Source organism: Oligoflexus sp., from assembly GCF_035638955.1.
Classification (GTDB): domain Bacteria; phylum Bdellovibrionota_B; class Oligoflexia; order Oligoflexales; family Oligoflexaceae; genus Oligoflexus.
Genome location: NZ_DASQYZ010000276.1, coordinates 57,672 through 115,342, shown reverse-complemented (window position 1 = coordinate 115,342; position 57,671 = coordinate 57,672). Strand labels below are relative to the sequence as shown.

The window sequence follows — 57,671 nt, the reverse complement described above, 5'->3', positions numbered from 1 at the left end:
TCCGTGCAGCAAGGATACGTTTCGCATTATCTATGGTCATGACAAGCCGCACCGGGGATGCTTCGGAAATTTGGAAGAGGCCCTGTCACCTTTCGGCATTACAGGGGATAGCATCCCGGTCACGTTCAACGTATTTATGAATGTCGTCATTGATGGAACCAGTGGCGCTATGAAGGTTGAGCCGCCCCGAAGTCGTCCGGGAGACTCGATTATCATCAAAGCGGAAATGGATCTGATCGTAGGACTGACAGCCTGCTCAGCCGAGCAATCGAATAACTTCGCCTTTAAACCTATTCAGTTTGCGATCCTTTAAAGCACGGATTCTGCCGCCGGGTAAGTTTGAGTGAGAACTTCCCGGCTCTTCGCGTTTTTTTAGTATTTTAATGCCATTTGAAATGGCATCCCACCCTGTTAATATTATTAACTTTTTAATCTCAAATCATGAATTTTTACAGTCCAGCCTGTGCCAGCCGAAGAATAGAATAAGCTGACGAGGTTGAAAATGTATCTGTCTCCGACACCACGGAACAAGGTTTGGCTGGGATTCTCCCTGGCTGTCCTGCTATCCGCCTGCATGCCGCAAATGCAGCAGACGGCGCCGGAAGCTGCCGCCGTGGAAGAGACACCAGCCACCACCCTTTCCAAACAGAGCAATGCCGAGAAGGCTAAAGCGGAAGTCGATGTTGACCTCGGCGTGATGCTGGGTTCAGCATCCAGTGCGCGTCCCATCATGGCTCTGGTTTCGGTCATCGACGAAGTCGATTATCGTCTCAGCGGATGTGCGAGTGGCAACGGGATGCTTTATACCGCGGTTGGAAACCAATCCATCAAACTCTATAAGCATGATCAAAACTGCGTGATTGGCCTGGAGCGGGTGAAAATTGAAGGCGTGAATTACACGCTGCCCCTCAACACCAATTTCGATACTCAGTTGAATGCCCGAACAGCTTTAAAGAGTAGCAACGGAAAAACCATCTATGCGATGGTGCAAAGCCAGCTGCCGGCGTTGCTGAGTGCCTCGAATTATACGGTAGGTTTCGTTCTGAGTGAAACCGAGCAGGGTCTTACCAAAATGATCCCTATTTATGAAATCGGCTTGACCCTGAACCGCACCCAAATTGCGGAAGGCAATGCCTTGACAGCGACCTTCACGGCGCAGCGCGCGGTTCCTTCCATCGGCGCTCTATCCATTAATCTGGTGTATTCGGGTACCGTGACTCCAGGCGTTGATACCAATACCTTACCAACGACGCTTCAATTCCTTGATGGACAATCTCAGGTCAGTTTTACAGTTTCTGCTGTGGATGATACCAGTCTGGAGCCCTTGGAAACCCTGACAGTTAATCTGGGTCTGGGCGCCTACTTCTCCAAGGCTGTGCCGACCACGCTGAATCTCGCTGATAACGATGTGGCGGTTTTGAACTTCAATACACCAACATTGTCCTTCGGCTCACGCGCTCTGAACCTGCCGCAAGATATGTCGGTGACCGTGACCAATACGGGGACGGTCGCTGCTTCGGCTTTTCAGCTGGTTTCAGGTCTGGTCGGTCCTTTCTTTTTTCCGACCGGCTATCCTGGCGAAGGCGGAACCTGCGGCAACAGCTTGAATGCGGGCAGCAGCTGTACGCTTGTCTTTGGCTTCAATCCAACTGCCTTGACGGCATCCAGTAACTCTCTCATCTTTAGTTATCACGATGGTGTGACCACGCAAAATTTAAGTTTGAACCTGCAGGGCACCGGTGCTGCCGTGGGTTACCTGAAAACCAATCTTGGGAAGCGCTTTGATTTTGGAGTGGTGCCGACCGGCACGCCGACCAAAAAGCATGTGGTGATCGAAAATCTAGGCACAGGATCCATAAGCAGCCTGAGTCTCAGCTTTGGATCGACAGCGTTTGCTTACGCCGGTGGCACGTTCCCTGGAACGGGTGGCTCCTGCACGGCGACCGTTGCCGCAGCAGCAAGCTGCACGGTTGTCGTCACTTATACTTCGGCAACGGCCGGCGTGGTCAGCTCGTCTGTCACATTCAGTTATAATAACGGCTCTCAGGTTTTGACAACACGCGCTGTGCTGGAAGCTTCCGCCAGCACGCTGGTTTCGGAACATCAGGTGGTCACGACCGGTCTAAATACGGCCCGGGCCATTACCTTGAATTCGACCGGGGGAACAGGCACAAAAACCTACACGATCGATAGAACACCTGTCTTTGGCACCTTGACCGGAGCCGCTCCCAACCTGACCTATACACCCAATACGGGCTTCAAAGGTCAGGACACCTTTACGTTTCATGCCAACGACAGTGCTGGCCCAAGCGCCAGTGCCGAAGTCCGCATTTTGGTTCAGCCGAGCGCCATCTTTATCGTGTCGAACCCCAATAGTTTGGCCAGCATGGACTTGGATTTTAGAAACCGCCTGATTGCCAAAGGTTTCGCCGTGACCATGATTGATGACGGGGTGACCACCACCTCGCAGTCCAACGACAAGGATCTGGTCGGGGTGAGTGCTTCGGTGCGACCCTCGTCGGTTCTGACGAAGTATCGTGACGTCAAGCTTCCCGTTCTGATCTGGGAGCGCGGCCTCTACGATGATATGAAAATGATTTCAGGCAGCAGCGCCACCGGTGCCACAAGCAGCACATCAGCCATTCGCGTGGCGGAAAATACGAGTTTTATGAACCGGGGTTATACCGTCGGTTCCCTCACGGTGTTGACCGCGGGCGCCAGGCTCAGTTACGTAACCAACAATGATAGTAACGTTGCCAAATTTTCTTCGATGCCGAGCAGCACGACACAGATCCTGGAATTCGGCTACGAGGCGGACAGCTACATGCCCGGTGCGATGATTGCTCCCGGACGCCGCTTGGGAACATTTTATCCTGCCAGCAATGGTGACTTCAACACGGCCGGCTTTGCCCGTATCGATCGCAATATTGATTGGGCCCTGCAAAATCCTTCGAGCCTGATCTATGATTCCTTTCAGCGTGCCGCCAGCACCACGGTTGGCAACGGCTGGAAAGAAATCGAAGCCACGGCGACCGGCGCGAGCGTCGATGGACAGCAGTTGAAATTTGAAACTCAGGATAACGTGGTCCAGGTCAAAAACAGTTTTTCCTTGCAGAAGACCGGATTTTTAACGGCTTCCTTTTATCTGGACCTGCAAAGAACGGGCAGCCTGCCAACCGATTATCAGCTGCGCTTCCAGTTGGGCCGTTGTGATCTGATGGATAACGATAGCAGCAACGATTCCGGTGTAGCCGTCAACCTTCTGTGGGGCGGGATTAACTCAGGAATGGCGAGCGAAAATAGCCTGGGTTATCGACTGGCCAACGGCAACAATACCACGCTTGGCACTCTCAATAGCGCCCATGCGTTGATTTCCATCGAAGTGAATCTGAGCACGAACACCTATACGATCACCAGCCCCTTGGGCACCACTGGCAGCATTGCGTTCCAAAACAATGTGAGCGTCGACTGCGTGAAGTGGGTCGCCCGGAATATCAATAGTCAGGAGTTTACACGCCGGGGCGTGCACCACCTGAAAATCATTCAAGGCACATAATAGGTTATGACAGAAAAAGGATCCGCCTAAACGGATCCTTTTTCCGGACCAGGGTATTAAACTCCTGGCTGGATCTTATCCTGCCCACGAGTTGAGGTAATGGGTGGGATGGTGGTATCGCGGCGATCCTTGATGGAGACGCGACCATCGGAATCAACATGCGCTTCTTCGCGACGCACTTCTTCCGAAACCGATTTGGTTTCAGTGATTTTGTCTTTGGACACGCGGATTTCTTCGCGTGGCACCACTTTCTTGTCAATGTGCACAAACTCTTCACTGACAGGGATGCGAATTTCTTTGCTTTCCATATCCAGGCCAGCCGTTTCCAGCGAGCCTTCGCGGGCTTCACCATCCAAAGGACGGCGCTCCACAACGATCTCTTCGCGGGTTACAGGTACTTCAATGGTCCTGGTTTCGGTGACGATTTCCTTGCGAAGTTGAACTTCACCAGTTTGCATGCGTTCGGTGTAAACATCGAGTTGTTCTTCGCGCAGTTCCATCACCCGGTCCGAATCCATGCTGGTTTCCATGGTGGAGTCCAGACGATTGCCAGAAAGGCTCTGGTCGCGACTGATGTCGGTGCGTGTATCGGAAAGTCCGAGATCACGGTCCATATCGGTGCGGGTTCCCATCAGGCTTTGATCACGGTCCATATCGGTGCGGGTTCCAGACAATCCCAAATCACGGTCGAAGTTTGTCCGCGTTCCCGACAGGCTTTGATCATTAAGGCCCGAGCGGTCACTGTCCAAACTGGAGCGGGTTCCAGCAAGGCCTTGATCGCGATAGAGTTCGCTTTCATAGAACTGGCTGCCTTGTTCTTCAACACGGCCGCCGAAGCGGGCAATCACTTCGCGACAAACGGAGATATCGTTGGAGTCTTCTACGATCACGAGATGATGCTTGTTATTATAAGCATCCTGGAAATAAGCTTCCGAATCCTGGCTCATATTCCAGCTAGGCCGATCGTCATCAAAGCCGAAAAGACGGGCAAAGAAAGCGGAGATTCCCGTTTTTTTAGGTTCGGTGTTCGAACTATAGGTACTGCTGGCGCCTTGACGCTCAGATGTTCCGGTGAAAGTGACGTCTTGATCATTTTCCACCAGACGAACGGCAGAAACTCCAAGACTACGAAGTTCATCTGTTGCTCTTTGCGCATCAGAAAGATCCGAAAATACGCCGACTATTGTTCTGCTACCTGTTTGCATGATTTTGTCTCCTTGTCATTGGATGGCTCGATGCCGACACAAATCATTATGCAAATCAGAGTCCAATCTCGAATGATCGCCAACTGATGCGCGATCAAATGCTGGACAGCTCATCCGTGCTCTGCCGTCTCTTGAGAGACCTGTTCGTTTTTTCATACGGTGTCGTGAACCACAGCATGCAATCGAACCTTATCATGGGTTTTGAGCTTTTTTATGAGGGATTGATTAGAAGTTACAAGTCGCACCGACCACATGCCCAGCTCGACCGACTTCCTTGCAGCCGGCTGGTAGAGGATCACTATCTATATAGAGTCCATACTGCGAATGCTCCGATCCAACGCGTTCACCAAAACAAAGTCCCACTAAAGGATAAGGTCGCGGCGTTGTTCGAAAAACGGCGGCCTGATTCCAGGGCCAATCCGGAAGACGTCTTTTTAAGTTCTGACAGTCCTGCCAACTCAGAAAACGTTCCGCGGGTGTTTGGATGTAAAAAGGTCGCCATTCATAAGCCATATGTGTCAGGGCGCTGCCCATCAGTAACACCAGAAGCGCATAGCGAAAACGTTGAGCGGAGGCTGAGGCCTTCATATCGTCCAGGACAGCCTGCAGCAGAAGGCAAACCAAAGGTAAAGTTCCCATAAAATAGTACCGGTGCTGAAAGGCGTGCGCGCCATCCAACATTGCAATGGCAAGAATCTGGAGCCCCAGCAAAAGCCAAATGCGACCCAGAGGCCGCGTTTTCCCAAGCACGGTGAGAAGCAAAAGAAGAGGAAGGCCTGCATAAAAACTGAGGCCTTGTAGAAAGAGGTGGCCCATCTGCGGCAGGTCGCTGAGAAATTCCCGCAGCGCATGCAAAGGATTCTGTGGATCCACGCGATAAAGCGATTCGCCACCAGCCAGAGATTGAATCCACCTGGTGCCCTTCACATAATAAAGAACGGTCCCGGTGAAGGCGACAGCGATGGGCGGTATGGTCAGCCATAACGTTTGCCAAAACCCAGGGGAGAGCAGAAGGAGGGCCAGGACGATCACTGACGTTGGCTTCATCAGGAAACCTATCAGCAAAAGCAAAGTGGCGCCCACACGATGTGTTCTTTGATAAAGATAGCCCGTGGCCACCAGGACCAGAAGCATGGCCGTGGCATCGGGTATGAACTTTGGGAAAAAGACCAGACCGAGCCCGACCAGGGGCATCCATCGCCAGCTCCGGGATGCGTTGACCCCACCGGGCATTTGATCACGCCAGACCCGGATATTCCAAAGAACGAGGATTAAATTGAGAATAAACACCAGGGCGCGGGCCAGACCAGTGCCCCAGGCCGGGCCGAAGTGAAACAGCGGAGCTGCCACCAGATTGAGGAGAGGCCATTCCATGGCCATAAGACCCGAACTTTCACCACTATGAAGAACCGCGGGCAGAAGTGGCCAGGGTGCGTCCGGCTCAACTGTCCAACGCAGCCAATAACGCAGGCTCACACCCAGCGTATCGACCTGCCTCCAGACATGCGGATGACCCAGGGGCAAAAATAAGGCGACACACGCAAAAAAACCACGAACCCACCAGGCGATTTTCAAAGCCCGCGTTTCATTCATAGCCAGCCATTCCCCTTAGTTCACGCGATCCAGGAGCTGCTCCAGATCGCGAATCAAATCCGCAACGTTTTCAATACCGATCGACAAACGAATCGAGGTGGCATCAATTCCAGCCTGAATCCGCTCCTCCGCGCTCAGGTCACCCGCGAAAAAGAACAACGCGGGGGTGATCAGCGATTCGGTGGAACCAAGGCTGGCCGCTAACTTAAAGAGCTGGCCGCGAGCCACCATCTCTTCGATTGGATATTTTTTATTTTTCAAACTGAAGAGCAGCATGCTGCCGAAGTCATGGTACAACTCGCTGAAATACGCGTGCTGGGGATGGCTCGGCAAGCCGGGGTAGCTGACGTGTTCCACTTTGGGGTGCTTTTCAAGCCACTGGGCCAGAGCCAGAGCATTCTCACACTGGGCTTTGCGGCGAAGATGGAAGGTCTTCATCCCGCGCAGGATCAGATAGGCTGCATGCGGATCCAGAGTCGCGCCGAGCAGGATCATGTTTTCTTCCAGCTCCTGCCGCAGCTTCTGACTGGTCAGGATAATCCCGCCCATCACATCACCATGCCCGCTGGCGAATTTGGTGAGACTATGAATCACGACATCACACTGTTCGGATTTCAGCTTTTGAAAGCCGGCAAAGGTATGATCCAACACGGTCAGAACATTATGTTTCCTGGCCGCGGCGCAGATAAAATCAATGTCCGGAGCCCGGACCTGGGGATTCGTCATGCTTTCAAAGATGACCGCCTTGGTATCGGGCAGAGCCAGAGCCGCCTGGATACCCGCTTTGTCATCGATGGAAAGTCGCGTTAACTGAACCCCCATCTTGCGCAGAATTTTTTCCGCGAAGACCCGGGAAGGGCGATAGGACTCAATAAAATAAACCAGACGGTCCCCTGATTTCAGGAGACTGAGCAAGGCTCCTGCGATCGCGGCAATACCGGTGCTGGTGGCCAGTCCGGTTTCCTGACCCTGCAGCTGGGCGAGCAGATTTTCCAACTGAGCCACGGTGGGATTGCCGTGACGTGAATAGAAATAGCCGGTGCGCTCGTTGCGGAATATCCGTTTCAACTCATCGAAGTCTTTAACCGCAAATTTTACGCTTTGATAGATCGGGGTGGCCAGGGCGTAATTATCAGGTGGGAGCAACCGGGTTTCCAAATGATTGCAAATCGTCTCGGGTGCCATTGTGTTCTGGTCCATGGACTTTCTTCCTCCTGGTCCTTGGCCTGCAACGCCTGTGTTGATCGCAGCACAGCTGTTGCCAGGAACCGTCAAAATCCGGGGTCAAATACGCCAAAAAATACAAGCAATATCATGGACTTTCTTAAAGAAAGCCCGGAATGCGCCTTGCAGCAAGGTGTTCAGAGTGCTTCGTGCACCAAAGGAGAAATCTACCATGAGCTTCGAGATTCTTACCCGATTCAGTCCCCTGGCCCTGATCCCCCTGTTATTTGCCTGTGGCGTCGAAATCTATCATGAGCCTGCGGCTCCCGTCGATCACTATGTATCCATGACTCTTAGCCAAACCTATGGCCCACGCGATATCCTGGCCAACGAATGCATTGACCTTTGGGACAGCACCCACGGGGGGTCGATTGACGTCGACAGTCCCTGGCTGAGTCATGATTTGCGTGTGGATTGGCGAAACTTTGCCGGTCAGATTGAACTTGAAATCAGCGATGCCTTTGGTCCGCTGAGCAGTCATAGCTTTGATGAGGATTTTTTCAAAAAGGGTGGCAGTACGGAATTTTCGATTGCCACAGAAGGCCAGGATTACCTTCTTCAGCTCACAGGGCCCTATTGCAGCCGCAGGCGGTAAAGAGCAGGTGGGGGATTTGTGACAAAACGTCCATCCCCCTCCACCGATCAGCTGTTGTAGAACCACTTGAAATAATCCCGAGGCTCTCTTGGCACCAGGATGTTAGAGAACAGCCGATCTTCCAAACTTTTATCCGAATCCTTCCATCCAAACAGGCGACGCAATTTTTTAAACAATAGATTTCCCTCCGTGTTGCACTATCGTCCCTATCTTAAAAAAACTACGCGCGAAGCTCAACCTATAAAAAGAGGCTTTGAGTGCTTGCAGGAATTGACGCCAAGGCTTTAAAATTTTTCTTACATAAGGAGAATTTCATATGCGTCTTGCCTGGATGATTCCTGTCTGTCTTTCCTTACAGCTCATGTCCTGCACGAAGAAGAAGCCTTCCGAGACAGCACCGGCTCCTGCTGAAGCCTCGCCAGCCGCGGCAGTGCCGCAGGACGCGACCCACGCCAAGTTTCCTTTAACAGCCCAGCCGTCGGGTGAAATCCGCAACGAATGGGTCCCATCGCCCCACGAAAAAGCCCAACTGGAAGTCCTGGAGCAGGAATCCAAACAGTTCTCCGGACTGAAGAACAAGCCCGACAAAGGTCTCGCCCTCTTCAAACTACACTGCGCGACCTGTCATGGCCCGGAAGGACGAGGTAATGGACCGGCTGGCGACACTCTCCCCGTTATTCCGACAAATTTTCATGAGTGGCCAATAAAATATGGACGCGCCCCGCATGAACTGGCGTTCACGATCATCAACGGTCGCAATGAAGGTGTGATGCCGCCCTTTGGAGCAGCCATGAAGAAAGAGGATCTCTGGTCTTTGGTTTGGCTGGTTTCATCGTGGATCGAAGCGCGACCGGATAACAAAAAGCCCTGAGGACTGGGCCGCGGACAAGGTCAGTAGGCCCCGCGGCCAGTTAACATCACCCAAATGGTCAGCACGATCAGCTTTAAATCCAGCCACAGTGACCAATTGTAAACGTACTCCATATCCATGCGCATCCACTCTTTAAACGAAACATTACTGCGCCCACTCACCTGCCAGATGCAGGTGCAGCCCTGCTCCACGACCAGGCGACGACATTGCCACTTTTCCCAATGAATCACTTCTGAAGGCAAGGCGGGACGTGGACCGACCAGGCTCATGTCACCAATCAGGACGTTCCAAAGCTGGGGCAACTCGTCAAGACTGGTTTTCCGCAGAAAACGTCCCACCCGGGTCACGCGGGGATCATTGCGAATTTTGAAGACCGGCCCGTCACTCTCGTTTTTTTCCAGCAGAGTCTGCTTCAGTGCTTCGGCATTGGTGACCATGGTCCGAAATTTGTGCAGACGGAACAAGCGTCCACCGCGCGCCACTCGGGTTTGCGAGAAGTACACGGGCCCTGGACTATCCCATTTAATGGCCAAAATAATCAAACCTGCGATCGGGGCCAGAAGGGTCAGGGCCGTTCCAGCCAGCAGGATATCCATAAAGCGTTTTAAGAAACGTTGCACGGGACGCTGGACCGCTTCGCGATTCAGCATGCGTTTCAAATCAGGGCTGAACCGCAGACTCGAACGCCCCAGATCCTCGGTGTGCCAGACATGGGGTGTCGGGCGATAGGATTGGGGGGTCTGGATGCGTATCCCTTCAATTGACGTTGGCTGAGGTACCGCTTTCACATCAACATTCTTCGTCAGCTGGGTCTGATCCATTTCCATAGCAACTTCCCTCTTGACCAAGACGCGCTATGCGCCTTGCTGCCATTAGAGCAAGTTCAGATCCCAAGGCTAAGTCATTGAATGTAAAAGGAAATCAGGGCGATCCTAGAGGTCAAAATCAAGACTCCTGTCATAAACTTTGACAATCCAGTCTTGATGCAAGCTTTGTGGGCGTTACGATTGAGGAAGTTTGAGGCGATCGACCTCCGCGATGGGGTCGATCCTCGCCTCGGATCAGGCGACGGTCACTCGGTTGCGACCTTCGCGTTTGGAGGTGTAAAGGGCTTCATCAGCCTTTTCCACCAGGATGGTTTTGTCTTTCACGTCTTCGGCCAGGTAGCTGACGCCCAGGGAAATCGTCACCTTAAGGGTCGCTTCGCCATGAGGGATCGCCATGGTTTCGACCGCCTTCCGAATCCGTTCGGCGACCAGAGTCGCCATATCCGGGCTGGTTTCGGGCAGAATAACGGCCATTTCTTCGCCACCGTAGCGAGCCACGACATCCGACTTACGGCAGGTGTCCCGGATGGCACCGGCCACACGCTTCAAAACAAGGTCACCGATCTGATGCCCCCACTTATCGTTAAATCCCTTGAAGTGGTCAATATCGATGAGAATCAGCGAAAGATTGCGCAGGTTACGCTGTGATTGCAGCATTTCCTGTTCGAGCATGCTTTGGAAATAATCGTGGTTATAAAGTCCGGTCAGACCATCGGTGGCGGCCTTCACGGACAGTTCCAGGCGCCCGGCTGCCGCGAGGCAGATGATTTCCAGGGTTTCAATGCGTTCGGCGGTGAAGGTGCTGTTGGCCCGGTTATTTTCGAGGTACAAAAGGCCCACGATTTCCGAATCCGCACCAATGCCGACGGTGATGGGGATACAAAGGATCGACCAGACCTTGTTCTTTTGAATATAGGGCTCGCGGTGCAAACCGGGAACCGTATCCTGAGCAACGCTGGCATTATCGATCACAATACCCTTACGGGCGCGGCGCACATAGTTGATGACCATCTTCGAAAGATTATGGCTGTGTTCCACGGCCACCGATTGCAAGATCTTCGGCGCTTCCTGATCCACTGAACTTTCCGCTTCTATAAAGAACTCACCGTCCTTGCGCAGCAGCAAAGCACCTTTTTGAGCCCCAGCAAACTCGATCGCGCTGGAAATGATTTTTTCCAGCATCCGACTGTGAACGTTCTCTTCAGCAATGGCGAGCAGCGCACGTTTCAACGTCGTGATATCGATCGTGGACGAAGACATGGTGGCCAGCGAACCGGTCAGCGCTCGCTCTCCCATTTGACCACTGAGCATCTGCGGATATTTTTCTTCCAGCAGGCGGACCTTGGACATGGCGCCCCAACGTTCATAGTTATAACGCGCCCGCTTCATATAAGCATAAGCTGCAGTATGACGACCCTGGGTCAGATGAAATTTGGCAGCCAGTTCGTTGGCCAGAGCTTCGTCCTGCAAATACTGGTTGGCTTTAGCCAAACCAATGGCCTCATCATAGGCCAGCTGGGCGTCATAGGCTTTGCCGCGAAGAGCCAGCCATTCCGCTCGTAAAAGAGAATGTTTGTGCTGGAAATTCATCGGCGCCATCTGGCTCCACTTTTTATAGCGGGCAAAGGTCTGCTTGATCACGCGTCCCGCTTCCTTGCGTTCCGCAGGGCCCATCACATTCCACCGCCGCATCAAAGCCAGACTGTAGTAATAGAAGAAGACAGCACCCGTGACGGTCCCCATCACCACCTTGAAATGAGGAGCGGCTTTATTCGCCGCTGCCACGGCCTCCTCAGGATTATCAAAAGTATAAGCCAGGAAGCATTTTAAGAAGTAGGTGTTAAAGAGACCGCTGGCATCATGATTTTGCTCATAAATGGGGAGCATACGCTCTTCATCAAAGGTATCGCCCTTGAGGATATGCGGCGCCGGACTCTTGAGTTCGATCAGGTTTTGCAAGGCTTCATGATAGAGGCGCAGCTGCTCCTCATCCGCACGCTGGCCCAGCTGTTCCGTCACGACTGCGAAACGGGTCATGTCCTCGGCCAAGGGCCGCAATTCACTGCCGACGAGGAAGCTGCGCAGACAATAGCCCGCGACCCCATGCGCGGCAAATTCAAAGTCACCGGCATCCAGACCAGCCTGGTGAGCATAAAGTAAAGGCTTCAGGGTGCTGCGAATATGATCCTTCCAAGGCCGGATGAACATATTGAAGCAAACCAGGGTCGCAGATTCAATATCCTTGGCATTCAGTTTTTCATAGAGCTTGATGCCAAGTTCACCGAACTTATAACCCGTCTTGACATCACCCAGCATCGCCGCCATCAGCATACCGTAGGTTGTGTAAGCCAGGGCAGACGTTGACGTGTTGCCGTAACGCAGCGAGGTTCGAATCAGGATGCCGGAAATCAACGGCACCTGACGCGGAAAGAAATAGAAAATAGCCTGGGCCATCGAATAAAGGAAATGCATCTGCGCCAGGTGCAAAGGATCCTTCATTTCCGGCAAATTCAGCAGCTCGTCCTGGGAGCGGCGCCTGACCGACCAATGCGTATAAAGAAACGAGGCCGCAATCCTCAGCCAGCTCGGATTCTGTGGGATATGCACACCCAGCTCGGCCAGAATTTTTTTACCCAAGGCTATGGCTTCCTGCATATCGTTGCGAGCGACCGCAGCATGCACCTTGGTTTCATAGGCTGGGATTTTTTCAATCAGAGTCAAACCACGAGCCAGGACCACATCGATGGCTTCATGCATCGTCTCATAAGCTTTGGCCAGAAATGCCAGCTCGGCCGTTTCCCGATAAAGATCCATCATCAGAACATGATAATTGGCCCAGTCTTCCGTTTTTTCCTGGGTGGCCGCGGCCTGCAGATACTCCAAGGCGGTTTGATAGGCTGCGGAAATCTTGGCTTTCTTCGCCGCATACAGATTGAGTTGAATCAGTTCAATGCGCTCGGCATCGGACCGAATCAATTCGAGGCTGCCGTTCAGGTGGTTGACGATGGCAAAGATATAATCATCCCGCCGTGCTCCCTTATGCAGATCGAGAAGACTCCGGCCCACCTTATACCGCACGAGTTTACGAGAACCTTCATCAATCAGGTCGTATGCCGCCTGTTGAATGCGATCGTGCGTAAACTTATATTCAATGCGCAGGCCCTGATTCTCCATGGGAATTTCCAACTCGACCAGGCGATAGCCATCGCCGATCGGCACGATCAAACCCTGGGACATGGTTTCGCGCAGAAGTCCGGCCGTATGCTGCATCGCTTGGCCGGCAACCTGAGCCAGGGTCACGAGATCGAAAGTTTGGCCAATACAGGACGCCAATTGCACGAGTTCTCGCGTCGGCTGGCTGAGCTTTTGAATGCGTGTGCTCATAAGTTCGACGACGTTATCGGTCATGTTCGCGGAACGGATCTTCTCCAGATCCCATTCCCAGGTGCCTTTTTCGGGATGAAAATACAGCAGTTGATCTGTATAGAGGGATCGCAAGAATTCATCAGTAAAGAAGGGATTGCCGCCAGTTTTCTCAAGCACGAGCGACGCCAAAGGCTGAATACGCTCCACAGTGGTATAGAGGGCATCTGCAATCAACTGGCTGACTTCGCGGCCGCCCAGGGAATGCAGCTGCAGTTTGCCAAACTCAAATTCACTGGCTTCCAGTTCCTGCATATACATCGCCAACGGATGCGTGCTGCTGACTTCGTTATCGCGATACGTCCCGATAAAATAGAAATGCTGCAGGCGTTTGTCCTGCATCATGAGATCGATGAGTTTTAACGAACCGGTATCGATCCACTGCAGATCGTCCAGGTGCAGAACCAAAGGATGATCTGATTCACAAAAGACTTTGACGAAATTCTTGAAGACGAGCTTAAAGCGATTGTCCGCTTCGTTCGGGCCCAGTGGCTGAACCGGTGACTGGGGACCGATAACGAGTTCCACTTCGGGCAGCACATCGATAATGATTTGACCGTTAGGCCCTAGTGCTTTGAGAATTTTTTGACGCCATTCGATCAGCGTGGATTCCGGTTCACCCAGGAGCTGGCGCACCAGGTCACGGAAGGCATCCACAAAAGCTGAATAGGGGGTGCTGCGACGGAACTGATCAAACTTGCCGGCAATGAAGTGACCATTATGCTGCGATACTGGTTTTTGCAATTCCCGAATCAGCGAGGACTTTCCCACTCCAGAATAACCAGCCACAAAAAAGACTTCACGACCGCCTTCACAGACTTTCTCAAATCCCCGGGTCAGCTCCTCAAGTTCCTTTTGCCGACCGTAAAGGATTTCTGGTATGTGAAAACGATCAGGAATATCCTGAAGCCCGAGCGGGAATTTATCGACGGTTTTCTGCTCGCGCAGTCCTTTAAAGATTTTCTGCAAATCGACCATCACGCCCCAGGCGCTTTGATAACGGTCCTCGCAGTTCTTGCTCAAGAGTTTCAGGATCAAGTCGGTCAGCACTTCCGGCAGCTGGTGGTTGAAATGCCGAGGTGAAATGGGGCGTTTGGCGATATGAAAATGAATCAGCTGCAGCGGATCTTCCGCTTCAAAGGGCAGCCGGCCGGTAAACAGCTGATAAAGGGTGACACCAAAGCTGTAAAAATCACTGCGGTAATCAATGAATCGATTCATGCGGCCGGTTTGTTCTGGTGACATATAAGGCAGACTGCCTTCCGTCACACCGCTGCTGCTCAGCTCGGCTTGCTCACGCAGAAGTTTGGTCGAAATACCGAAATCGATGATTTTGACGTCACCTGTTTCCCGATTATAGAGAATATTGGTCGGGTTGATGTCCTTGTGGATGATATTCTTGCTATGAATCTCCACCAGGTTCTTGGCCAGTTTGCTGGCGATATCCAGGCCTTCCAGGATCGAAACCGCACCGGCGCGAAGGATCTCCTGCAAGGACACCCCGCCGGTATCTTCGAACACCAGCATGGGTGCATTTTGGTGCTTTTCATAAGCCAGAGCCACGGGGGCGCAGCTCAATCCGGATTCAGTCACGATGCGATACTGATTTTTATAGCGCGCAATTTCGTGACGTTCCAGAAACTCTTCCTGAAGAATCTTCAGAATCACGCGCTTGTGATCAGACTCACGAACGGCTTTGAACACCGTGCTGCGCGGACTTTCGAAAATCTTCACGAGATGAGTGTAGCCCGGTACCCGAACGAGATCGGACTCTTCCGCACTGGTCTTCTGCTTGGCAGCTGTCCCCATACGCGTCTTCCTTGATAAACCTGGTTTCTCACGAAGAGTATCGGCCCTGCCCCTTGGGATCTTGAAGAAAGTCCTGACCAGGCCATAAAAAACTTGAATGTACCGGTTTGGTGGATCGGACAAGACGGCGAAGCTTTCGCAATGAACATCGCTTGCTGGCGGCAGCGCGCTTTGCTAGTCTAGGGTGCGCCACGGTCACACAAGGAGATTGCCATGCAGGATGCGCTGGTTGAGATGAGTCGACATTCCGTGACCCGACAATTACTCAAGCGAATCGGCATCCGTCCCCCGCAGCCTCTGCTGAGGTCCTATCGACCCTGGTCCGACGCACTGCTGGGAGGCAAGCGCATTCTGGTCAACAAGGGCGGACATTATGCAGAACATCTGATCGCAGGACTGCAGGCGCAAAAGGCCACTGTGGATCATCTCAGCAGTCTATCCGAACTTTCAGCCGACACACGTTTACCCGTTGCGGCCACCGTCTATCAGGGCACTGTTTTTGATGCCACCGATATTCGCGACGTGTCACGCCTCCGGGACCTTTATGATTTTTTTCGTCCCGCCTTGAATCATCTGGGTTCGCACCATCGCATTGTGATTCTCCTGTCGAATGCCGAACCGCTGGGGTCACCAGAGCACGGTGCCGCGATCTCGGCCATGGAAGGATTTGCGCGGAGTCTGGCCAAGGAAAGCGGGCCACGTGGTGTCAACGTCAATTGCATTCGTGTCCACACAGCGCCTGATATCAAAGAACGCCTCGCCCCGCTCGTGCATTTTTTTCTGTCCGATTATGCCGCCTTTATCACGGGCCAGATCATCGACTGCACGGGCACCGCGGCCGCACGGACCGTCCCCACTCTGGTGGGATCTCTAGCGGGCAAGCGTATTTTAGTGACAGGCGCGGCTCAAGGCATCGGTTATGCCATTTGCCGTCGGCTGGGGGAAGAAGGCGCCCATGTTTACTGCCTCGATCGCCCGGAAAACAAGAAGGCTCTCGATGAACTGGCGCAAACCATTGATGGCGAAGTGATGCTCATGGATTTGGGCCAGGCCGATGCCACCCAACAGATTGCCGATCGTCTGCAGACCGCCCCGCCGCTCGATGGGATTGTCCATAATGCCGGCATCACGCGCGATCGAACCCTGTTCGCCATGGACGGCAAAAACTGGGATCAGGTGATGACCATCAATCTTCAGGTGGTGGTGCAACTCACCCAGGACCTCCTGCGTCGCGGACATATTGCAGATACGGGCCGCATCATCTGCATGTCCTCGATCAGTGGGCTTTCCGGCAATTTTGGTCAGACCAACTACAGCGCTTCCAAAGCGGGATTGGTAGGCTTTGTCAAAGCTCTCTCGCAACATCTCGCGGCACAAGGCATCACGGCCAACGCTGTCGCCCCAGGTTTTATTGAAACAGCGATGACCGCACGCGTGCCTTTTATGGTGAAGCAGATCGCACGTCGCTTTTCGAGTTTGGGCCAGGGCGGCCTGCCGGATGACGTGGCTGATCTGATCTGTTTTCTGGCGAGCCCCTGCTCGCAAGGCGTGACGGGAAGTGTGATCCGAGTTTGTGGTGGCAACTTCATCGGAGCTTGAACGCAGCAATAAGAAGCCTTCCACCCCTTCAATTTCATAAGAAAAAATAGCTATAATTAAGAATGGGTCCTAGGCCTCCGAAAGCGGGTTTAGCTTTTGGAGGAAGTTCCCGTGAATCGTACATTTATACCATTGGTCACTCTTTCGACAAGTATTGTCCTGGGCCTGGCCTGTGGCTCAGTGGAGCAGCAGAACCTGCGCAAAGTCGCGCAAGGGGCTCTGGATGCCGTCCCTGCCAAGCTCGTTGATTTCTCTTTTTCGCTCCCCTCACGAAGCAACCTTGGCCTTGATACCTCTGTCCTGCAACAGAAGATGACAGGCTATGCCTGGCGCGTGGAAGGTCAGGGCGATCACTGCACCGATACCAAGGTTCACGAATCCTTTGGTCCCTATGAAGACGCTCGAACCTATGCCATGCAACTGTCGGACAATTGCAATTATCTGGTTAAAATCATGGTGGGTGAACTCGCACCTCAAACCGCTCTGAATCTGACGGCCACAATCAATTATGATGAGCACATCAAACCTGTGATCCAAAAGGAATGCGTCAGCTGTCATGCTGAGTACACGGACTTCAGTGAAATCGAAAAGGATGCCAGCAGCATAGTCGCTCACATTGAGAATGAAACGATGCCACCCAATGCCCCTTTGGATGGCGCCACCATCGCGTTGTTCCTGGCTTGGAGTGACGATGGATTCAAGCAAAGCAACCCCAATCCCACTCCCATTACACCTGCAGATACGGCCCTGAGCTCGGTTTTTTATCGCAACAACACCAACGACTTTATTATGTCCTATGAACTGATGGGTCGCACGACGTACGAACTGCGCCGCTCACTATGGATTCAGCCTGCCGGTGATGCCCTGGGTCTGGAGAATCAGCAGATTTATACATTCCGCGTGACGACACCTGCCACGACCCCGACGGCTGGGCTCCAATAATTCAATCATCAGCGAAGTATACCCCGGGCTCCCAGAAATTCTGGGAGCTTTTTCAATATGTTAGGATAAAAATCCTCAGTTTTTTTGGACAGAATCCGAAAAACCTCAGGAAGATGGGGGTAACGCCGTGGTACGCGTTGGACTAAGAAAAGAACAGATCAAAAGCATCCTGCTCTGCAAGGATCGCGACTTCAAGCGCAAGGCTGTCGGGCATTTGAACAATTCGGCTTTCGCTGCCGAAAAGTTTGTCGTCGAGCATATGGCCGATGCTTTGGAAATCCTGGACCGCGATTTGGACATCGAAAACTTCATTGTCGATGCGTCCCCGCACACTTCGGATGACATCAAGCAGATGCTGGACCTTTATCAGCGTCGGACCAAGAATCCCGATGTGCGTTTTCTGTTTTACCTCGATGAAGCTTATCAAAGCAAAGAGAAGGACGTCATCCTTCAGGTCTTGCCGAGGGCGCAGGTTTTCTTTCTGCCGCCGCAGCAGAATCATTTCAATAAAGCCTTTCACGGTGGTCGCGCCATTCCCGATCCACCCGCTCCCAGTGCCTCCGAGCAGGCTGCCAAGGAAGGGCCTGCCCTGACCTTGATTGAGACCTCGTCGCACATCAAAGAGACTGTGGAGCTATTGAATTCAGTGTCCAAGGACCGCTCGCGCCTGGATATCCTGAAGCAGATCGGTCAGCGTTTTAACGGCATCATCGGCACCTTTGCCTTTTTCGTAGGCAAGCCCGGTTATGGCAAGGTCAAGGATTTGGCCACCATTATCGATGATGTTTCCCGCACCTATGAAGATTCTGAAGATCACAAAGACTTGACGGAAAAGCATTGGCAGCTTCTCATGGAAAGTGCCAAGACGCTTTATCTGATCCTGAAGGATCTGCGTGAAAATCGGCCTCTCACGACCGCTTACGTGGACAAAGCCAACTCTTTGATTGCTCTCTATCAAAAGGATGGCGATATCCGCAAACGCTCCAGTCAAACCCAGGACGAAGTGGATCGCATCGTCGATGTGGCCGCTGAAATCTTCAAGCACAGTAGCTAGTACATTTCGACGCTCGCTCTCTCATGAAAAACCAATGCTGAAGCAAATGCCACCCTATGTTATAAGGTTAACGTGGAGAGTGGCGTTCCGAATCTGTTGTTCATGAGGGAGGAACTCTATGTACCTGGCGGAAACTGAAGGTATCTCTGTCAACGTTGAGCCGCATTTTATTGCGAAAGAAAGCAATAGCGGGGTCGACTACTTTATTTATTCTTACACAATCACGATTCGCAACAACGGCCAGGCCAGCTGCCAATTGCTGAGCCGACATTGGGTGATCCGTGATGGTCTCGGCCGCGAGGAACATGTGGTCGGCGAAGGGGTGGTTGGCAAACAGCCGATTATTCGGCCTGGAGAGTCGTACACGTATCGGAGCGGCTGTCCCCTGGCAACGGCCACGGGCAGCATGCGGGGAACCTATCAAATGACAGGCTCCAATCACAGACGCTTTGACATAAAAATTCCTTTGTTTTTTCTGCGACCGGATTGCCCACGCTATGGGGCAACCAATATGACGATGCAGCGCTAATGTAAAAAAGGCTTCCCTGAGGAAGCCTTTTTTGCCATCCGGTATTCCCAACAGCAATCAAATTGAAACGTTATAACTCACCGACAGCTCGCGCTCAAATGGCTCGATCTGCGTCGGGTAGTTGTAATGGAAGAAGTTGTATTCAGCCATGAAGAACATGCGGGGCGAGAATCGTATGCCAGCGCCAAAGCCGGAGTGGGGGTTATACTTCGGACCCACTGTGATGGAAGTGGATGGCAAACCCAGCTCGTCCTTCTCAATGATGCGCTGCATGGCCGTTACACCAATCTTGAAACGCAGAATAAAAATCGAAAAGCTGGGATCCAGCAGCAGCGAGAACTTTCCAACCCGCTGGGTCTCCGTAATTTTGACCTCATTGTCAGGCTGGTCGGTGTCCATATTGAGGTCCTGGGCAAAGTCTATTTTGCCGTATTCATCCTTCGCCTCAGACACCTTGGAGGTCGTTGTGGTCCGGCTTTGACCCACGGCGAGCTGGGTTTTAAACAGGCGCCAGAAGCTGACCGAGGCCTGAATGCCGTATTCCTGGCGTTGTTTGAGGCTTTCGTTCTCTGTGCCACTAGCCTTTTTTCCAGGGGTTACGCTTTTGGTCGACTTAATGCTGACATACGGCGAGATTGTCACTTTGGCCCAAGCCGTTGAACTTATTATCAAAAATGTCGAGGCAAGAGCCGTTTTCCAAAAAATGCGTTTCATCACAGTCCTCCTGGCGTTCTGACCATGCGATCGGCAAAATTTACCGTAACTTGAGGCCTGCAGGGGGTTTCTCCAGGCTTGTGAGGAAGGGAGGAGTCGTTTAAAACAGACCTCTGTTTATCAGAAACTGAGGGAGACCATGCAAAAACAGTTACTCGGGTTCTTCGCCCTAATTTCCGCCATAACGACAAGCATCATGCTTTACAATAAAAACCTCGACACCAGCCTGATTGCGAGCATCGCCACGCTGATCTTCCTGGCATTGCATCTGCGCGTGCAGAGAGCAACGCCTGAAGTGGTCAAGGAACCAAAGCCCATCAAACTCATCGATGAACTGAACGATCGGCTGAATGCCAGCAAGCAGCAGGTGCAAAAGCTCCAGGCTCAGATTCAGCAACTCGAAGCCGCGACCAAAGGCGCGGATAGCGAGGACGCCGCAGTCTTGATGTTCCTGCGTGTGATGCAGGAAAAAAGCCGACTGCTTGATTTTGCGTTAACTGATATCGCCCGACTGCCGGATGCGCAGGTCGGTGCTGCGGCGCGCGTCGTGCATCAAGGTCTGCAGGGGCTCCTGCAGGATTCCTTTGAAATCAAGCCCATTGCTGACCAAAGTGAAGGGCAGAATCTGCAACTGCCCGAGGATTTCGATAGCTCGCGTTATCGTATCCTGCAGCAATCGGCAGCGGAGCAAAAGCCCCAAGGCGTGATCCTGCACCGGGGTTGGGAAGTGAAAAAAATGAATCTGCCGCGGTCTCTGCGCCGAACCGGAGATCCCCTGCCCTCTGTTTTGGCTCCCGTGGAAATTGAAGCGCGTGAGGTGCTCCAATGAATGATACACCCAAGCTCGTCCGTGGCATTGATCTGGGAACGTCGAATAGCGCGATGGCTGAAGCGGACACAACAGGATCCATCCGGCGCTTGCAGCCCATTCCGCAGCTGGATGGTCCAGGCCGCATCGTGGATCATGAACTTCTGCCTTCCGTTGCTTATCTTGCCGATCACCGGGATATGAGTCCGGCAGATCTGGGTTTGCCTTGGGATGTTTCGGGCCACGCGCCCTTGGTGGGAACCTGGGCCCGGGATCTGGCGCTCTTGAGCCCTGAAAAAGCGGTCCTTTCAGCCAAATCATGGCTTTGTTATGGGGGCGCGCAAAAGCTGGCGCGACTGCCGCAAGGGGCACCTGACGATAAATCCTGGACAGCCGTTCAAGCCTCAGCCGCCTATCTGCAGCATATGCAGGCAGCCTGGGATTTGAAGCATCACGATGTGCAGCCTGAGTTGACCGTTCTTACCGTCCCCGCTTCCTTTGATTTGGTGGCTCGTCAGCTGACCGAGGAAGCAGCTCGGCAGGCGGGACTGTCGCCCGTAACTCTGCTCGAGGAACCGCTGGCGGCCTTCTACGCCTGGCTGGGGGCTCATGAACAGCACTGGCAGGATGTCTTAAAACCAGGCGACCTCGTGCTGATCTGCGATATCGGAGGCGGTACCAGCGATTTTAGTTTGGTGGCCGTATCGCAGGATCAAGGTCTTCTGCGCCTCGATCGGATTGCAGTGGGTCGCCACCTCCTGCTCGGCGGCGATAATATGGATCTGGCGCTGGCGCATCACAGCCAATCGCAGATCGGCACAACGCTGGATACCTGGCAATTTCTGGCCTTGCAGCAGCAGGTGCGCGTGGCCAAGGAAGCTCTGCTTTCGCCCAACGCTCCGAGTCACTGGCCGTTGGCCATCGCCAGCCGCGGCAGCAATCTTTTTGCGCAGACGCTGCGTTATGAATTGCATCAGCAGACCGTTCAGGAACTTTTGGTTGAAGGATTTTTCCCCAAGGTGCAAGCGGATGAAGACATCCCTCGCACGCGGAGCACGGGTTTGGCTCGTATGGGTCTGCCTTATGAAAATGATCCGGGTATCACCCGCCATCTGCTGCAATTTCTACGGCAGGCGCAGAACACGATTCGTCAGTCACCGGAATTGCAGGAACGTCTGGGCTCAGGCTTTCACCCCGACCAAACGATGGTGACACCAACAGCCCTTTTGTTCAACGGCGGCGTTTTTCATAGTGCCGCGCTTCGTGAACGCGTTTTCAGTGTGGTTCAGAATTGGTCAGGACATCCGGTCAAGGAACTGCAGAGTCCCGGTTATGATCATGCTGTGGCGCTGGGTGCTGCGTATTTCGCACGCCTCCAGGTTCAAGGCACGGGCGTGCGTGTTCGCGCCGCTGCCGCCCGCTCTTACTATATTGGATTGGAAAGCAATGAACCCGCGGTTCCTGGCCTGATGCGGCCTCTGCGTGGGCTTTGTATTCTGCCTCAGGGAACGGAAGAAGGTTCGCATCTGAGTATTCCCGAGCAGGAATTTGGCCTATGGACCGGCGATGATATCAGTTTCCGCCTCTTCAGTTCCGCCTCACGCAGTGGTGATCGTCTTGGTACCATCGTACCGGATGCCGAGCGGGAGCTTGAGGAGGTCAGTGAATTGCATTGTCAAATTCAAAGCGATGAAGAGCCCGGTCTCTTGCCGGTTCATCTGCGCGCGGACTTGACTGATGTGGGCAGTTTGCAGCTGGCCATGCAGCATAGCCTTTCTGAAAGACAGTGGAATCTTGAGTTTCATCTGCGCGAGGAGGCACAGTCCACGCATGCTTGAAAGCGACAAAGGATCTTACGTCATCGGCATCGATCTCGGGACGACCAATTGTTCCCTGGCTTACAGTAAACGAAGCGGAGGTGATGACGATTCTGTGGAACTTTTGTCCATTACGCAGTGGGATGGCGAAGGCCGTCTCTTCCGCGATGTGAAGCTCCCCTCTTTCACCTGGATTTTGCCCAAGGCTCTGCAAAAAAACGGCAGCCGGCGTCTCCCGTGGCAAGCGGCTGACGCCCAGGTGAAATGGGTGGTCGGTCGTGAAGCCAAGGCGGAAGTGCTCAAGGATCAGGCGCGGGTGATTCATTCCGCCAAATCCTGGCTCAGTGTCGGAGCGGGCAGCACGCGGCAGAATCCATTTTTGCCCTGGGGTTCCGCTGCGGTGGGCGCGGATGAAAAACTGAGCCCGGTGACCGTGCAGAGTGCTTATCTGGATCATTTAAAAGCGGCCTGGGATGCCACGCAACCGGAGCCTTTTGTCCATCAAAAAGTGGTCATTACAGTGCCGGCCTCATTCGATGAGCTGGCGCAACGCCTGACCCTGGAAGCCACAAGGCTGGCTGGTTTTCCTGAAGGTGTGCAGCTTCTCGAAGAACCTCTGGCCGCGTTTTACGATTATTGGCAGAAGGATGCGCAGAAGCAGCAGAAAGGCGTCATCCTGATCTGCGATGTCGGCGGTGGCACCAGCGATTTTTCACTCCTGCGGGTGGAGGGTTCGTCCACCGAACCGCACATGGAGCGCATCAAGGTCAGTGAACATATCCTGCTCGGCGGCGATAACATCGACCTGCATCTGGCGAATCTTCTGGCCCAAAAAATGGGACCCGAGGAACTGCCGCGCAGCAGCTGGTCCTTGCTCCTATCCCAGGTTCGCAAGCTGAAAGAGGATATATTGAGTGTCGATGGTCCAGCTGATGAAGAGTTTTTCGTCAGTGTGCCATTGAAGCCCCAGATGCTGCTCGGCGGTTATGCTTCAACGTCCATGACCAGGCGTGAATTATTTCACAGCATGATTGAAGGTTTCTTTCCAGCGGTTGGCCGGGAGGCACAGCCGGAAAAAACTGCGGCCAGCGGTCTGCGCAGCTGGGGTTTGCCTTTTGCGGAAGACACGGCCATCACCAGGCATCTGGCGGCATTTCTTGATGATCAGATCATTGATGCCGTTCTGTTTGCAGGCGGATCCCTGCTGCCAGTTCCTTTACAGCAGCATATCTTTCAGATCCTCCAGAGTTGGCAGCCGCAGCACCCGATTCAACATCTGCAGCAGGCCGAACCTGATCTTGCGATTGCACGGGGCGCAGCACGATATGCAGGCTTGAAGGACCGTGCGTCCGCGGTCGTGCATAGTCCTTATCCGCAGTCGCTTTATGTGGCTTTGCAGAACAAGGAAAGCCTGGAACAACTGATCTGTCTGATCCCCCGAGGCTGGCCCAGGGAGACACCGGCTGTGCTGCAGATTCCTGGCCTTAAACTACGTCTGGGTTCCGAGGTTGTCTTTCGGCTGTACGCGTCCATGGACAGCAGCCGCGATACGATCGGAGGTGATGCCAACGTCGAGGCCCGCATGCGAGCCTTACCCCTGGTTTCCACCATGCTGGACAAAGGCGCGGCGGAAATTCCTATCAGCCTGCAGGCCATTGTGCGGGAAACAGGTCTTCTGCAGCTGCATTGCCTGGCGGAAGACGGCACAGGTCGATGCTGGCTGCTCGATTTTGCGATTGAAGGTCAAAATGATAACTCTGCGGACGCCAGGGACGCGCAGGATGTCAAACTTCCACCCCGCTTTCCCGAGGCGGAAAAGGTTCTGCGGACGCATTTTTCCAAGCAGGGCGCGCCGGCTGGCATTTCCTCGCTCCCCAAGCTTCTGGAGGAAATTCTGGGGCCCAGAAGTGAATGGAACATGCCCACACTGAGGGCAATGTGGCCCATTCTTGCGGAAGCCATGTTTCGCCGACAAAAGGATCCTGATGGCGAGGCTGTCTGGCTTTACCTGGCTGGATTCAGTCTGCGTCCGGGTTTCGGTGCCAGTCGCGATAGTGAACGCATGCAAAGCCTATGGCGCATTTATGATCAGGGCTATAGCAAGGGAGCGGCCGAGAAAAAACTTGAAGAGCAGTGGTCTCTTCTTTGGCGCCGCGTGGCCGGTGGCCTCCATCGGGCCCAGCAAAATCGGATTATGGATCGCATTCTGCCGGCTATTCGTAAGGTCGGTGAAGCCGGTCCGGAAGTCATTCGTCTGGCAGCCAGTCTGGAGCGAGCTGATGCCGCTCGTCGTATCCAGCTAGGTCGCACCCTCGTGCAGCAGATCGTATCCGGTAACAAGGATCAGCTCGACGCCCGTATCTGGGCCCTGGCTCGCGTGGGCAGTCGCTATCCCCTATATGCCGGACCCGAAGCCGTGCTGCCTATCGCGATGATCGAGGAATGGGCAGAACAACTCAAACCGCTGCCTCTTAAAAGCAAAGCCTGGCAAAAACTCGCGCTGTTTTATAGCTGGGCGGGCCGTCGTCGCGGTGATGTCCTCATGGATTTGGATGAGCACTGGAGGACGCATTTCATCGACCGTCTCCGCGAAGCGGGCGCTGATGCTGCTGAAATTCAAGCGGTGGCCACACCTCAAGGACGTGATGCGGGCTTCCTTCAGGATATGTTCGGAGAGAGTTTGCCGCTGGGTTTGGTGATCCGCTGATTGTCCCCAAAAAAAAGAACCAGAAGCTCAAAGAGCCCTGGTTCGAAACACACTAAGGGACGGAAACATTCTCGCCCAAAATCAGATCTGCTTGAACAGTCGCAAAGCTTGAAGAAACAGCTCCATCAAATAACCCAAACCGGAAAAAAAATTCCAGCCTACCGGGTCCATTTGAGGACTTGTTTGTTTTCATTTGCTAACCTTGGAATATAAATAAACGGTTTTCCGAATCAGATAAAGGATTTTCTTTATGCGCTGTGTGAAGCATGTGCCTGTCCTGTTTTTGCTCGGATTTGCCAACTTTGGATTCGCTAAAGAAGTGAGCCTGATGAGCGGCTTTTATCGAGGACAGGACGGGGATGGCCAGCCGACCAAAAAGGAAATCTCCATCGGAAGTCGTTTCGGTTTTGATATCGTCGATCGCACCATGTGGTATGCACAGGCCCGCATCACATCAACTTCATACAGTGGTGATAATGCTCCCGACGGCTCCACAGGCCTGCTGCTCGGCGGTGGCCAGTACTACTTTCTGAAGTCGTTTGATAAAGGCATCCACAGCTACGTGTCGTGGCTTGCCTATTTTTTGAATGAAAAGGATTCACCCAACGCCGGTACCGAAATCGAAACCAACGGGCTCTTTTATGCGGGAAGTGCGGGTTTCCGCTTTGATTTTACCAAATCCGTGGTGATGGATATCGAAGTGCAATTTTTTAACAGTGGGCTGACATCCAAAACCACCACAACCACGACGGCAGGCGGTGTGAGTACGGAAACATCCACGAAAAGGACTGAACTCTTCGCTCAATCCTTTGCTGGTGGCACCAATTCCATGCTCTTCAATCTGGGCTACCAATTCTGAAAATTGGCGGATTTTGCGGGCTGCCCATTCCGAAGATTGGTGGATTTTGCGGGCTGCCCATTCTGAAGACTGGTGGACATTGCAGGTCACCAATTCCAAGGACTAGCGAATATCGCGGGCCTGGCGGAGAGCCTCGTCATGGCCCGCCTCATCTCCACGCGCAGCTCGGGCGCGGGCGATGAATTCCCAGGTCTGTTTCCGATGCGTCTTATATTTGGTCGGCAATGTACCCAAAGCTCGCTGCGCCCATTGCTCAGCGTCGTCTGCTGAACCGGCCGCGAGACTGATCCGGGCTCGCATGAAGAGCACACGGTAATCATGTCCTTCCATCCGATAAGCACGCTCTGCATGGGCTTCGGCTTCCTGATACTGCTTTTGCTCCAGAGCCGCCTGGGATTTACGCAGGAGCGATTGCACCGCGGGTGACAAAGGCTCTCGGATCAACTCCATGCTTGGAGCTGTCACGGTCTCTTCGGGTTTTTCCTCGACAGGAACCGGCTCAGGTTCTGGAGCGTGTACACAGGTGTTGGCAATTCCCGCCAAAATCAGGATAACTAGGGCCCCCAAAGCGGAACTCAAAAACTTGCTTGGCATGTTTGTTTTTTATTTCTATTGCATGAGTTTAAAGAGCCAATCCAACATTGCAGGTTCTTTCCCTGTCGTCGCTGGCGGCTGATCAGGATGAATGGTTTCCGGCAAAACGGGGCACGGCACAGAATCTCGGGGAGCGGAATTACCCACAAAAGGCAAATAACGTACACCCTGACAATCGGCAGAGCTCAAAAGACCCGTGGCGTTATCCACCCACTGATACTGGACGCCGGGAGGCGCATTCAGCGTCAGACCCTGGCGACTGATTTTGGACATGATCTGAGCCCAAACATGCAGACCACCGCTGCTTCCGGTCAGGCGGGTCGGATCGTTGGCGTCATTGCCCACCCAGGACACGACCAATTTATCGCCGGTAAATCCAGCAAACCAGCTGTCCCGCTGATCATTGGATGTTCCTGTTTTTCCCGCTGCGGTAAGGTCACCCGGCATAAAGCTAAAGGCAGCGCGCCCCGTGCCTTCAAAAATAACGGCTCGCATTGCATACTGCAGAACATGGATGACCGACGGTTCGAATATTTTTACGACTTTGCTCGGATAGGCTTTGATTCGTTTGCCATCATGGTCCTGCACACCGCGCACGGCCTTAAGATCGGTACGATAGCCACCGGAAAAGAATGGATAGTACATGCCCGCAACTTCGTAGGGACTCATACCCAGAGCACCAAGCATGATCGAGGGATTATCAGGAATCTCGGTTGAACCGGTGAGCTTACGAAAAGTCTCCTGCACTTTTTTAAGGCCCACTTCCCGCCCTAGCCTGACCGTAGCACGGTTATAAGACTGCGTGAGCATCGTGAGAAGACTGACGTTGCCGTGGTCGCCATGATCGATGTTTTGCGGCTCCCACACCTGCCCTGAACTCAAGGGAATACTGACTGGGCCATCGGAGATGTGCGTGGCGAGCGTATATTTGGAGTGTTCCGCCAGAGCAGAAAGAAGAACCACAGGCTTGGCCAAAGAACCGATCGAACGCTTGGCGTCCAGGGCTCGATTGAAACCTTGAAAACCAGCGACCTTGTCACCGATCACACCCTGCACTTCGCCGCTTTCGGACACCACCACGGATGCCACCTGGAGCTTGCCGCCGGATTTTCCCTGTCGCCTCATAAAATCAGCTATGGCTTTTTCTGTCAGCACCTGCGTGATCGGATCCAGCGTCGAGAAAATTCTGAGACCTTCTTCCGCCAAATCCTTTGTCTGATAATCACGGTCCAGGTTACGCCTGACCAAATCCAGAAACGCAGGGAAACGGTTGGGAGCCCAGCGCAGTGATGGGCGCACTTTAATGGGCTGCCGACGGGCCTGGTCATAAGCGGCCTTGGTAATTTTCTTGTCTTCGAGCAGCAAGGCCAGGACTTTATTTCGACGCTTTTTCACGCGATCCGGATAACGGCCAGGGTTATAAAAGGAAGGGCCATTGGCAATCGCAGCCAGCACCGCGGCCTGATCGAGGCTCAAGGCTTCCAGCGGGCGCCCGAAATAGAATTCACTGGCCAGGCCGAAGCCGTGCACCCCGCTGTCACCACTGTGACCCAGGTAGATCTCGTTGATATAGGTTTCGAGGATTTCCTCTTTGCTGTAATGCAGCTCGAGCAGCACGGAATAAACCATTTCCGTGAATTTTCTTTTGATCGAACGCTCAGGCGTCAGATAGAAATTTTTCACCAGCTGCTGCGTGAGTGTACTGCCGCCCTGAACCCAGCGCCGAGCTTTGAAGTTGGTCCACATCGCTCGGCTGATGCCTTTGATCGACACACCGAAGTGATCATAGAATTCACGATCCTCAATCGCAATCAAAGCATCAATCACATACTTCGGCACCTGTTTCAGCTGCACGAGTTTGCGATCTTCCTTTTGGGTGGCGTAGATGCCACCGATTTTCATCGGATCGAGTCGACTCAATTCGCTCGGTTTGCCATCCTGCTTCAGGTCGGTCACACGGGATTTGACGATACGGAATTCAATCCGCGTTGTACCTTCGGCTCCTTCCCAGAATGGAAAGCCGCGCCGTTGAATTTCAAACTTGTCGTCATGTCGCGAATATTCCCCAGGCTGCTGGGGATCCTTGACTTTGAAATAGCTAAGCTCCTGGAGTTCCATTTCCAAGTCTTCATCGCGAAGAGGAGCGCCTTCATGGAGTTCGAGCGGGCGCGCGTAAACTACCGACGGCAAACGCCAGCGCTTGCCCTCAAACTTTTCGCGCACGATGCCATCCATCTGGTAAAGCATGATCGCGCTAAACGCCAATAGAACAACGATAGGCACAGGCCATAACCGGAGCAGGAAACGAAGTTTGTCGCGTGACACCGACATTCGCATAGCTTGTAAAATCCGAGTGATCAAGGGAGCTTGGCGGTCTTTCTCCCGGTTGAGATCCGCAATTTAGTCTTTCAAAGTTGAATCCGCCACAAGAAAAGGGGCAGGAGCGACTGGGGTTTCAGGCAGGCCTGAATTTATACATAAATTCAGGCACTTGTGAAGAGGCTTAGAGATTAACAACTGTGCACACTGCCTGGTTGGCATCGCAGTTCGGTGCGCGCCCTTTGTACTTGTCACAATTCTTCGCCATTTTTGACTTAGCTTTAGCCAAAGCTTGGTCCTGCTTTTTGGCGGGATGCTTGCTGACCAGCTGAAATGGTCCGTCTTGACCTTGCACGGTCAGGCGACAGATCGCGACGGCCTTTTTGCCACCTTTGCAATCACGCCAGAGCACTTCATACTCCTGACGAATTTCGCCGTCGAAGGTATCCACGGTAAAAAGACCCTTGGAATTGGCATCCGGGGCCTGCAGGTTCAGCGTCGCATCGATGGTGAAGTCCTTCTGCTTGTTGTTATTGCAGCCGCTCCATTTGAGATTGCCCACCGGCACTTCCTGCGCGTTGATATAGTTATCATCATAAGGACCGACCAGACTCATGGTGGTTTCGGCTTTCTTGCCCATGCCACCAAAACGAAGAGTCTGCTGACCGCTTACACCCGCATCCAGACCCGCGAATCCACGATAGGTGACAGCAAAGATAGCATATTCCCAGCCCGTCTCCTGTTCAGTATCAAAAACCACCTGACAGTTCTTGCGCTGCTGCTGAATGCCAGAGACCGGACTCACTTCGGCGAAAAATTCACTGAAGGTCAGCGTAAAAGCCTGCTGATCAGGCGAGATGTTTCGAGCCACAGTGCCCAGGGGGCAGCCCGTGCCATTGCTACGGATATTATTAATGATGAAGGTTTTTGGAGCGTCGTCTTGAGCAAGCGCTGGTGACATCATTCCAGCCAGGACCAAAGACAGTCCCAACGTTTTCAATTTAAATTGCATGAGATCCCTCGCATAAATTTCTGTTTCTGTTGCGAGCGTTATGCAGGGATCCTGCCAGAACATGAAAAAATCTCATGTGGCTGAAATTGCTGGAAAGCATTGTCCCGCCTGGGGGCGGAGGTACTAAGATAAACCAAGATGAAAACTCAGTGCCCGCCCAGGTAAGCCTTTTGCACCTCGTTGTTGGCGAGAAGATCGAGGCCTTTGCCGGTGAGTGTGATGCGGCCGTTCGTCAGCACATAGGCGCGGTCGGCCAGCCGCAAAGCCTGATTGGCATTCTGTTCCACAAGAAAAATGGTCATGCCTTGCGACGCAACCTGCTTAAGCGTTTCAAAGATCGCCTTGACCACCAAAGGCGCAAGACCAAGACTGGGTTCATCGAGAAGCAAAAGCTCGGGTTTGGCCATCAGCGAGCGACCAATGGCCAGCATCTGCTGCTCCCCGCCGGACAGGGTCCCAGCGCGTTGCGTGCTGCGTTCTTCGAGTCTAGGAAAGACCTTAAAAATGGTCTGCAGATCTTCTTCCACACCCGTGGCTTCAGGACGCGCGGTCAGGCCCATCTTTAAGTTTTCGACCACAGACATGGCGGGGAAGATATGCCTTCCTTCTGGAACCAGCGACAGGCCGCGTTTGGCGACCCGATGCGTGGGCACCGCCGTGATATCTTCACCGCGGAACATAATGCGGCCTTCGCGGGCGCGCGGGGCTCCGAACAAACTCTTCAGCAGTGTGGTTTTACCGGCTCCATTGCTGCCGATCAGCGTGACGATCTCGCCGCGTTTGACATCCAGACTCACGCCATGCAGCACTTCGGTCGGACCATAGGCCACTTTAAGATTTTCAATGGCAAGCAAAGGCTGATTCATGCAGTGGTCTCCGTCCCTAGATACGCGGCAAGGACTTTAGGGTGTTCCTGGATGGCTTTCGGTCGATCAGCGGCAATCACCTGGCCGTAATTCAGCACGACGACGTGATCGGAGATGCTCATGACGAGCGACATATCGTGTTCGATGACCAAAACCGTAGCTCGATGCTCTTCCCGCAGCAGGCGAATGAGGTCGGCCAATTCCCGCGTTTCCTTGGGGTTCAGGCCAGCCGCTGGTTCATCAAGACAAATCAAACGCGGACTCGTGCACATGGCGCGAGCGATTTCCAAACGACGTTGATTGCCATAGGACAAGGAACCCGCGAGATGATTCGCGTAGGATTCGAGCTTCACGGTTTTGAGCCATTGATAGGCGCGGTCCACAGCAGCTTCTTCCGCCCGCCGATAGGAGGGCAGCTGCAGCACTCCGGATAGGATATTGCGATTCACGAGCAGGTGCTGGGCCACGAGCAGGTTTTCCAAAACGCTCATTTCACGGAAGAGGCGAATGTTTTGAAACGTACGCGCGACACCGGCGCGGGTGACGAGATGCGTCCCTCCGAAAAATCCGTAGTAGGTCTTTTCCAGGAGTTTAGCGGGCTGCCCCAGATCCTCCAGGCGAAACTTGGCTCCCAGGAGTGTGCTCAGGTTCACCTCCCCTTCGGGAGTTTTCAACCAGACGGCGCCGCCCTGGGAACGATAAAAACCGGTTAAACAGTTAAAAACTGTGGTTTTGCCAGCACCATTGGGCCCAATCAATCCGGTGATGGAACCCTCGGTCACTTCAAAGTTCACTTTATTGAGGGCCATGATGCCCCCAAAGCGCACGCTTAAATCCTCGACACGGAGCAAAGGTTTCATCTTACGACTCCTTCACAGCAAAGAAAGGACGTCGCAATTGAACCAGTCCGCGCGGTTTCACGATCATGATCAGCACCATGGCAATGCCAAATACCAGAATCCGGTAGTCGGAAAATTCCCGCAGAAGTTCGGGCATGATTGTCAGGAAGAGAGCCGAGAGCACCACTCCTGTCAAGGACCCCATGCCGCCCAGGACGACGATGGCGAGCACCAAAGCTGATTCAAAGAAACTGAAGGATACCGGGGATACAAAGCCCTGGTAGGCTGCGAAAAACACCCCAGCGACGCCACCAATGGAAGCTCCCATCATGAAGGCCGAGAGCTTGATGTTCACGTGATTCAAACCCAGCGAGCGGCAGGCGATTTCATCCTCGCGCAAGGCTTCCCAGGCTCGGCCGATCGGCATGCGCCGCAGTCGATGAACGCCATAGAGAGTAAGCGCTACGGCCACCAGCAGGGTCAGGTAGATGAAACCATCCAAAAGGCCTTTTGAATATTCAAAACCAAAGGCCTCATGAAACGGCGTTCCCCCCTGGTTGGCAAACTCCTTAAATTCCCAGCCTAAAAACGTTGGCGGTGGGGCATCAAGTCCGTTGGGACCACCGGTAAAATCCAGCCAGTTATTGAGAATCAATCGAATGATTTCACCAAAACCCAATGTAACAATCGCGAGGTAGTCGCCGTGCATACGCAGAACGGGAAATCCGAGCACGGCACCAAAGAGTCCAGCGGTGAGCGCGGCCGTCGGCAGCGCGCCCCAAAAACCGAGATCGAGATACTTGAACCCCAGGGCATACCCATAGGCTCCAACCGCATAGAATCCCACAAATCCAAGATCCAAAAGTCCGGCCAGGCCCACCACGATATTCAGTCCCAACCCGAGGAGGACATAAATAAGGGCCATGATCAGAACCGTGATCCAGTACTTGGACCCCCAAACTGGGAAACTGGCACAAAGGGCAAAGACCACAAAAAAACCGAGGGCGGCCTGCCAGGGTTTGAAGGTGGCTGGTTTCGGCGGCAGCTCGGTCTTATGCGGGCGCAGGCGTTCCATGGGCAGAACCGCGAAGAGCAGGCGCGCGAACATGGCAAAGCCCGCAAGTATCAGGGGAACTTTGAAGTTGGCTTGAAAATCGTAGCCGTCGAGGATAAGGCCCGACAGGGGACCGGTCATCACCAGCGCGGCCAGGCCAGCTACCGCTATTGCGATCAAAATATGCAGAGGATTTTTCGTGCGCATGATTAGACTTTCTCCACCACGGGTTTGCCCAAGAGTCCGCTGGGACGAAAGATAAGAATGGCCACCAGAAGACCAAAGGCAAAGACGTCCTTATAGTCTGAATTCACAAAACCTGAGAAGAGCGATTCCGCCAATCCCAGCAGGATGCCACCCAGCATGGCTCCGGGCAGGGACCCGATGCCACCCAGAACGGCCGCGGTAAAGGCTTTAATACCCGTGACAAAGCCGACAAAGAAATCGAAGCTGCCGTAATTCAAGGTAATGAGAACACCCGCTACCGCTGCCATGGCCGCACCGAGCGCGAAAACGATGGCAATGATTCGATCCGTGTTGATACCGAGAATTTCCGCCATTTCCCTATCCTGCTGAGTCGCACGGCAGGCCCGGCCCAGCGCGGTGAAGCGAACGACGGCATTCAAGACGCCCATACTGAAGAGGGCCACAAAAATAATCAGAATCTGCGTGTAGGTAATTTGAAAGAACTGTTCCGTGCTGCCGACGCGCACCGCACCATCTATCAACGTCGGTACACCCTGGTTTTTAGCGCCCTGGCTCAGCTGCACGTAGTTTTGCAGAATCAGGGACACACCGATGGCCGAGATAAGCGGAGCCAAGCGGTTGGCCTTGCGCAGAGGTCGATAGGCGAGACGCTCAATCACAACACCATAAGTGCTGGTCACGACGATGGCGAAGACCAGCGTCAAAGCAATCAAGAGAAAGGGCGAGGAAATTCCCATCCAGGCCAGAACCGCAAGCCCGATGGCAGCGAGATAGGCAGAAATCATATAGATATCGCCATGAGCAAAATTGATCATGCCGATGATCCCATAGACCATGGTATAGCCCACTGCGATCAGGCCATAGGTCGCCCCTAGGACGAGGCCATTGACGAGCTGTTGACCCAGTACGTAAAGATCCATCGTTGCACCAGTTGGAAGATTAAAAAACAAGGGCCCGCGTTTCCACGCGGGCTGTCGGGCGCGAACCCAGGCGAAGTCCCTCACACAAGGTGAAGGACCTGTCGATTACATGTTATTGACTTCAGCGTACTTGCCTTTGGTATCCCAGACATACATCACATAACCGGATTTCTGAAGATCACCTTTTTTCGTCCAGTTTTGGGGGCCCATGACGGTTGTGGTCCCGTTATCGAAGAGCCACTTGGAAAGCTTGCGGCCGTCCCGGATTTCACCGGTGCCTTTGATGGCAGCGGCAATGGCCTGAACGGAAGCATAGGAATAAAGGGTATAACCTTCTGGCTCATAACCGGTCTTACGGAAGGTATCGACGATTTTCTTGCCCTCGGGCAGTTTGCGAGGATCGGCGCCAAAGGTCATATAAGCACCGCTGACGAATTTTTCGCCGCCAGCCGACGACACAAATTCCTCGGACACAATTCCATCACCCGAGATAAAAGCCGCTTTCAATCCCTGCTCACGCATCTGACGCAGCAGCGGGCCAGCTTCCGCGTGCAGTCCACCAAAGTAGACGGCATCAGCCTGGGCGGCCTTGATTTTGGTAACCAGGGCGTTAAAGTCCTTTTCCCCGCGAGTCAGACCTTCGTAAATCACCGGCTGCATGCCCAGGGTTTTCAAATGCGCCTTCATCGCATCCGCCAGGCCCTGGCCATAGGTGTCCTTGTCATGAACAATGGCCACCTTCTTGGCTTTCAGAGCTTTGTGGACAAACTCAGCGGCCTCCACACCCTGCTGGTCATCACGTCCGCACATCCGCATGATGACGCTGTGATTCTGCAGTTCGCAGTTGGCCTTTTTACCAGCATCGGTCACGCCCGCGCAGTCTTTTTCTCTAAATGCGGCGTCTTCGGTCACCCGAGGATTGGTCGAGGCTGGTGTGATCATCAAAACGTTGTTTTCACGATAAACGCTGGCGGCAGGAATGGTCGACGACGAGCAGAAGTGTCCGACTACGGCAGTAACGCCCTCGGTGTTGACGAGTTTGTTGGCCACGGATTTGGCCTGGGCCGGTATACAGGCGTCGTCTGCCTTCACCGCACGCAGCTTTTTGCCGTTGATGCCACCGGCATCATTGATGTCCTTAATCGCGGCTTCAGCACCTTTCCACAGCTGAAGGCCGAACGGGGCATTCGCGCCCGTGTGCGGGCCGGCGACGCCGATCACGATTTCATTGCTGGCGGCCCGTAGCCACTGACCCTGCAAGCCCAAGGCTGCCGCGAGCGTCATTCCGAGTGTTAGGCGATTCTTGACTGAGAACATAAAAGGTACTCCCTCTGTCGTAAGGCCAACTCCGCTTTCCCTTCGGGCGACTCACCGAGCGGCCCGAGATCCTTATCTGCACCTTGGTGCTCAGACTGGAGCGGAATTGAGGTACCCAAATTCTCAAAAAAGAATTCATTTTTCCATAAAAATTAAAAAAGCCGGATTGGCCCAGGGCCGATCCGGCTTTTTTTTGATCACAGGGGGACGGTATCAGTGAGCTTGCTCAGCCTGAACCGTCGGGGTGGGAAGCGGTCGCGGGATACCCGGCATTTCGTAGTAGATCTTAAACGTTACCCGGCGATTTAACATACGGCTCGATTCAATCGCGTTACTGACCTTGGGACGTTTTTCACCCCAGCCGACCGTCAGCAGTTTTTCCGGCGGCACTCCGTAGTTTCTCATGAGCCAGCGCTCGATGGTATCGGCGCGACGATCGCTCAATTCAAAATTGTAGTCATCCGTTCCCATCGAACAGGCATGACCTTCCACCACCACGCGGTCGATGGTTCGATTGCTTTGCAGGAGCTCTTTGAGCTTTTGCATCACTTCATAGCCTTTGGGATCACGAATTTCGGTCGAATCAAACTGAAAGTAAATATCATCCAATTCAATGATCGCATCCGGCGCGCGCTGGGTGATGGTCGGTCCCATGACGGGCACGATCGGGGCCACAGGCGTGGGTGCCGGCTCAACTTCAACTGGTTTTACGGGCGTCAGATCCGTCATCCAACGCACACCGGCGTAGATCCGGTGATCGGCGGAACTGATCGCATGCCGCATTTCTGCGCCGTAACCACCATAAAGGGTCCAGTCATCGTTCAGCGGATACTTTAAACCCACGAGGCCTTCCAGCACCGAGGAATTGCGCGGTGAAAAGCTCGAAAAATCTTCCTTGGCATAAGAACCATAGATTTCACCTTGAACCGTGAGCTTGGTCGAAGGCAGTTTAACGTCCACACCTGTCGACGCGACCCATTGGTCACCGAATCGCTGCAGCGGGAGAACTTCGAGCAGCTCCGCCGTGGGTTCGCCATGATGCCAACGATAGCCCATGTTGGTGGACCAGCTTAAAAAACCAAAATCCAGAGTGCCGAGGAGTTCCAAGGCAAACGCCGGCCATTCCAAATTGCCAGAATACGGATTGTTTTGAACGCGATTATGATTGGCGGTTCCGATCAAACCCAGAGCAAATCCATCGAAGTCGATCAGCTGAAATTTGGTCGCCAGGCGCAGCTCGGTAATGCCGAGTCGAGCAAAATAACCATGGAGCTGATCATCATTTTCCACCGTTTGCGCCACGTAAGATGGCAGCGCGAGACTGATGTCCCAGAAGGAAGTTATACCGTAACTCACAGCCAGTTCCAGGCCTGTCACGGAGTTATTGAAGGATTTCTTCTGATCGATATTAGGGCGGCCTTCTTCATTGAAGTAAGGCAGGGTATTCACCGCATTATTGGCAAAGAGTCCGAGGCTGAGTCGACCCGAGCCCATGGTTCTGGCGCTATGGACCGTGACCACATCTCCAGGCGTATAGGAGGCGTTGAAATTTTGCAGGTCAGAACCTGTGATATTCGCGCGAGCTTCGGTCGTCATCAGACAAACTGCAGCCCAAGCCACCAATCGCATTTGGTTTTTCATCATCTCTTCCCCTCTCCGGTTCCACATCAACATCAGCACAGCATTGGAATCTACGGTCCCTCCCCTCCTATCTTGCAAGACTGGTTCCGCGCCATGCCGCGGTTTTAGGATGGCTTTTTCACTGTCCTTATCATTCGTTAAAGAGATCGGTTGCGGGAGTGCCCCTGACAGCTGTTAAGAACCTTGACAGTTCAGGGTTGGCGGGATTTGCAAAATCAGCCCCGCATTCTTCACCTTGCTGTGAATTAGGGAATGGGTCTGGGGGCTTATAATTTTCACTTGTTTGCAGAATGAGCCGGCCGATAAGATATTAAGAATCGAAAAGGATGGCGTTCATGAAGCAGATTCGGGTTCTGAAGAATGTCAGCAGCAAAATACCAGTCACCCGATTCCTTGACTACAAGGCCTATCTGGAAGCTGTGTACCAGGCCATGAAAATGGAAATGGACAGCTATTCCTATATGCAATTTGCGGAAGATCTCGGGTTTGCGCGCAGCAACGTCATGTACCTGATCGTCAAAGGCCAAAGGCCGCTCACCAATAAAACCGGTCGCAAGATCGCTGAGGCGTTGGAGTTAAAAGCAGGAGAACGCAAATACTGGGACGATCTGGTCGCGTACTTTGATAGTGATCTGGCGCCCGAACGCGAGGTCATGCTGCAGAATATGGTCAAGCAGAAAACCCGAACCATTGCCGATTCGGATGAGCTGATGGCCCAGCTTGAATACTTCACCGAATGGTATCATGTGGCCATCTATGAGTTCAGTTTCACGCCGCATTTCACCGACGATCCGCAGGAATTGGCCGCAGCTTTGATTCCGCGCATACGTTTGGATCAGGCGAAAAAATCGCTTGCCCTGCTGCAAAAACTCGGGCTCCTCGTCATGGATCCTGACACTAAAAAACTCAAACCAACCCAGGCGCGCGTGTCCACAGGTCACGAAATCATGTCGATGGCTTTGGTGCGTTATCATCAAAAAATCCTGGAACTGGCCAAGCAGGCTCTGATGACGATCAGCGTGGACGAACGGGAAATTAGCGCCACGTCCATGGCCATAGCTCCGGAGCGAATGCCTAAAATCAAAAAAGAGATCCGAAACTTTCGTAAAAAGATTATGGACCTCGCCGCGCAGGATCCCGAGCCCGAGCGGGTTTACCAACTCAGCCTGCAGCTGTTTCCCATGACGCGTAAGCAAAGGACGGAATCAACATGAAAAGGCCGACTGCGTTTCCTTTCTCGATCCTTTTTTTGGGTCTTTTTCTCTTGCATCCCGGCTGCGGCACGGATGTGGGGAACTCTGGCAAACCCGTGACCAGCGAAACGAGCGAGCTCGCTTTGGTTGCGGGTATGCAGCATGATGAAGTGATCAGCTCGGTGAACGATGGCAGCGATAGCGAGGCATCGGCTTTGGCGCTGATTGGCTCGGCAAACGAGAGCAGTGCTCATGAGACCTCGCCAGCTTTGGACCTGATCAGCATGGCGAACGATAGGAACGGTCCCGGGGTCTCGCCGACTTGGGCAGCCGGAACGCGTCAAGACCTGACTGACGTGGAAATCCTATGCACGCCACAGACCGATGGCAGTCTTGATGTGCGCACCACTCGCAGTGTCGCCCTGGAAACGGAATACGGTCGGCCGTCCAAACGCAAGGTGCAGAAGGATTCCTTGGCCACGATCCTTGATATGAACTACGCCGTGCCCGCGACCCTGGGTGTGCTGGTCTGTAACAACAATCGTCCTGTGCTTAGCTGGGCCCAACTGGCGGAACTGAAAACCGTGGCGAAACTGGAGAAGAGCCGCAAGCGTTCGGTGGTGCTGAAGGCGGATGGCAGTGCCGTCAGCGAATCGGAGCTCACCGTGGCGAGCGAACGGACAGTGCAATTTGCCAAGGTTTCTGGATCATCGCCTTTGGAAAGCCTCATCGTACGGCGCACTTCAACCTTGAATAGCACCGTGTCCCTGCTCCGGAAGAATACCGATACGCCGATCACTCGATCCGTGACGACGCTGGCCAACGAACCCCTGGTGCTGGAAAAAACCCGAACCCGCGGCGCGGGCCTGACGCGTGTGGAAATTGTATCAGGCGCCGTGGTATCGACCCATCAGGATGCGAGAACGGTGATCCTGCGATACAAAAATCTGGTCTTGAGCACAGGTGGCAGCTGCCACCCCAGTTCAGGCAGTATCGAAGGTCAGATCCTGGAGAGCAGCGGCGACACCGAAGCGAAAAGCGCCTTTACGGTAGTCTTCGATGGCGACGGTGCAACCCTTATACAGGCGGATGGTTCCGAAGAGGAGATTGAGCTGGAAAGCTGCCAATTCTAAAAGGGCGAGTCGGGGCCCGAGCGGCCCTTTATCTTTTGTTATCGCTAGCGATGATGCCATTTCCCTCCCTCAGGGTATTTGAGCATTTTTGAACCCCGGATTTTTGGATTCTTACGATTTTTCTTAGCCCTTCTTCATTATTTTGCCCAATCGCACACGCCATCTCACTTTCGAGCCCATCGATAAGGGTCATTTTGGGGCCTAAAAAGGCTCAAAATGTCGTCCATTCATTTTTTTTGACTGCCCATTTGCCCTTGGCCTGGCTAGTCAGTCAACAGAGATGCTTGGTTTTTGATAAATTTCCAAACTCACAAAAGGTAGGCGTGCATGAAAAGAATGGCAGGATTCAACAAGGCAGTAGCACTGGTTCCCTGTTCCGTATTGCTGGCGATGGCTGCTGGTTGCGGCTCCACAACCGAGAGCAACAGCGAGCAGAAAGTTTACGGCGGCACCCGCGTGCCAACTGGCGGTTGGAAGAACGTCGTCGCTATCACGCAAAAAAGCGGCGGAATGTACTGTTCAGGTACAGCTATTGCTCCTACTGTTGTGATCACTGCCGCTCACTGCGCGAAAGGCTTCAAGGCAGCCAACGTCGCTGTTTATGTCGGTGACGGCAAAGAAGGAGGCCGTGTGTCGGGTCAATACCAGGCAAAGACCATCAAGTATTCTCCAAAATATTCGACGACCAACGATATCGCCTATATCACGCTGACACAGGCGCTCGATCTGCCTGAAGAAGCTTATATTCCCGTGTTGACCGCTGAAGAAGAAAAAGAAGAACTGCTTGGCATCGGCGGCGTGGGCCATATCGTCGGTTTCGGTAACCGTGACGATGGCGGCTTCGGCGTGAAGTTTGAAGTGGACGGCAAAATCACCAAGCTGACCAGCAATGAAATCAGCATCGGTGGCAGCGGCAAGGATTCCTGCCAAGGCGATAGCGGCGGTCCTGTGTTCGGCAAGCTCGAAAACGGTGAGTGGCGCGTTTACGGCGTGACTTCACGCGGCGGCGCCTGCGGTACCGGCGGTATCTACGGCCTGATGCACGCGAACATCTGCTGGGTTCAGGAAGATTCCGGTGTTGACCTCGGCCTGCCCAAAGGCACCTGCGACTAATTCTTTACGCTGACGATTACAATACAACCCGCCATGGCTCAGGCCTTCGGCGGGTTCTTTTTTTAAAATGCAAATGGCCTCTGAATTCTAGATTCAGAGGCCTCTTGCTTGGGACGGATACCAATTACGAGGTTCAAGGGACATGCTTGACAGCAACGTCTTTGAAGACGGCGTTGCTGCTATCCGTTTTTGTTGTGCCCGCGGGGCTGACGCTAAAGGGAACCACCAAATATTCATAGCCATTGGTGGCATCAATCGCCTGCGCGGGATCACCTGGCGTTTTTCCAGCATCCAGGGTCGGTGTATTGGCCTCGGTGAATTCCAGCCATAATTTATAATTACCTGTCAGCATGGTAGCACCGGCTTTATCCTTCAGATCCCAGGTCGCGGTGACCGGAATTCCCGCGGCTGGCGTGACCTGAGTGGCTCCTGTCGTGGCATCCAGGGTTCGATTGGTAAAGACCTGCCAGCGTTTCAAATGCACCGACCTCTGGCCGGCCAAGGCATGAATGGTTTTCAGGTATTTATTATTCGCATCTGTAATCCAGAGGCTTCGAATATGCCCGCGATTGCGGTAAGGCCCTGCCGGAGTTGGTGGAATGATATTCACATTCACAGCCACGCTCCCCGTGGCGGGAACAGCATTGGCCGGAGGGGTATTCGCGCCTGGGGCCGCTGGGGTAGAATTATCAGATGAGGCGGCATCATCAGCCTTCGCTCCGTTATCCAGGACCTCTGAGCTGGCATCAGCAGGAACGGAACTGGGGGCTTCGGCACTGGTATCGGTACGGGTCACACCAGGCTTTTGGACCTGATAAGGGCGAAGGACCGACTGTGAACATCCGATGAGCAGAACGGATAGACCAAACAGTGGAAGCCAGGCTCTCATGATATTTCCTTCCCAGGGTCAAAGTAACGGCAACCGATATGGGTTGTTCTATCGGCCCGAGGCTTCCAAATCTAAATAGGACTTAAGTCGTAAAAAGCGGAATTTAAAGGCTTTTTCTGTACCTAGGTCTTTAGTCCTAGAGAGGGCAACGGATGTTCGCAGACAATCATACCAAGCGGCAGAACTGGATTTTGACCGAACTGCTGATGATTATTATCGCCTTGCTGATATTCGATGTCTGGCACGACCTGAACCACGGTGTGTCGGCCACCCATCTCTATTTGGAATTTATTTGCGGCTTTATGGGCCTAGCGGCAATTTTCATCATCTGGCATCAGCGGATCGTGCCTTTGGAAGGGGCCCTGCGGACAACCGAGGGCAAAAGGCTGGCATTGGAGCAGCAGCTGGACGAGTTTCGCCGGTCGATTGCCCCCTTTGCAGCCAATATTAGACACGAAGTGGTGCGACAATTTTCCGTTTGGAATTTGACGGCGGCGGAAAAGGAAACGGCGTTTCTTCTTTTAAAAGGCTTGAGCCTTAAGGATATTGCGGTCGTACGCAATGTCAGCGAGAAAACGGTGAAACAGCATAATCTCACGATTTATCAAAAGTCGGGGCTGGCCGGACGAGCCGAGCTGTCGGCGTTTTTCCTGCAGGACCTGCTCACGATACCGGAGACTGATGGTTCGACGAAATCAGTAAGCTGAGTGGGCAAGGGATGCGACGGTTCGACGAAATCAGTAAGGTGAGTGTCATGCGACGGCTCAACGAAGCCGGATGCAGCACGAAGGATCGAAAATGCCGGGTGCCGAGGTACGGCGGGAAACAGTTAGCAGAAATGAAAGAAGGCCCCCTCATTGGCAGGGGGCCTCTTTTTTTAGATGACGGTAATCAGGTTGCTGCTTTAGGAGCAGCGGCGGCAGCGGCGGCAGCAGCAGCTGCAGCAGCTTGTTGTTTCGCAGCCGCAGCAGCAGCATTGGCAGCAGCAGCGTCAGCCTTCGCCTTGTCGGCATCAGCGCGAGCTTTGGCAGCATCGGCCTTGGCTTTTTGCACTTCGGCTTCCAGGGACTTGTTCTTGGTTTCGAGCTGCTGATACTTCAGCTGCAGCGCAGTGAGTTCAGCCTGCAAAGCCGAGGCGCTGGCTTGAGCGGCACCCAGATCAATCTTGGTCTTGCCAAGATCTTCCTGAGTTTTGGTGTAAATATCCTTCAGCTCGTCATAACGCCCTTGCAGAGTCGCAAGGCTGGCTTCCAACGCTTTGATGCGGGTGTTGGCAGCGTCCAGGTTCTTCTGCAGTTCGGCGTTCTTATCCTGCATCACGGTCGCCTGAGCCTGCAACTTGCGGTTGGCTTCCTGCTGCGCCGACAGATCGGCTGTCATGCGAGCGTTGGCCGTTTCCATTTGGCTCAATTTCGTGATCTGAGCATCATAAGCCGCGCGAGCGGTTTTGATGTCTTCAGCCATCCTGCGAGCGGTGGCGGTCTCACTGCTTTTCGCTGTGGCCAGATCCTGGCGTAATTTAGCGATCTGCGAGTCCTGACCCTTGGCTTTGGTTTCCAAAGCGGTGATCTTGTCCTGGGTCAGCTTCTGCTGATCGGCGGTCGGTGCATTGTTCAGCTGCACCTGCAGCTTCGCCAGCTCAGCTTTATACTCGGCCAAAGTCTGGGTCTGGGCATCAAGCTGGGTTTTGTAGGCGGTTTCCACCTGGGTTCCGGACTTGTTCAATTCGTCGATACGCTGCTGCAACTGACTTACTTTTTCGTTGTTCGTTTCAAGATCGGTTGAGATCTCGGAACGCTCATCACTCAGACGCTCAACTTCCTGAGCCAGCTTTTCATTACTGGCGACAGCCTTCTCGAATTCGGCGGTCGACATCTGCTGGTCTTTGCTCGAGCCACATGCAGTGATCAGAACCATGGACAATAGGATATTCAAACTAGATTTCATAACGGCCCCTATACAAGTACTGCTCATTGGGAAAGGTTGTGAGCACGCTTATGCAAGGGCCGGGCCCAATGCTGTTTTCCCTGCAATTCAAACAACATAATGGCTCAAAAACCCCAAAATCATGCGTTTGAGTGACGCCGTCCTTGGAGATTTATGGTACGAAAATATTACTCAGAGGTATCTTTGCAAAACATTTTCTGCAGTTTAAGCCCAAACTGTAAAATGAAAATGTACCGTCAAAATTTTATTCGGTGGCCATCGTTGTGGTAATCGTAATCAGACGTTGAGGGAGAACCGTGGTGATCGTGATCAGAAGTCGAAGGAGAACTGCAGACCCTGGATGGCGAGCAAGGGATTCAGAATTTCCAAACGAAATTGCGTGCGATCCTGCTGCATCGCCAGGAGAGTGTAACGAGGTTGCAAGAGATCGGTGACCCGCGTCGACGATGGTGGCCGGAAGCCTGCTTCCAACACGCTTCCACCATAAGCCGCTGCCGCCAGAGCGAGCGAGAGCTGCGCAAGCTGGCGTGATTTTTTCGCGAACGCTTGATTTTCATCGACGAAATCCAGAAACACCGGATTGATATCATCGCCCGATTGAAAAGCCTTCTGCCTCACGGCCTGAATGGTTTGATCGGTTTCATCCGCTTCCACGGACTTTGCGTAGGCGAAATAGACCCCTAAAGCCTGGATTCCGCCAAGGGTCAGGCCAAGGACATACTTTTCCTGCACCAGCTGATTGACCCCAAACGGCAGATAGGTTTCCAAACGATCAAAGGCCAGTGGCGTCTTCTCGACCTTGGTGGCGACGGCGCGTGTGTCACGCCCATCACGCACATCCGCAAAGAACCTCTGGGCGCGCCGGCTGCGAACGACATCGGGCAAACCCAAATCCGGATCTTCATCGAGGGCTTTTTTGAAAAGAACCTTGGCCTTCCGCTCACGGTCCAGCTCCAGCACGGCCGCAGCCGCCAGAATCAAAGCTTTGGCGCGCCGTGTCCCCTTTTTTTCCCGGGCGAGACTCATGGCCTTTTTATAAGAGCGGGAATAATCCTGATGATCATAGGCATCCAGGGCCTGCTGATAGCTGGCCGCGAGGGCGCGACCTGTCGCCGGCCCGAGCAGGACCCAACCTGCCAGCATAAGTAATATCAATCTCTTGCAGACTAAATCCACGTGTTTCAGGCTCCTCGATCTCGCGTATTCCCTAGTGTTGCAAGGGTAATGCCGAAGGCAAGTCCGGGAAATTTATGGCCCCAGGGATGCCAACCCCAGGCCTTTGGCCTATAATGGATCTACGCCGAACCAGCAAAATAGGATCCCGCATGCAAAATTTTCAGTCGCTCGTCGAGATGCAGAAGGAATCATGTAAAAATTTTGCGGAACGTCCCATGTATGGGACCAAGATCAAAGGGGAATGGCGCTGGATTCATTTCAAAGAGTTTGAAGAATACGTGGAACAAATCCGTGGCGGTTTGAAACACCTTGGTTTTGAAGAAGGCGGAACCATTGCCATCATTTCCCGCAACTGCGTGGAATGGGTGGTCGCCGCCTATGCAGCCTATGGCTTGCGCGGCAAGGTTGTGGCGATGTACGAAACCCAGACGAGCACGGAGTGGGAATATATCCTGGCCGATTCCAAAGCCTCAGTCGTATTTGCTCACAACTCGGTGATCCATGATGTGATCGAACGCATCAGCCTCAAGCTGCCGCACATCCAGCATGTGGTCAACATTCACGAAAATGAAACCGAGCATCTCTGCTTCAATAAGTTGCTCGCGCTCGGCAAAAAGAATCCCACGCCTGTGATTCCAGCCAAACTTGATGACATCATGAGCATCATCTATACCTCGGGTACCACCGATAAACCCAAAGGCGTTTTGCTGAGCCATGGCAATATCCTGAGTCAGATCGTAGCAGTCAAGCAACGCTATGACTTCAACGCTGAAGACCGCACGCTCTCGTTTCTACCCTGGGCTCATATCTTCGGCCAGACCGGTGAGGTTCACGTTCTGATTGCCATGGGCTTCTCCAGCGCTTTTTCCGAGAGCGTCAGCAAGATTCTCGACAATCTGGGCGAGATCAAGCCCACCATGATGATGTCCGTCCCCCGCATTTTCAACCGCATCTATGAAAGCGTGACGAATAAAATTCATCGCGGTCCAGCTGTTATTCGTTGGATCTTCAAGAACGGTATGATCGGGGCTCAGAATCGACGTGAGGGCCTGCCCAGTTCCATCATTCAAAATTTTGCCTATCGAGTGGCGGATAAGCTGATCTTCCGCAAGATTCGCGCTGCCTTTGGCGGCCGCCTGCGGTATGCGATCAGCGGCGGCGCTGCCCTTCAGGTTGAGGTGGCCTCTTTTATCGCCAATCTCGGTATCACCGTCTATGAAGGCTACGGCCTCAGTGAAACCAGCCCCCTGGTCTCGGGCAATTATCCGGGCAACATCAAAATCGGCACGATCGGCAAGGTCCTGCACAACGTCCAGGTGAAGATCGATACCAGTGTCGGTGATTCGGAAATTCCAGGCGCTGGTGAAATCATCGTGTACGGTCCCAATGTCATGAAAGGTTATCATAACCTCCCTCAGGAAACGGCCCGCGTGATGACCGCAGACGGCGGTTTCCGCACGGGTGACCTCGGCTTTTTCAACAGCGAGGGATTCCTGACCATCTGCGGCCGGGTGAAGGAACAGTTCAAGCTGCAGAACGGCAAATACGTTGTTCCTACGGTGATCGAAGACCTTTTGAACCTGAGCACCTATGTCGCCAATTCCTTGATCTACGGCGATAATCGCGACTACACCGTGGCCGTGATCAATGTGAATCTCGATGAGGTCATTCATTACGCCAAATCACGCGGTCTTTATAACCAGACCCATGACGTGATCCCCAAAGAGGATGTGGAAAATTTGCTGAATATGGAACCCATCCAGACTCTGTTTCAAAAGATCATCAAGGATCAATGCGCCAGCATTCGTGGTTTCGAAGCACCCCGCAAATTCCTGCTGACGGCTGATGAATGGAGTGCCAACACCGGGTTTTTGACTCAAACGTTTAAACTGCGTCGCATGCCGATTATCAGCAACTACGCTGACCAGATCGACCTGCTCTATCATGAGAGCCGCAGCTTCCTGGAAGCGGCCAATAGCTGAGCGTTTCCATGCATGAAACCCTTTTAGTTCTGGCTCTGCAGGCCATTCGGTGGCCTGCCGATACCGCCCCGGTGATCGATGGCCGCCTGGACGAACCCTTCTGGCAAACGATCGCGCCAGCGGAGCAAATTTATCAGGTGCTTCCCGAGGCCGGTCTCCCGGCTTCGTTTCGCACGACGGTACGATTCGCCCTTGATACGGATAATTTTTACATAGGGGCCTCACTCGAGGATCCTTCAGGCTCCGAGCGCCAATCGAATGTCAGTCGACGCGATCATATCCCGGATACCGACGACACTCTCACCATCATCCTGGATCCCTTGGGTACTCGTGTCTTCGGACAGCTCTTTCAGGTCAATCCGGATTGCGCGACGAGCGATGGTCTTTACATGGAAGCCAGCCTCAGTACGGATCTTTCCACGGATTTCCATTATACGGTGGCATGCCATCAGTCTGATCGCGGCTGGACTGTGGAATTCAAGATTCCTTTGCAGGAGCTGCGCTTTGCTCAAGGCAATACGCAGCCATGGAATGTGCTGGTGCAAAGGAGCCTGGTGCGGGATCAAAGACGCACTGTGGCCAACGCTCCCCTGCCCCGTGATCCTCTTTGTTTATTGTGCCTCGCGCCCTCCCTGGACAGCCCGGCTGCGCTGCCTGAACCGAATTTTCTGCGGCTGACGCCCTATGCCCTCTTTCGCCGAACGGATAGAGCGCGAGCCACTCATGGGTTGGATATCAAATATCGCGTCAGCTCCGAGGCGATCATGGACGCCACGGTCAACCCTGATTTTTCCCAGATGAATCTGGACGAACCGCAGCTTTCGGCGAATACCCTCTTTGCGGTGTCGTCACCAGAAAACCGGCCTTTTTTTCTGGAAGGTGCCGATATCCTCGAATCCCCCTTGAAGGTGGTGGCCACCCGTTCGATCACGCAACCCAGCTGGGGCTTGAAATACACGCGGCGCTCTCAAACTCATGACACGATGATCCTGAGCGGTGATGACCGCAGCGACAACCGTATTCTGCTGCCAGGGGCTTATGGGTCACGCTATCACAGCTTGCGCGCGCAACAGAAATATCTGATTGGCAGCTCGCACTGGAAAGGCGAAGGCTATCATCTGGGTATGACGCTGACTCATAGGTCGTATGAGGACCTTGGCTCCAATCAAACGCTCGGGCTCGCTGCGATGCATTATCTCAGCCCCGAGGATTCCTTGCGTTGGCAATCCATTCTCAGCGTTTCCCACGATCGCTGGGCGGATGACAACGAGACGCAAGGTGATGCCCATTATGTTTTATTGCAGCATAAAGGTGCGATTTGGCAAAGCAGCCTGGAACTCAAATCCTTCAGCCGGGACTTCCGTTCTGACCTGGGTTTCAATCCTCGCAATAACTATCGGCTCGGCATTGTCACCAACTCCTTGCATCAGCAGTTCGGCGAAAAGCATGTGGCCTGGTATCTGCGGCTCAGCCGCAAGACCGAGCTTGCGCCGCGACCCATTCAAAGTCAATCCGTCCCGGGGGTCACGCTCAGCGGCTTTTGGGGAACCGAGATCACGCTCGAGACCCGACCGGCGACCTGGGAACGCATTCGCGCTGATGGGGTTTTGCACCGCTACCAACAACACTATGCGAGCCTGGGTCTCTATCCCGGATCGATGCTGACCTGGCTGCAATGTGATCTGACCTGGGGCGAACGCCTCGATGTGACGGATAATCGTGTGCGGCCCGGTCGTGTGGAAGGTTGTGCCGCAAGGCTTGCGATTGGTAAAAAATTGGAATGGAATGCCAGCTGGAGTCAGGAGCTTCTGCTCCAGGAGCCAGGTCTGGGCACGGCCGCGCCTATTCTCACCAATCGCGTCCTCCGCCATCTCATGGTGCTGCCCTTTGATGCCCATTGGTCCTTGCGATACATTCGGCAGGAGGAACGCGCGCAACGTCTAGGCGCACCTGAATCACGGGCCACCACGGATTCGTGGAATCTGAGTTTTGAGAATCCACAATTCCTCTCTTTGCATACCGGAGCGACGCAAGCGCGTGAATCGTCCGAACTAGTTCAAGACTACTACGTGAAACTCTCCGCTCCCATCCGCTGAAACCCAGAAAGTGACCGTCTTCCAGACAATTCTCTGACCTTTGACAAAGACACCCGAATTCTTACCGCCTCTTACCTGTGGTCCCAATTTTGCAAAACGAGGGCAATCGAACCCTTGTGAAAAGTTGGAGCTGTCATGAAACAGCGTCGCCTCCAGTTGCCGATCTCTGTGTTGCTGATTGTGGCCATTGCCATCATCGTATGGAAATGCCCGCGGCCGACGCGCATGGCCGCCGTTGAGCCCCGGCCAGCAGCCGTGACTCTTCCCATTGAAACCGAAACGGTGACCCTGACACCGGAACCACCGCGTGTCACGCCCCAAGCTGAACCCGCGGAGCCCGTGAGTGAAGACGTCGAAAGCATCGCCGACATCGTTGAGCATGTCGATCCCATGAAAATGAGCGACATCAACCGTGCTGTACAAAAACTGCGGAGTTTGCCACCCGAGCCGGTCGCAGCTTATTTCGTGCAGAATTTAAAAGACATCGGAACGAGCCGCTCTGCCGACCGGGATCGCCTCATCATGGTGGCCAATAGTCTGCAGTCACCCGCGGCTTTACCGTTATGGGTGGATCTCGCGAAACGGCAAACACCGCGCTATCCGGACGAAGAAAAGTTACGAAATCCGCCGCATCCGACGCTGGAATCACGCTTCGTTGATATGGAGCAGCTTCAGGCCATTCGCAATATCGGCCTGATCGCACGCGAGGATCGTGCAGCCCGGCGCGTTCTTATGGAAATTATCCTGACCCCGGATCAGACGGCTCATCGCACGCTGCACCGGGAACAGGCTTATATCGCTTTAAAAGAATCAGATCTCGCTGCGTCGCTGCGGGTTCTTAAGCAGCTGGCAGTGGAAGATGATCTCTTGAAGAGACTGTAAATGAAGGGCAAGCTTTGGAGTATAAGCATGAAAACGACATTAATCGGCACGGTACTGGTCTTGAGTTGTGGCCTGTTGGCCTGCCAACAGCAATCGATCGTGAGCCGGCGCCAAGGCCCACGGGAAGCCTCAACCATCGTCCTGAATCAAGGACTCAGCATGCAGATCGGGGCTAATAAACTCGATGCTTACGATTACACGTTTGGTTCGCAGGCTCTCCGGATCCAAAAATTCGAAGACAAAGGATCCAGCACTCTGGACAGTACGCGCCAGGTTTTTGTGGCTTCGGGCGCGAGCGTGGCGGCTGACATCAAATCGGCCTTGAATGGACTTTGTCAAAATATAGGCCTCAGCACCTCGGCTGAAACCTTTCAGGAGGCGACCAGCCTGCCCGCCGATGGACTGGTCTATGTGCACTGGCGCTCGCATTATTCCCTGGCCCAAAAGCAAAATCTTTCCGTGGCGCTGGAACAATTAAAAGTGCCCGTTCGCTGTCTTTTGAAAATCCAGATTGGCTCCGCAGCGGATCAACAGTTTGCCATGCTTGCCTTTGATCCCATTCCCGTCGAACAGCAAAAAGTAGCGGGGACCGCGAAAATTATTGAAGCTGTGGAAGAAGGCCTGATGCTGATTGACGAGTCACCCGCCGTGGCCATGAGTCAAGGTCAGCTGTGGCCTGTGGAAACGGCTGTCGACATTAAACCGATGATACCTGCGTTGCATAGCACGGACTTTCAGGTCCAACTGAGCAACAGTTCGGGCGCCACTTGCCGCTACCATACGTTGGCTGGCAAAAACAAAGTAGGCAATCCTACCGGTCTTCGCAGTTATCAGTATAGCCTGACGAGCGCGAAGTCTTACAATGTCAGCGGCGTGCGGCCGCAAAGTGTAGCTGGGCGTAGCCTGCCAGCCTGCGAAAAGGTCAAGACCCAGGTGGTCGAGCGTAATATTCAGGCTGACGTGGCCTGCGGCGATTATCGAAGCATTCAGGACGAGGGCCTGGAAGCCGGCTGCCAATGGTCGGTGGAAGTGGTCAATCCCAATGATACCGATAATGCTCTTGGTTATAATATTGGGATGGAAAAAATAGCCTTTGAAACGGTGGACGTTGGCAATATCAGCGGTGCCGCCAGTGTTATTCCCGAGGCCCCGATCAACCCCGTGCGTTCGAAAAGCACGATATTTACCGGCTTTAGTGCGCCGCAGCTCAGCTCCATGGAACAGTCTTTTGATTTCTGGATCGCCGTGAGCCCGAAATCGTACGCCACGCACTTTGATAAATATGTGACGCGCGTTAGCTATCTGGGTTTGACCGGGCCTGACTGCAGCCAACCTGGAGTTTTAGCCTTCGTGACGAGCCTGACCTCAACCGAGATGTTTTGGTGTGAAGCCGCCGGCATGAGCGCCACAGCCATATCGAATCAAAATTCGCCGCTGCAGATTCTGCTCATCAGCGTCACGGCCTTCCATGAAAACCTGCACACCCGCGGGCGTGCGCATGACTTCAATGCCGCGCAGTATCAACCGTGCCTGGGCACAGCGGAATCCGCTCTGCTGTCGTTCGACGCGCTCAAGACCTGTACCGATGATTATTGCCTGGCGTTCAAAGACTTCGCGTTGCAGGAATATCGGGCGGAACTCGATTATAGTCTGCAAGGTGATGCCCGGCGTTTTCAGGGCCAATGCCAAATCTGGAACACCGGTTTGGGTTTGAAGCCGACCGACTTCCGGACTTAATAATTAGCTTTGGACAAAGCTGGGGAACAGGATCATCACCAAAGCCAACAGGGCAAAGGCGAGCGCGGGAAAGAAGAGCATTTCCCCGATGCGCAGAACCCGCAGGAAAGGTGTCCCGGCAAACGCTGTGAAGCGAAACTGCGTGAGCACAGGTTCACGACCCGGTGACGTCAGAGTAAAGTTGCGAACGGATCCGCTCGTAAAATGCAGTTCCATATTCTGTTGCCAGGCGGTACCTGTACCCTTGGCTTTAATCTTGAGCGTCTTTTGCAGCTGATCCTGAGCCTCGGGATCCGTGATATGAAGTTCAAGCTTCGAGCCCTGGCGAGGCCTTCGATCCCACTGTAAAGTCCAGGGTTACAGGCACATCGCCCTCCACTCCGGCAGGAAGGACGAATCGACCGCTGCTTTTTTTTGCACCGGTTACCTCACCTTCTGCCAGGATCTGGGGCGCACGACGGGGAATAAATGAAGCGGCCGTCACGCTCAGAAGGAGCAACGGTAGGCTGTAAGCAAGCAATCTAAGGCCCCGATATCTTAGCTTCTTCTGCCAACTCGTGACCACGCCAACCTCATCAGACCAACTGTGTCATTTTATACAAGTCGCATTTTTCCAAGGTGAAAATCCAATTTCTTGCAATAAATGCGAGCCTCCGTCGTCTATCCAATGAGCGAGTCGAAAGGCTCGGAAGCGTGATAAAGAGGGCGACCTACCGGTGGCTTTGGGTTTTCCCGGCCACCTGTTCCCCATACAACCAGGACGATGTTCTGGCCCCAGTCTTGAGAAAACTTACCTACTTCCCCTTCCCCATATCCTACTATCGCCCTAACCTTTTCCCGCGCTCAACGGACCATGTCGGCTACCGTCCGACACCATATCTCTTCGCCGTTGAGCGATGGAATGAGCTCCAGTTTTTCACCGCCGAGTTGCTTCCAATCTTCCACACCGCGCATACCGATTTCTTCCAAAGTTTCGAGGCAATCCGCGATGAAGGCTGGGCACATGACAGCCAAGCGTTTCACACCCTTTTTCCGTAGTTCGCCAAACACCTCGTCGGTATAGGGCTTGATCCAGGGATCACGGCCGAGTCGTGATTGAAAGGACGTGCTGTAGCTACCTTCCTTGAGTTCCATGGCTTTCACCAAAGCCCGCGTCGTGGCATAACACTGGGCACGGTAACAGAGGCGATTATCCGGTCGAACGGACGCGCAGCATTCGCTATTGAACTGACAGGTTTCCGGTTTACGGACCGATTTGGTCATCTGTTTTTCAGGAAGGCCATGATAGCTGAAAAGCACGTGATCCGGCTGCATTTTCTGAATTCGCGGATTGGCCACAGCAGCAAACGAGGCTATAAATCCCGGATGATCATAGAAATCCGGCAAGACCTTCAGCGGGGGGAAGGCAAAATCCCGACACAGGGTTTCCATCACCACTTCCACGGATGAGGCCACCGAGGCTGCCGCATACTGGGGGTAAAGAGGCAGCACGCGCAGTTCCTCGATATCAGCTTCATGCAGAATCTTCAGCTGACTGGGAATACTGGGCTCGCCATAGCGCATGGCTGTGCGCACCACATAACGATCACCCAGAAGGGCCTGCACCTTATTCTGCAGCTCGATCCCATAATTCACTAAAGGCGAACCGGCACTGGTCCAGATCTTTTGATAGGCATGGGCCGATTTAGGTGACCGAAACGGGGCGATAATACCGTTGACCAGGACGTAGCGCGCCGGCGCTGAAATATCGATCACACGCCGATCAATCAAAAATTCACGCAAATAGCGGCTCACGGCCCCGGGTGTGGGATCCGCGGGACTACCGAGATTGATAAGAAGACATCCGATCCTGCTCATGAATACCTCGTTTGGGAAAGGCGCACCGATACTTTGATATGCCAGGGTCACAGCGCGTGACCAAGGGCTTTTTTAAACCTGCTTGCACGAGACCTCGAATGCCCGCACAATAGGCCTTTTTTAAACCATTCCTGGCTCGACGGAAGACCCCTCATGCCCTTGCCTACCGTGATCGCCCTTTTAGCGCTTGGACTCGGCTTCGGACTGGAATCCAAAGGTATCCTGCCGGCTCGCATCAAAGCCTGGATTGCCATGGCTCTGATCAATATTTTTTATCCCAGCCTGATCCTGGCGGCGCTGCTTTTACGGCTGAACTCCGCGTCCCTGGCCTCTCTCTGGGTCTTGCCCTTTCTGATGGCGCTCACGCTGGTGTTCGGCCTGGGCGTTGGAATCAGCCTGGAACGTCGCGTTGGGTTGCAAGAAGACAGCCAGAGGCGCAGCTTTCGATTTCTCTGTTTGCTTCCCAACTATTCTTACTTGCCTTTGATGGTGGCGCAAGCCCTTTGGGGTGATGACGGCATCACACTGGTGGCCATTGCGGGAGTTGGCGCTGATCTGGTTTTGTGGACGGTGGGTGTGCCGCAAATTATGCAACAGAGACACATGGACCTGCGCCGCCTCTTTCTGAATCCGCCGCTGATCGCACTGGTCCTGGCTCTGATTCTTTTGCAGGCACCTTTCGATTCCTGGCGTGAAATGGTGCAGCCGGGCTTGCGCGTTTTGCGACACATGGGAAGTGCCACCATTCCCGTATCCATGCTGCTGTTAGGGGCTCACCTTGCGCGGCGCACGTCCCATCGGCAACCCCGTACAGCCCATGCTGTGCTGCTCGGCCTTCGGCTTGTGCTGATCCCAGCCTGCCTCAGTCTGGCCTTTGCCATCTGGCCCAACCTTTTGCCGACGTTGCCGCGACAGGTTCTCATCTTAATCGCGTCCATGCCGGGCGCGATTGTTGCCGTCGTGCTGAGTGAGGTGCATGATGCCAGCCCCGATTTTGCTGCCCGCCACATTCTGCTGGGTCATGCGCTCTGGGTGCTGACAGGACCTTTATGGCTTTGGATCAATCAGGTTTAGGGGGGAGGGAAACGTAAAGCGATCCATGCCGAGGCGTTCCGAAAAAGCATTGATGGCCTCGGTGAGAGCCAATTCTAATTTTTCATTGAATCTTCGCAGAAAATTTCGGCTATGAATTTATAGGGCAAGGAACAGCTTGGCACGACTAGGCTTGGGCCTTCTGCTGCAGCTGCTTGCGGATGCGTTCGAGCAGAACCTGCAGTTGCTCCAGCTTCACTGGTTTGCGGAGCATAACTTCAGCGCCGGCCGAGAGCGCTTCCTTTTCCGTGATATCGGTATAGCCCGTCATCAAAATAAAGACCGGATCGTGGGGTTTTTGTTTCCGCACGCGGCGGATCATTTCGACCCCGTTTTCGCCTGGCATCCTGACATCGGAGAGCACGATATCAATCTGGCCATTCATAATCTGATGATAGGCCTGGGCCGTGGTATTGGCCGTGCTCGTGATAAAACCCAGATCGTCCAGAACATAAGCCAGCGACTCACAGAGATCCTGTTCGTCATCAACGATGAGAATCGAAAATCGTTGTGGGTCAGCCATGGGTGTCTCCAGGTTCAGACTTTTGTTACATTGTACTTGACCGGGGCAAAAGCTGCCAGCGGATCGACGTCTTTCCCTTACAAAAGCCTTGTGGTCCAGTTAGAATACGGGCTGGTTAAAGGAGCGGCAAGATGATTAAGAAATTCAGTCCCCTCGTTTGCGTACTCGTCCTCTGGTCATGCGGCGCAGGATCCAACGAATCCAGCGTAATCACACCGACGGATACGATCAGCAGCACAGCCACCGTACGATTTAACACAACTACGAGTAAGGTTGAGGTGTTGGAAACCGGTCCTGATCCCAAGAGTGAAACTTTTGACGTCTGCACCTTCAGCATGGATAGTGTCACAGGCGAATTGCCTTACTCGCTGCTCAGCGCGAATACTCTCAGCTTCAACGGAGCCAATTTCAGTTTCAAACGCAGTCTGAAAAGCCCTAAAACCAAGGCAGGTGTCGCCGATCGCATTTTTTCGGTCTGGGGAAGCCAGGATATTACTGTCGAAGGCGTGACACTGTCACAGGAACTCGAAATCGAGCCTGAACTGCTCATCTTTCGCATGACCTGCACCGCCTGACATCAGCGGCCTAGGGAATGGAAAATGGAATAGAGGGTGAGGAGTAAAAAAAGCGCCAAGAAAAGTTTCTTGGCGTATTTGCGCATGTAATAGGACTGCATATGCTCCTGGTGGACCCTGGGTCCGGTTCGCGTCGCGGACTATTATGATCCGGATACCAGGCTTTGAAAATAACTATCATCAATCTCATCGTCTTCGGCACCAGCCTCGGCGGGCTTGTCGGTGCCCGTCGGATTCACGCCGAAGTCCATGGCGCCAAATTCTTCGTCTTCCTGCTCCAGCGATTCCAGTTCCTGGATCCGCTTGGTTCCGGTAAGCGCGCCACCTTTGGCTTTCTGGGCCTTCAGGATCTCGACATTGTGCGAGGCCTTGGTAAAGGCAGCATCCAGTGTGGCGGCCTGCTCGAACGCGGACAGCGCCTGGGCGGCCTTGCCCCATTTGACCAGTCCAACGCCCATATTGAAGAAAACCCGAGCCAACACCTGAGTGTCACTCGAGACATAAGTCACCGCGGATTTATAAAGGCTGAGGCCCTGCTTGAAATGCCCCTGACGAATGGCAATGATAGCGGCACTGTTGAAAATCGAGGCCAGTTCCTTCGGGGTATCGATCTGTCCCAGGAACTTCATGGCTTCATTCACATGGCCTTCCAGCATGCTGCACTGGGCCTTGCCGATCTTGGCTTCTTTAAAGTCCTTATCAAGCTTCAGCGCGTCGTTGAACTTGCCTAAAGCCTCGGTGGTTTTATCAAGACTCAGCAAAATATTGCCAAGGTCCACCAGACGATCCACGTTGTGAGGACTGATCAACCAGGCTTCATCAAGAAGTTTCTGAGCCTCTTCAAAGGATCCCATTTTCATCAGGCAACGGGCTAAAAGATGCTGGGCCCGCAGATCCCCATCACTGGAAGCATGCACCTTCTGCATCCACTCCAACGCATCGTCGTAACGTCCTAAATCAAACAGTGTGGCACCGAGTTCGACCCCGGCTCGCACATTATTGGGTTCATCTTCGCAGAGTTTGCGCAGGATGGATTCCGTTGCCTCACCGTCACCTTTTTTCCGGAGTGCGGCCACATCCCGGAAGGCCTTACGGCAGGCCGGGGTCACGGTCGCAAATTTCAGCAATTCATTGAGATTTTTGACGATCTGCGCCTGGGAAATTTCGCCGGTATGAATCTGCATCACATTAAATTCATTGGCCACGGAGATGACCCGTTCGGCCAGGTCCAACGCGATAAAATAGATAGGACGGGTATCGACTCGATAGGGGCCTTGGGCGGCGCGCAGGACCTTGGTTACGGTTTGTTCGCCGTGCTCCCAGTCCACCACCAGCATACTGTCAGGGTTCTTCTGCAGATCCTCGCAGCACTCAGCAATGGAATCGAACACGTTGATGGTCAGAATTCCGTAATTTTTCATTTCCCGCACCACAACCGAACGCACGGTGGTGCGGCTGATAAAAACGGTCGCGGCTTTTACAAACAGGTCCTTAACAGGAGCGTTCTGGTCCTTGCCGGTGAAGTCAAATGCGCGAGCCGTGGCCATAATTCATTCCTGAGCAGCAGTGTCCAAGATACTTCAACCCATAAGAGAACCGTTCGCAACATCGGCAGGCCAGGCACGATCCTTAAGGACCATGCAAACCCCGGAAAGCACTGAGTGAATCAGCAGAAGCCTTCTTCCGAGATGCCACTTAGCAGAGCGTCCGTATCGAAATCTTCCAATTCCAACACACCTTTGTTCGGACCATCCTCACTAATCAAAGATATCGGCTCATTGGGGGAATTTATCGATTCGGGTTCACGCGATGGATCATAGACCGGCGTCGCGACCGGATCTTTGGCGTCGACGCGCTCGGTATGATGAGCCATAACCCTCACACCATCGTCCGTCCAAACGGCGTTTTGTGTCAATTCCTCAATATAGGGACGGGCTTTGGCAAACTGCTGACCACCGGCTTTCGCGGAACGCATAAACCACAGCAGGGCCTTGTCGGGCACGCGGTGGCGCAAATAGCCGAGACCCATATTGAACATAACCTTGGCCCTGACGTCAGAATCGCGAATAAACTGGAGCGCGGATTCGTAATGCTCGATCCCTTCAACCAGATGGCCTGCATGGACTTTCGAGATGCCGATGGTATTCATGAGGCTGGCAAAACTCTGGGAGAAAGATCCGGTCTCCGATTTTTTCTGCAGATACTGCAAAGCATTCAGACTGAGATCGTGCCCCTTCTGGGCTTTCTCCCAATTCGCATCGATGGTCAGGACGCGTTCAAAATTTTTCCGCGCGTCTTCCAGCTGGCACTCCTGAAGATGGAGTTCCCCCATGTGGCAAATGCGTTTGAGGTTGGCCGGGCTTAGGGTATCCGCTTCAGCGAAAACATGGATGGCTTCCCGGTGCTGCCCGCTGGCGTGTAGAACCTTGCCAAGCTCATTGAGAGCCAGGACATTGCCACGGTCTTCACGCACCACATGCTGCAGGAAATCGCGGGCTTCATCCCAGCATTTTTCCCGGCTCAGATAACGGCCAAACATCAGCAGCAAGGGTGCTGGATACGGTGCCGATTGCAA

General features: G+C 53.6%; 46 protein-coding genes (2 of these 46 cut by a window edge). 22 read left to right on the top strand and 24 right to left on the bottom strand.

The window, feature by feature from the left end:
- Together VE954_RS25475 and VE954_RS25470 are read left to right on the top strand one after the other, a co-directional pair.
- Nucleotides 1-313, top strand: the 3' portion of a protein-coding gene (locus VE954_RS25475) for an urea carboxylase-associated family protein (RefSeq protein ID WP_324958148.1). It extends 281 nt beyond the left edge of the window; the window shows 313 of its 594 coding nt (coding positions 282-594); the start codon falls outside the window, past its left edge; it ends in the stop codon at nucleotides 311-313.
- A gap of 189 nt (nucleotides 314-502) precedes the next feature.
- Nucleotides 503-3,556, top strand: a complete 3,054-nt coding sequence (locus VE954_RS25470) for a choice-of-anchor D domain-containing protein (protein ID WP_324958146.1) — start codon at nucleotides 503-505, stop codon at nucleotides 3,554-3,556.
- A gap of 56 nt (nucleotides 3,557-3,612) precedes the next feature.
- On the opposite strand, the gene VE954_RS25465 is transcribed toward VE954_RS25470, so the two are convergent.
- The 3 genes from VE954_RS25465 to VE954_RS25455 form a co-directional block, all read right to left on the bottom strand.
- Entirely contained in the window at nucleotides 3,613-4,761 is a 1,149-nt protein-coding gene (locus VE954_RS25465) for a YsnF/AvaK domain-containing protein (protein WP_324958144.1), read from the bottom strand.
- A gap of 225 nt (nucleotides 4,762-4,986) precedes the next feature.
- The gene (locus VE954_RS25460; RefSeq protein ID WP_324958142.1) at nucleotides 4,987-6,354 is read right to left on the bottom strand and encodes a hypothetical protein; all 1,368 of its coding nucleotides are present in this window, start codon (nucleotides 6,352-6,354) and stop codon (nucleotides 4,987-4,989) included.
- A gap of 15 nt (nucleotides 6,355-6,369) precedes the next feature.
- Nucleotides 6,370-7,554, bottom strand: coding sequence for a PLP-dependent aspartate aminotransferase family protein (locus VE954_RS25455; RefSeq protein WP_324958140.1), 1,185 nt, complete (start codon nucleotides 7,552-7,554; stop codon nucleotides 6,370-6,372).
- Between the two features lie 196 nt (nucleotides 7,555-7,750).
- Here VE954_RS25455 and VE954_RS25450 point away from each other — a divergent pair, with 196 nt between their 5' ends.
- A complete protein-coding gene (locus VE954_RS25450) occupies nucleotides 7,751-8,173 on the top strand; it encodes a hypothetical protein (protein ID WP_324958138.1) in 423 nt (140 codons plus the stop codon).
- Nucleotides 8,174-8,489: 316 nt separating this feature from the next.
- On the top strand, nucleotides 8,490-9,044 hold the full coding sequence (locus tag VE954_RS25445) for a cytochrome c (RefSeq protein WP_324958136.1): 555 nt from the start codon (nucleotides 8,490-8,492) through the stop codon (nucleotides 9,042-9,044).
- Nucleotides 9,045-9,064: 20 nt separating this feature from the next.
- Here the strand turns inward: VE954_RS25445 and VE954_RS25440 are convergent, their stop codons facing one another.
- Together VE954_RS25440 and VE954_RS25435 are read right to left on the bottom strand one after the other, a co-directional pair.
- Entirely contained in the window at nucleotides 9,065-9,871 is an 807-nt protein-coding gene (locus tag VE954_RS25440) for a sugar transferase (RefSeq protein WP_324958134.1), read from the bottom strand.
- A gap of 234 nt (nucleotides 9,872-10,105) precedes the next feature.
- The gene (locus tag VE954_RS25435; RefSeq protein WP_324958132.1) at nucleotides 10,106-15,103 is read right to left on the bottom strand and encodes a diguanylate cyclase; all 4,998 of its coding nucleotides are present in this window, start codon (nucleotides 15,101-15,103) and stop codon (nucleotides 10,106-10,108) included.
- Between the two features lie 213 nt (nucleotides 15,104-15,316).
- Between VE954_RS25435 and VE954_RS25430 the strand changes: the two genes are divergently transcribed.
- From VE954_RS25430 to apaG, 4 genes are all read left to right on the top strand, one after another.
- Nucleotides 15,317-16,702 carry a 3-oxoacyl-ACP reductase gene (locus VE954_RS25430; RefSeq protein ID WP_324958130.1) on the top strand — a complete coding sequence of 462 codons (1,386 nt, stop codon included), beginning with the start codon at nucleotides 15,317-15,319 and terminating at the stop codon, nucleotides 16,700-16,702.
- 111 nt (nucleotides 16,703-16,813) lie between these two features.
- Complete coding sequence (locus tag VE954_RS25425) at nucleotides 16,814-17,644, top strand: hypothetical protein (RefSeq protein WP_324958129.1); 831 nt, start codon at nucleotides 16,814-16,816, stop codon at nucleotides 17,642-17,644.
- A 127-nt stretch (nucleotides 17,645-17,771) separates the two neighbouring features.
- Nucleotides 17,772-18,698 carry a hypothetical protein gene (locus tag VE954_RS25420; protein ID WP_324958128.1) on the top strand — a complete coding sequence of 309 codons (927 nt, stop codon included), beginning with the start codon at nucleotides 17,772-17,774 and terminating at the stop codon, nucleotides 18,696-18,698.
- A 118-nt stretch (nucleotides 18,699-18,816) separates the two neighbouring features.
- Nucleotides 18,817-19,227, top strand: a complete 411-nt coding sequence (gene apaG / locus VE954_RS25415; RefSeq protein ID WP_324958127.1) for a Co2+/Mg2+ efflux protein ApaG — start codon at nucleotides 18,817-18,819, stop codon at nucleotides 19,225-19,227.
- Nucleotides 19,228-19,284: 57 nt separating this feature from the next.
- On the opposite strand, the gene VE954_RS25410 is transcribed toward apaG, so the two are convergent.
- Complete coding sequence (locus VE954_RS25410; RefSeq protein WP_324958126.1) at nucleotides 19,285-19,941, bottom strand: hypothetical protein; 657 nt, start codon at nucleotides 19,939-19,941, stop codon at nucleotides 19,285-19,287.
- Nucleotides 19,942-20,080: 139 nt separating this feature from the next.
- Between VE954_RS25410 and VE954_RS25405 the strand changes: the two genes are divergently transcribed.
- From VE954_RS25405 to VE954_RS25390, 4 genes are all read left to right on the top strand, one after another.
- Nucleotides 20,081-20,770, top strand: coding sequence for a DUF2760 domain-containing protein (locus tag VE954_RS25405; RefSeq protein WP_324958125.1), 690 nt, complete (start codon nucleotides 20,081-20,083; stop codon nucleotides 20,768-20,770).
- Nucleotides 20,767-22,587, top strand: coding sequence for an Hsp70 family protein (locus VE954_RS25400; protein WP_324958124.1), 1,821 nt, complete (start codon nucleotides 20,767-20,769; stop codon nucleotides 22,585-22,587). The genes VE954_RS25405 and VE954_RS25400 overlap by 4 nt, the downstream gene beginning before the upstream one ends.
- The gene (locus tag VE954_RS25395; protein WP_324958123.1) at nucleotides 22,580-25,273 is read left to right on the top strand and encodes a hsp70 family protein; all 2,694 of its coding nucleotides are present in this window, start codon (nucleotides 22,580-22,582) and stop codon (nucleotides 25,271-25,273) included. Before VE954_RS25400 ends, VE954_RS25395 begins: the two co-directional genes overlap by 8 nt.
- Before the next feature lie 250 nt (nucleotides 25,274-25,523).
- A complete protein-coding gene (locus tag VE954_RS25390; protein ID WP_324958122.1) occupies nucleotides 25,524-26,132 on the top strand; it encodes a hypothetical protein in 609 nt (202 codons plus the stop codon).
- A gap of 102 nt (nucleotides 26,133-26,234) precedes the next feature.
- Here VE954_RS25390 and VE954_RS25385 read toward each other — a convergent pair whose 3' ends face one another.
- From VE954_RS25385 to VE954_RS25345, 9 genes are all read right to left on the bottom strand, one after another.
- The gene (locus tag VE954_RS25385) at nucleotides 26,235-26,726 is read right to left on the bottom strand and encodes a tetratricopeptide repeat protein (RefSeq protein WP_324958121.1); all 492 of its coding nucleotides are present in this window, start codon (nucleotides 26,724-26,726) and stop codon (nucleotides 26,235-26,237) included.
- Nucleotides 26,727-26,741: 15 nt separating this feature from the next.
- Nucleotides 26,742-29,063, bottom strand: coding sequence for a penicillin-binding protein 1B (gene mrcB / locus VE954_RS25380; RefSeq protein WP_324958120.1), 2,322 nt, complete (start codon nucleotides 29,061-29,063; stop codon nucleotides 26,742-26,744).
- Nucleotides 29,064-29,229: 166 nt separating this feature from the next.
- Entirely contained in the window at nucleotides 29,230-30,057 is an 828-nt protein-coding gene (locus VE954_RS25375) for a DUF4360 domain-containing protein (RefSeq protein WP_324958118.1), read from the bottom strand.
- A 146-nt stretch (nucleotides 30,058-30,203) separates the two neighbouring features.
- Nucleotides 30,204-30,923: an ABC transporter ATP-binding protein gene (locus VE954_RS25370; RefSeq protein ID WP_324958116.1), complete on the bottom strand. Its 720-nt coding sequence runs from the start codon at nucleotides 30,921-30,923 to the stop codon at nucleotides 30,204-30,206.
- Nucleotides 30,920-31,783 carry an ABC transporter ATP-binding protein gene (locus VE954_RS25365; protein ID WP_324958114.1) on the bottom strand — a complete coding sequence of 288 codons (864 nt, stop codon included), beginning with the start codon at nucleotides 31,781-31,783 and terminating at the stop codon, nucleotides 30,920-30,922. The genes VE954_RS25370 and VE954_RS25365 overlap by 4 nt, the downstream gene beginning before the upstream one ends.
- Before the next feature lies 1 nt (nucleotide 31,784).
- Complete coding sequence (gene livM, locus VE954_RS25360) at nucleotides 31,785-33,023, bottom strand: high-affinity branched-chain amino acid ABC transporter permease LivM (RefSeq protein WP_324958112.1); 1,239 nt, start codon at nucleotides 33,021-33,023, stop codon at nucleotides 31,785-31,787.
- 2 nt (nucleotides 33,024-33,025) lie between these two features.
- Nucleotides 33,026-33,943: an ABC transporter permease subunit gene (locus VE954_RS25355; protein ID WP_324958110.1), complete on the bottom strand. Its 918-nt coding sequence runs from the start codon at nucleotides 33,941-33,943 to the stop codon at nucleotides 33,026-33,028.
- A gap of 105 nt (nucleotides 33,944-34,048) precedes the next feature.
- Nucleotides 34,049-35,260: a branched-chain amino acid ABC transporter substrate-binding protein gene (locus tag VE954_RS25350; RefSeq protein ID WP_324958108.1), complete on the bottom strand. Its 1,212-nt coding sequence runs from the start codon at nucleotides 35,258-35,260 to the stop codon at nucleotides 34,049-34,051.
- Between the two features lie 213 nt (nucleotides 35,261-35,473).
- Complete coding sequence (locus VE954_RS25345; RefSeq protein ID WP_324958106.1) at nucleotides 35,474-36,904, bottom strand: OmpA family protein; 1,431 nt, start codon at nucleotides 36,902-36,904, stop codon at nucleotides 35,474-35,476.
- A gap of 332 nt (nucleotides 36,905-37,236) precedes the next feature.
- Between VE954_RS25345 and VE954_RS25340 the strand changes: the two genes are divergently transcribed.
- The 3 genes from VE954_RS25340 (at nucleotide 37,237) to VE954_RS25330 (ending at nucleotide 40,340) form a co-directional block, all read left to right on the top strand.
- Nucleotides 37,237-38,115 carry a TIGR02147 family protein gene (locus tag VE954_RS25340; RefSeq protein WP_324958104.1) on the top strand — a complete coding sequence of 293 codons (879 nt, stop codon included), beginning with the start codon at nucleotides 37,237-37,239 and terminating at the stop codon, nucleotides 38,113-38,115.
- Entirely contained in the window at nucleotides 38,112-39,227 is a 1,116-nt protein-coding gene (locus VE954_RS25335) for a hypothetical protein (protein ID WP_324958102.1), read from the top strand. The genes VE954_RS25340 and VE954_RS25335 overlap by 4 nt, the downstream gene beginning before the upstream one ends.
- 327 nt (nucleotides 39,228-39,554) lie before the next feature.
- A complete protein-coding gene (locus VE954_RS25330) occupies nucleotides 39,555-40,340 on the top strand; it encodes a S1 family peptidase (protein ID WP_324958100.1) in 786 nt (261 codons plus the stop codon).
- A 133-nt stretch (nucleotides 40,341-40,473) separates the two neighbouring features.
- Here the strand turns inward: VE954_RS25330 and VE954_RS25325 are convergent, their stop codons facing one another.
- A complete protein-coding gene (locus tag VE954_RS25325) occupies nucleotides 40,474-41,229 on the bottom strand; it encodes a hypothetical protein (RefSeq protein ID WP_324958098.1) in 756 nt (251 codons plus the stop codon).
- A 152-nt stretch (nucleotides 41,230-41,381) separates the two neighbouring features.
- Here VE954_RS25325 and VE954_RS25320 point away from each other — a divergent pair, with 152 nt between their 5' ends.
- Nucleotides 41,382-41,936: a helix-turn-helix transcriptional regulator gene (locus VE954_RS25320; RefSeq protein ID WP_324958096.1), complete on the top strand. Its 555-nt coding sequence runs from the start codon at nucleotides 41,382-41,384 to the stop codon at nucleotides 41,934-41,936.
- A gap of 184 nt (nucleotides 41,937-42,120) precedes the next feature.
- Here the strand turns inward: VE954_RS25320 and VE954_RS25315 are convergent, their stop codons facing one another.
- Nucleotides 42,121-43,176 carry a hypothetical protein gene (locus VE954_RS25315; RefSeq protein WP_324958094.1) on the bottom strand — a complete coding sequence of 352 codons (1,056 nt, stop codon included), beginning with the start codon at nucleotides 43,174-43,176 and terminating at the stop codon, nucleotides 42,121-42,123.
- A gap of 309 nt (nucleotides 43,177-43,485) precedes the next feature.
- Entirely contained in the window at nucleotides 43,486-44,352 is an 867-nt protein-coding gene (locus tag VE954_RS25310) for a hypothetical protein (RefSeq protein ID WP_324958092.1), read from the bottom strand.
- Nucleotides 44,353-44,501: 149 nt separating this feature from the next.
- Here VE954_RS25310 and VE954_RS25305 point away from each other — a divergent pair, with 149 nt between their 5' ends.
- The 4 genes from VE954_RS25305 (at nucleotide 44,502) to VE954_RS25290 (ending at nucleotide 51,049) form a co-directional block, all read left to right on the top strand.
- Nucleotides 44,502-46,334, top strand: coding sequence for a long-chain fatty acid--CoA ligase (locus VE954_RS25305; RefSeq protein WP_324958090.1), 1,833 nt, complete (start codon nucleotides 44,502-44,504; stop codon nucleotides 46,332-46,334).
- Between the two features lie 8 nt (nucleotides 46,335-46,342).
- Nucleotides 46,343-48,430: a carbohydrate binding family 9 domain-containing protein gene (locus VE954_RS25300; RefSeq protein ID WP_324958088.1), complete on the top strand. Its 2,088-nt coding sequence runs from the start codon at nucleotides 46,343-46,345 to the stop codon at nucleotides 48,428-48,430.
- A 135-nt stretch (nucleotides 48,431-48,565) separates the two neighbouring features.
- Nucleotides 48,566-49,312, top strand: coding sequence for a hypothetical protein (locus VE954_RS25295; RefSeq protein WP_324958086.1), 747 nt, complete (start codon nucleotides 48,566-48,568; stop codon nucleotides 49,310-49,312).
- A gap of 27 nt (nucleotides 49,313-49,339) precedes the next feature.
- Complete coding sequence (locus VE954_RS25290) at nucleotides 49,340-51,049, top strand: hypothetical protein (protein WP_324958084.1); 1,710 nt, start codon at nucleotides 49,340-49,342, stop codon at nucleotides 51,047-51,049.
- Nucleotides 51,050-51,052: 3 nt separating this feature from the next.
- Here VE954_RS25290 and VE954_RS25285 read toward each other — a convergent pair whose 3' ends face one another.
- From VE954_RS25285 to hemH, 3 genes are all read right to left on the bottom strand, one after another.
- Complete coding sequence (locus tag VE954_RS25285; protein ID WP_324958082.1) at nucleotides 51,053-51,265, bottom strand: hypothetical protein; 213 nt, start codon at nucleotides 51,263-51,265, stop codon at nucleotides 51,053-51,055.
- Nucleotides 51,266-51,356: 91 nt separating this feature from the next.
- Nucleotides 51,357-51,614: a hypothetical protein gene (locus VE954_RS25280; protein ID WP_324958080.1), complete on the bottom strand. Its 258-nt coding sequence runs from the start codon at nucleotides 51,612-51,614 to the stop codon at nucleotides 51,357-51,359.
- A 278-nt stretch (nucleotides 51,615-51,892) separates the two neighbouring features.
- A complete protein-coding gene (gene hemH, locus VE954_RS25275) occupies nucleotides 51,893-52,906 on the bottom strand; it encodes a ferrochelatase (protein ID WP_324958078.1) in 1,014 nt (337 codons plus the stop codon).
- Nucleotides 52,907-53,059: 153 nt separating this feature from the next.
- Between hemH and VE954_RS25270 the strand changes: the two genes are divergently transcribed.
- The gene (locus VE954_RS25270) at nucleotides 53,060-53,980 is read left to right on the top strand and encodes an AEC family transporter (RefSeq protein WP_324958076.1); all 921 of its coding nucleotides are present in this window, start codon (nucleotides 53,060-53,062) and stop codon (nucleotides 53,978-53,980) included.
- Between the two features lie 145 nt (nucleotides 53,981-54,125).
- Here the strand turns inward: VE954_RS25270 and VE954_RS25265 are convergent, their stop codons facing one another.
- On the bottom strand, nucleotides 54,126-54,521 hold the full coding sequence (locus tag VE954_RS25265) for a response regulator (protein WP_324958074.1): 396 nt from the start codon (nucleotides 54,519-54,521) through the stop codon (nucleotides 54,126-54,128).
- A 131-nt stretch (nucleotides 54,522-54,652) separates the two neighbouring features.
- On the opposite strand from VE954_RS25265, the gene VE954_RS25260 reads away from it, so the two are divergent.
- Complete coding sequence (locus tag VE954_RS25260; protein ID WP_324958072.1) at nucleotides 54,653-55,096, top strand: hypothetical protein; 444 nt, start codon at nucleotides 54,653-54,655, stop codon at nucleotides 55,094-55,096.
- A 143-nt stretch (nucleotides 55,097-55,239) separates the two neighbouring features.
- Here VE954_RS25260 and VE954_RS25255 read toward each other — a convergent pair whose 3' ends face one another.
- Nucleotides 55,240-56,643, bottom strand: coding sequence for a tetratricopeptide repeat protein (locus VE954_RS25255; RefSeq protein ID WP_324958070.1), 1,404 nt, complete (start codon nucleotides 56,641-56,643; stop codon nucleotides 55,240-55,242).
- 119 nt (nucleotides 56,644-56,762) lie between these two features.
- Nucleotides 56,763-57,671: the 3' portion of a hypothetical protein gene (locus VE954_RS25250; RefSeq protein ID WP_324958068.1), read on the bottom strand. It continues 501 nt past the right edge of the window; the window shows 909 of its 1,410 coding nt (coding positions 502-1,410); the start codon falls outside the window, past its right edge; its stop codon occupies nucleotides 56,763-56,765.

Bases quoted from the DNA above. Each gene is read 5' to 3' on its own strand.
- VE954_RS25450 (WP_324958138.1), top strand. From the start codon at position 7,751: ATGAGCTTCGAGATTCTTACCCGATTCAGTCCCCTGGCCCTGATCCCC.
- VE954_RS25320 (WP_324958096.1), top strand. From the start codon at position 41,382: ATGTTCGCAGACAATCATACCAAGCGGCAGAACTGGATTTTGACCGAA.
- VE954_RS25355 (WP_324958110.1), bottom strand. From the start codon at position 33,943: ATGGATCTTTACGTACTGGGTCAACAGCTCGTCAATGGCCTCGTCCTA.
- VE954_RS25325 (WP_324958098.1), bottom strand. From the start codon at position 41,229: ATGAGAGCCTGGCTTCCACTGTTTGGTCTATCCGTTCTGCTCATCGGA.
- VE954_RS25440 (WP_324958134.1), bottom strand. From the start codon at position 9,871: ATGGAAATGGATCAGACCCAGCTGACGAAGAATGTTGATGTGAAAGCG.
- VE954_RS25465 (WP_324958144.1), bottom strand. From the start codon at position 4,761: ATGCAAACAGGTAGCAGAACAATAGTCGGCGTATTTTCGGATCTTTCT.
- VE954_RS25290 (WP_324958084.1), top strand. From the start codon at position 49,340: ATGAAAACGACATTAATCGGCACGGTACTGGTCTTGAGTTGTGGCCTG.
- VE954_RS25370 (WP_324958116.1), bottom strand. From the start codon at position 30,923: ATGAATCAGCCTTTGCTTGCCATTGAAAATCTTAAAGTGGCCTATGGT.
- VE954_RS25405 (WP_324958125.1), top strand. From the start codon at position 20,081: ATGCAAAAACAGTTACTCGGGTTCTTCGCCCTAATTTCCGCCATAACG.
- VE954_RS25300 (WP_324958088.1), top strand. From the start codon at position 46,343: ATGCATGAAACCCTTTTAGTTCTGGCTCTGCAGGCCATTCGGTGGCCT.
- VE954_RS25270 (WP_324958076.1), top strand. From the start codon at position 53,060: ATGCCCTTGCCTACCGTGATCGCCCTTTTAGCGCTTGGACTCGGCTTC.
- VE954_RS25470 (WP_324958146.1), top strand. From the start codon at position 503: ATGTATCTGTCTCCGACACCACGGAACAAGGTTTGGCTGGGATTCTCC.
- VE954_RS25330 (WP_324958100.1), top strand. From the start codon at position 39,555: ATGAAAAGAATGGCAGGATTCAACAAGGCAGTAGCACTGGTTCCCTGT.
- VE954_RS25295 (WP_324958086.1), top strand. From the start codon at position 48,566: ATGAAACAGCGTCGCCTCCAGTTGCCGATCTCTGTGTTGCTGATTGTG.
- VE954_RS25255 (WP_324958070.1), bottom strand. From the start codon at position 56,643: ATGGCCACGGCTCGCGCATTTGACTTCACCGGCAAGGACCAGAACGCT.
- VE954_RS25390 (WP_324958122.1), top strand. From the start codon at position 25,524: ATGCGCTGTGTGAAGCATGTGCCTGTCCTGTTTTTGCTCGGATTTGCC.
- VE954_RS25460 (WP_324958142.1), bottom strand. From the start codon at position 6,354: ATGAATGAAACGCGGGCTTTGAAAATCGCCTGGTGGGTTCGTGGTTTT.
- VE954_RS25260 (WP_324958072.1), top strand. From the start codon at position 54,653: ATGATTAAGAAATTCAGTCCCCTCGTTTGCGTACTCGTCCTCTGGTCA.
- VE954_RS25285 (WP_324958082.1), bottom strand. From the start codon at position 51,265: ATGGAACTGCATTTTACGAGCGGATCCGTTCGCAACTTTACTCTGACG.
- VE954_RS25430 (WP_324958130.1), top strand. From the start codon at position 15,317: ATGCAGGATGCGCTGGTTGAGATGAGTCGACATTCCGTGACCCGACAA.
- VE954_RS25455 (WP_324958140.1), bottom strand. From the start codon at position 7,554: ATGGACCAGAACACAATGGCACCCGAGACGATTTGCAATCATTTGGAA.
- mrcB (WP_324958120.1), bottom strand. From the start codon at position 29,063: ATGCGAATGTCGGTGTCACGCGACAAACTTCGTTTCCTGCTCCGGTTA.
- livM (WP_324958112.1), bottom strand. From the start codon at position 33,023: ATGCGCACGAAAAATCCTCTGCATATTTTGATCGCAATAGCGGTAGCT.
- apaG (WP_324958127.1), top strand. From the start codon at position 18,817: ATGTACCTGGCGGAAACTGAAGGTATCTCTGTCAACGTTGAGCCGCAT.
- VE954_RS25395 (WP_324958123.1), top strand. From the start codon at position 22,580: ATGCTTGAAAGCGACAAAGGATCTTACGTCATCGGCATCGATCTCGGG.
- VE954_RS25410 (WP_324958126.1), bottom strand. From the start codon at position 19,941: ATGAAACGCATTTTTTGGAAAACGGCTCTTGCCTCGACATTTTTGATA.
- VE954_RS25385 (WP_324958121.1), bottom strand. From the start codon at position 26,726: ATGCCAAGCAAGTTTTTGAGTTCCGCTTTGGGGGCCCTAGTTATCCTG.
- hemH (WP_324958078.1), bottom strand. From the start codon at position 52,906: ATGAGCAGGATCGGATGTCTTCTTATCAATCTCGGTAGTCCCGCGGAT.
- VE954_RS25340 (WP_324958104.1), top strand. From the start codon at position 37,237: ATGAAGCAGATTCGGGTTCTGAAGAATGTCAGCAGCAAAATACCAGTC.
- VE954_RS25445 (WP_324958136.1), top strand. From the start codon at position 8,490: ATGCGTCTTGCCTGGATGATTCCTGTCTGTCTTTCCTTACAGCTCATG.
- VE954_RS25350 (WP_324958108.1), bottom strand. From the start codon at position 35,260: ATGTTCTCAGTCAAGAATCGCCTAACACTCGGAATGACGCTCGCGGCA.
- VE954_RS25435 (WP_324958132.1), bottom strand. From the start codon at position 15,103: ATGGGGACAGCTGCCAAGCAGAAGACCAGTGCGGAAGAGTCCGATCTC.
- VE954_RS25365 (WP_324958114.1), bottom strand. From the start codon at position 31,783: ATGAAACCTTTGCTCCGTGTCGAGGATTTAAGCGTGCGCTTTGGGGGC.
- VE954_RS25305 (WP_324958090.1), top strand. From the start codon at position 44,502: ATGCAAAATTTTCAGTCGCTCGTCGAGATGCAGAAGGAATCATGTAAA.
- VE954_RS25335 (WP_324958102.1), top strand. From the start codon at position 38,112: ATGAAAAGGCCGACTGCGTTTCCTTTCTCGATCCTTTTTTTGGGTCTT.
- VE954_RS25375 (WP_324958118.1), bottom strand. From the start codon at position 30,057: ATGCAATTTAAATTGAAAACGTTGGGACTGTCTTTGGTCCTGGCTGGA.
- VE954_RS25400 (WP_324958124.1), top strand. From the start codon at position 20,767: ATGAATGATACACCCAAGCTCGTCCGTGGCATTGATCTGGGAACGTCG.
- VE954_RS25345 (WP_324958106.1), bottom strand. From the start codon at position 36,904: ATGATGAAAAACCAAATGCGATTGGTGGCTTGGGCTGCAGTTTGTCTG.
- VE954_RS25315 (WP_324958094.1), bottom strand. From the start codon at position 43,176: ATGAAATCTAGTTTGAATATCCTATTGTCCATGGTTCTGATCACTGCA.
- VE954_RS25265 (WP_324958074.1), bottom strand. From the start codon at position 54,521: ATGGCTGACCCACAACGATTTTCGATTCTCATCGTTGATGACGAACAG.